Annotated in this window: 31 protein-coding genes (1 of these 31 running past the window's edge); 3 read left to right on the top strand and 28 right to left on the bottom strand. The window is 37.9% G+C overall.

The annotated features are described in order from the left end of the window. From AC0KSB_RS10890 to AC0KSB_RS10870, 5 genes are all read right to left on the bottom strand, one after another. A protein-coding gene (locus AC0KSB_RS10890; RefSeq protein ID WP_472309176.1) for a sensor histidine kinase crosses the window boundary here: on the bottom strand, positions 1–11 show its 5' end (the start). Its footprint begins 1,087 nt before the window's first position; the window shows 11 of its 1,098 coding nt (coding positions 1–11); the start codon lies at positions 9–11; its stop codon lies off the left edge, out of view. Between the two features lie 28 nt (positions 12–39). Beyond that, the gene (locus tag AC0KSB_RS10885; RefSeq protein ID WP_472309174.1) at positions 40–1,773 is read right to left on the bottom strand and encodes a response regulator; all 1,734 of its coding nucleotides are present in this window, start codon (positions 1,771–1,773) and stop codon (positions 40–42) included. 235 nt (positions 1,774–2,008) lie between these two features. Beyond that, a complete protein-coding gene (locus tag AC0KSB_RS10880) occupies positions 2,009–2,956 on the bottom strand; it encodes a substrate-binding domain-containing protein (RefSeq protein WP_472309172.1) in 948 nt (315 codons plus the stop codon). Between the two features lie 242 nt (positions 2,957–3,198). Further along, positions 3,199–3,996: an ABC transporter permease subunit gene (locus AC0KSB_RS10875; RefSeq protein ID WP_472309170.1), complete on the bottom strand. Its 798-nt coding sequence runs from the start codon at positions 3,994–3,996 to the stop codon at positions 3,199–3,201. Further along, complete coding sequence (locus AC0KSB_RS10870) at positions 3,993–4,982, bottom strand: ABC transporter ATP-binding protein (RefSeq protein WP_472309168.1); 990 nt, start codon at positions 4,980–4,982, stop codon at positions 3,993–3,995. Before AC0KSB_RS10870 ends, AC0KSB_RS10875 begins: the two co-directional genes overlap by 4 nt. Positions 4,983–5,123: 141 nt before the next feature. On the opposite strand from AC0KSB_RS10870, the gene AC0KSB_RS10865 reads away from it, so the two are divergent. Next, positions 5,124–5,981 (top strand): polysaccharide deacetylase family protein, encoded by an 858-nt coding sequence (locus AC0KSB_RS10865; RefSeq protein ID WP_472309166.1) that lies wholly within the window; start codon positions 5,124–5,126, stop codon positions 5,979–5,981. Positions 5,982–6,042: 61 nt separating this feature from the next. On the opposite strand, the gene AC0KSB_RS10860 is transcribed toward AC0KSB_RS10865, so the two are convergent. From AC0KSB_RS10860 to AC0KSB_RS10800, 13 genes are all read right to left on the bottom strand, one after another. Beyond that, on the bottom strand, positions 6,043–7,413 hold the full coding sequence (locus AC0KSB_RS10860; protein ID WP_472309164.1) for a putative glycoside hydrolase: 1,371 nt from the start codon (positions 7,411–7,413) through the stop codon (positions 6,043–6,045). 41 nt (positions 7,414–7,454) lie between these two features. Continuing rightward, on the bottom strand, positions 7,455–8,045 hold the full coding sequence (locus AC0KSB_RS10855) for a CDP-alcohol phosphatidyltransferase family protein (protein ID WP_472309162.1): 591 nt from the start codon (positions 8,043–8,045) through the stop codon (positions 7,455–7,457). A gap of 38 nt (positions 8,046–8,083) precedes the next feature. Further along, positions 8,084–8,716, bottom strand: coding sequence for a phosphatidylserine decarboxylase family protein (locus AC0KSB_RS10850; protein WP_472309160.1), 633 nt, complete (start codon positions 8,714–8,716; stop codon positions 8,084–8,086). Positions 8,717–9,011: 295 nt separating this feature from the next. Further along, complete coding sequence (locus AC0KSB_RS10845; RefSeq protein WP_472309158.1) at positions 9,012–13,799, bottom strand: carbohydrate binding domain-containing protein; 4,788 nt, start codon at positions 13,797–13,799, stop codon at positions 9,012–9,014. A 781-nt stretch (positions 13,800–14,580) separates the two neighbouring features. Continuing rightward, positions 14,581–15,744, bottom strand: coding sequence for an FKBP-type peptidyl-prolyl cis-trans isomerase (locus AC0KSB_RS10840; RefSeq protein WP_472309156.1), 1,164 nt, complete (start codon positions 15,742–15,744; stop codon positions 14,581–14,583). A 348-nt stretch (positions 15,745–16,092) separates the two neighbouring features. Then, positions 16,093–19,410 carry a glycoside hydrolase gene (locus AC0KSB_RS10835; protein WP_472309154.1) on the bottom strand — a complete coding sequence of 1,106 codons (3,318 nt, stop codon included), beginning with the start codon at positions 19,408–19,410 and terminating at the stop codon, positions 16,093–16,095. A gap of 584 nt (positions 19,411–19,994) precedes the next feature. Beyond that, on the bottom strand, positions 19,995–20,366 hold the full coding sequence (locus AC0KSB_RS10830) for a YccF domain-containing protein (protein ID WP_472309152.1): 372 nt from the start codon (positions 20,364–20,366) through the stop codon (positions 19,995–19,997). A gap of 270 nt (positions 20,367–20,636) precedes the next feature. After that, positions 20,637–24,914, bottom strand: a complete 4,278-nt coding sequence (locus AC0KSB_RS10825) for a glycoside hydrolase family 3 C-terminal domain-containing protein (protein ID WP_472309150.1) — start codon at positions 24,912–24,914, stop codon at positions 20,637–20,639. A 282-nt stretch (positions 24,915–25,196) separates the two neighbouring features. Next, positions 25,197–26,702: a helix-turn-helix domain-containing protein gene (locus tag AC0KSB_RS10820; protein WP_472309148.1), complete on the bottom strand. Its 1,506-nt coding sequence runs from the start codon at positions 26,700–26,702 to the stop codon at positions 25,197–25,199. A 110-nt stretch (positions 26,703–26,812) separates the two neighbouring features. After that, the gene (locus AC0KSB_RS10815) at positions 26,813–27,643 is read right to left on the bottom strand and encodes a carbohydrate ABC transporter permease (RefSeq protein WP_472309146.1); all 831 of its coding nucleotides are present in this window, start codon (positions 27,641–27,643) and stop codon (positions 26,813–26,815) included. A 1-nt stretch (position 27,644) separates the two neighbouring features. Beyond that, positions 27,645–28,499 (bottom strand): carbohydrate ABC transporter permease, encoded by an 855-nt coding sequence (locus tag AC0KSB_RS10810; protein WP_472309144.1) that lies wholly within the window; start codon positions 28,497–28,499, stop codon positions 27,645–27,647. Between the two features lie 87 nt (positions 28,500–28,586). After that, a complete protein-coding gene (locus AC0KSB_RS10805; protein ID WP_472309142.1) occupies positions 28,587–29,972 on the bottom strand; it encodes an ABC transporter substrate-binding protein in 1,386 nt (461 codons plus the stop codon). A gap of 152 nt (positions 29,973–30,124) precedes the next feature. Beyond that, positions 30,125–32,779: a family 78 glycoside hydrolase catalytic domain gene (locus tag AC0KSB_RS10800; protein WP_472309140.1), complete on the bottom strand. Its 2,655-nt coding sequence runs from the start codon at positions 32,777–32,779 to the stop codon at positions 30,125–30,127. Positions 32,780–33,004: 225 nt separating this feature from the next. Between AC0KSB_RS10800 and AC0KSB_RS10795 the strand changes: the two genes are divergently transcribed. Both AC0KSB_RS10795 and AC0KSB_RS10790 read left to right on the top strand, forming a co-directional pair. Next, positions 33,005–34,801 (top strand): sensor histidine kinase, encoded by a 1,797-nt coding sequence (locus AC0KSB_RS10795; RefSeq protein WP_472309138.1) that lies wholly within the window; start codon positions 33,005–33,007, stop codon positions 34,799–34,801. A 1-nt stretch (position 34,802) separates the two neighbouring features. Beyond that, positions 34,803–36,305: a response regulator transcription factor gene (locus AC0KSB_RS10790; RefSeq protein ID WP_472309136.1), complete on the top strand. Its 1,503-nt coding sequence runs from the start codon at positions 34,803–34,805 to the stop codon at positions 36,303–36,305. 8 nt (positions 36,306–36,313) lie between these two features. On the opposite strand, the gene AC0KSB_RS10785 is transcribed toward AC0KSB_RS10790, so the two are convergent. The 10 genes from AC0KSB_RS10785 to AC0KSB_RS10740 all read right to left on the bottom strand — a co-directional run. Next, positions 36,314–38,968 carry an NHLP bacteriocin export ABC transporter permease/ATPase subunit gene (locus AC0KSB_RS10785; protein WP_472309134.1) on the bottom strand — a complete coding sequence of 885 codons (2,655 nt, stop codon included), beginning with the start codon at positions 38,966–38,968 and terminating at the stop codon, positions 36,314–36,316. 23 nt (positions 38,969–38,991) lie between these two features. Continuing rightward, a complete protein-coding gene (locus AC0KSB_RS10780; RefSeq protein WP_472309132.1) occupies positions 38,992–41,160 on the bottom strand; it encodes an NHLP family bacteriocin export ABC transporter peptidase/permease/ATPase subunit in 2,169 nt (722 codons plus the stop codon). A gap of 5 nt (positions 41,161–41,165) precedes the next feature. Next, positions 41,166–42,239 carry an NHLP bacteriocin system secretion protein gene (locus tag AC0KSB_RS10775; RefSeq protein WP_472309130.1) on the bottom strand — a complete coding sequence of 358 codons (1,074 nt, stop codon included), beginning with the start codon at positions 42,237–42,239 and terminating at the stop codon, positions 41,166–41,168. A 78-nt stretch (positions 42,240–42,317) separates the two neighbouring features. After that, positions 42,318–43,529, bottom strand: a complete 1,212-nt coding sequence (locus AC0KSB_RS10770; RefSeq protein ID WP_472309128.1) for an ABC transporter substrate-binding protein — start codon at positions 43,527–43,529, stop codon at positions 42,318–42,320. 14 nt (positions 43,530–43,543) lie between these two features. Next, on the bottom strand, positions 43,544–52,267 hold the full coding sequence (locus AC0KSB_RS10765) for a Calx-beta domain-containing protein (protein ID WP_472309126.1): 8,724 nt from the start codon (positions 52,265–52,267) through the stop codon (positions 43,544–43,546). A 117-nt stretch (positions 52,268–52,384) separates the two neighbouring features. Continuing rightward, on the bottom strand, positions 52,385–52,543 hold the full coding sequence (locus tag AC0KSB_RS10760; RefSeq protein WP_472309124.1) for a bacteriocin: 159 nt from the start codon (positions 52,541–52,543) through the stop codon (positions 52,385–52,387). 65 nt (positions 52,544–52,608) lie between these two features. After that, positions 52,609–52,797 carry a hypothetical protein gene (locus AC0KSB_RS10755; RefSeq protein WP_472309122.1) on the bottom strand — a complete coding sequence of 63 codons (189 nt, stop codon included), beginning with the start codon at positions 52,795–52,797 and terminating at the stop codon, positions 52,609–52,611. A gap of 259 nt (positions 52,798–53,056) precedes the next feature. Beyond that, positions 53,057–53,878: an undecaprenyl phosphate translocase family protein gene (locus AC0KSB_RS10750; RefSeq protein ID WP_472309120.1), complete on the bottom strand. Its 822-nt coding sequence runs from the start codon at positions 53,876–53,878 to the stop codon at positions 53,057–53,059. A gap of 273 nt (positions 53,879–54,151) precedes the next feature. Beyond that, positions 54,152–56,935, bottom strand: coding sequence for an InlB B-repeat-containing protein (locus AC0KSB_RS10745; protein WP_472309118.1), 2,784 nt, complete (start codon positions 56,933–56,935; stop codon positions 54,152–54,154). Positions 56,936–57,328: 393 nt separating this feature from the next. Then, positions 57,329–57,671 (bottom strand): hypothetical protein (locus AC0KSB_RS10740; RefSeq protein ID WP_472309116.1); only part of this gene is annotated, 343 nt, incomplete at its 5' end.

Here is a 57,671-nt window from a genome sequence, read left to right as displayed (position 1 = left end):
GATAGATACATATTTCCTCCTAATTCCCGGACTGCAAAATTATAGATATGAATATAGTTTCCTGTACTCAGAAGGCTTAATTCCCATTTCCTTTATAAATATTTTCGAAAAATATTTAGCGTCCTGATAGCCGACACTAGCAGCAATCTCGCCTATTTTTTTGTTGCTCGTTTTAAGAAGCTCTTTGGCTACTTCCATACGTGTAGTCTGTAAAAATTCACTGAATGTTGTTCCTGTTTCATTTTTGAAAAGAGTAGAAAAATATGCAGAGTTCAAATTAACCTGACCTGCAACTTCCTCCAGTGTAAGAGGAAGCATAAAATGATTTGTTATATATATTTTGGCTTCTCTAACCGGACGTACAATTTCTTTTTTAAGACCTACATAAAGATAATTCATTGCTTCAGAAAGTGTCTTTTGTATCTGATCGAAAAGACTATCGATAGAGCTTGAATTTTGAATTCTGCCCTGATAAGTATCAATACTAAAGATTGATTTATCCTCCTTCTTCGAGATATTAAAAAAAGCTTTTCCTGCTATGTTGCCTATCTCATATGCTATTTCTATGATAATTACAGGAGGCAGATAGCGATGTGACATAATATCCGATTTTAATCCACATATCCAATTTGCCAAACCGGCACAGTCAAAAACTTCAATTGTATTTTGCAAGGTTTTTATTCTGTTTGCGGTTAGCAAGTCTTTTTTATCAAGATAAATATATTCATAATCTGTCTCTTCAATAAATCTTCCCGCCATATCGTCATATATTCTATGATCCACGGCAGCCTGGGCTTTATTGTAAGATTCAGGCATATGAGACAATTGCTGTTTTAGTCCTCCTACACCCACAGTCATTTTTACAATCCTGTATTCTCTTACAATTGACTGTGCATTTTTAAACCAGTTGCAGAGGCTTTGCTGGAGATTATCTTTTAATGAGCCTGCCTGTACTGTATCCAAAGGGATTTCGGGGTTTAGAAGAACAAATAACAAATCGTTATAGTACTCAACAATTATCTGATGGCATTTATCATTCAAATGCTGGCGTATACTTTTATCCACTTTAGCCAGCAGGTTATTTTTTTCTTCCAATTGCGTCAAAGTCTGTAAATCCTCGGCAATATCAAATTTAATTAAAAGCACCTGGCAAAATGGCGAAGCAAAATCAAGTTTATATACTTGATTAAATGCATCTAGCCCCCTGCCGACCTCCAGACTGTTACTTTTTAAAAGAGGGTACAGTTTTTGCATATTCAGAGCCGGATTTTCAATATTTTTTTCTGCTTTTACAATCCCAGAATCAGATTCAGTTAATCTGTAGATGCCACCATTATCATGAAAATCAAGATTTTCCGCCCCAAATTTACCTGATTCAATTTCATTGATGTCATGAGATTTTTTTATTTTCAAAATTAAATTTTTAAGAGAATCAACAAGCTGTTCCTGATTGATTGGTTTTAACAAATAATTTTCAATACCATACTTTAGAGCACTATAGGCATAATCAAATCTTCTGTAACCACTTATAATAACAAACTGAGTAGCTGGTGAAATTTCTCTAACCTGCTCTATAAGGGCAATTCCGTCAAGGCCTGGCATCCTGATATCTGTTATCGCTATATCAGGTTTTTTTTGTTCGATTATCTTTAGTGCATCAACACCATTATGCACAACATCTACAATTTCAAGCCCTAGATCATTCCAAGGAACAAGCATTTTAATCAATCTACAAACTTTTACCTCATCATCTGCAATAAGCACTTTTAACATTATGTACCCCCTGCACTTAAACTATCAAGCTATAGTGCTAATACACGCTTCCGTTCAAATATAATACTTGCTTTACCCTTGTGATACAAGAACAAGCATCAGACATAGCCTGTCAGCTATGCCTAATGCAAGCACTTTATAGTTCAAATATTAATATTTCCATTGATTTTTATTTTTATAACAAGAAATGTACTACGACCTTTTATATGATTTTTACCAGTAAGGTTCACAAGGATTATTGGGGCAGCAGCATTCCTACACCAGTATCAATAACTTCCGGACCTGTTGAATAGCCTTTAACGGCTGCATAAGCCTGAGCTACACCAAGATATCCCATTGTATATGGGTTTTGAATCATTGTAGCTTTTAGAGCACCTTCATTAACAAGTGTTTCCAGTGTATTTGATTTGTCAAATCCTATACCTACTATATTATCAATATTTCCTGTATCTTTTATTGCATTACCAACACCGGTTGAAGAACCTTCATTTGAACCAAACATCCCTACTACTTCTGGATTTGCATTAATCAGATTAACAGCCAGATCTTGTGACTGGGCGGCATCTCCGTCTGCGTACATTGGTTCAAGAATTTCAAAATCAGTTCCTTCAAACTGTGAAATGAAACCTTGCTCACGATTAACAGTTGAATTTGTAGCAGTGCTAACACCTACTATACCAATTGCTCCCGATGTTATACCATTTGCTTCAAAATGTTTTAACATTTCTCTTCCTGCAAGTTGTCCTGCATTATAGTTATTAGTTGAAAGTGTATTGATTACAGGAACATCAGCCGGACTATCAACATAAATAACTTTTACGCCTTTATCAATTGCATTCTGAACAGCCTGTCCTACATTCTGAGGATCAGTAGCAGCAAGCAGAATAGCTTTGGCATTATCTGCAACAGCATTATTAATAATTTCTATCTGTTTTGAACCGTCTTTTACATCAGGTGATTGGAATACAACATCAACACCTGCCAAACCATTGGCCATATCCTGAGCACCCTGGTCAACAGCAAGCCAGTGTTGATCCTGACTATCCATTGTAATAAGATACATTTTTATTTCTTCTACTTCTTCTGAACCACCATTGTCGTTTTTGCCACCGCAAGCTGCTGCTAAACTAACAACCAGCATAAGACTTAAAATGACTGCCATAAACTTTTTAAATTTCTTCATTTGTTCCTCCTCCAAGTTTATCAATTATGAAATACAGATAAATATTTAGTAAGCTTCATTTAGCTTACGAACATAGACTAGCAACGACAGAATAAGCAAACAATATAACAACCTTCATTAAAGGTGGAAATTATTTGGCATATATAAGTTTTGTTGACACATTAGCCTATGCAAGGAGTTTTTTATGTGCATATAGCACAAAGAGAAAGTAAAAGAAGAAGATTTTTTTTGCAGTCAAAAGATCAAAGCGGAAGTTTTTTTCTGCGAAAAACGATTAAAGCACTTATAAACAAAACTACAGAAAGCATCAAATAAATTGAATTGTACTGCCAGGCGCTTGACCCTCCTACAAGTTCAACCGGATCATACCAGCCATATATGGTCATGTTTTTTAACATAGAAAGATCATCTGATGTTCCACCAAGCATATTTAACAGGAGCATTGTTATCGGTATTCCAGCACCAAAGCCTGTAGAGAAGGCACTATCATTAAAAAAGCACGAAAAGAAAAAGCCAATCATTATTACAACTATATTTACCAGCATAGTAGTAATATTAAGCCGTAGGTACATATCAATATCAAGAAATCCCGGATGCATAATTTCACTAAATATAACACCTACTGCAAACAGAGCAGCGAACAATACAACAACCGAGGCGATAGCATATATGCCCAAAGTTGCAATTATTTTAACTCTTGAATTAGGAGTGGAAAGATAAAAAGCAAAAGAACCATTATCCACTTTTTTTGCAACCAGTTTATTAGATAAAATAATGCAGTAGACCATAGGGAAGCCGAACATCAGCAGACCGTAAAGCCAGCTTGCCAGATAACTGGTAAGATCATTTACCATCTGGGAAAAACCCATAGCTTTCATCAAATCTTCAGGGAAAAGTTCCAGCATAGAGGTTATGGCTTGCATATCATCAGGATCATACATCGAAATCATGATAGTAGTGTACATGGTCAAAACAGCAAAAAAGATCAGAAGAATGCGCCAATTCTTTTTCAATGTTGATTTAAATAGAGCAACACTCATTTCGATTTACCGCCTTTACTGTTTTTTGAAATATCAGTATCTGGGTCATTATTTAGATTTGATGATATTTCAGATTGATCAGTTTTTCCATAAAATTGCATAAACAAATCTTCCAGAGATTGATGCCTTATATCGAGATCATTAATTTCAACATTGGCAAGAACTTTGACAAAACTGTCAATTTTGTCTCCTGGAACACTCACCTCCAATGTATCCCTGCCGCTTTCAGAAAAATTAAAATCTGACTGCTGCAAAATACCTATCAACAAATTCTTGTCTTTTTTAATTTTAACGAAATATTTTCTTAACTGCCTGCTTTTCAGAGAACCGGCATCTGACTTGTTAATAATTTTTCCGTCTTTTATGATGAGAATATTATCACAAGTTTTTTCGACTTCTTCAAAACTATGACTAGACATTATTATCGTTTTCCCTCTGGCTTTTTCCTTCTGGATAAGTTCAACAAAACGATTTTGCATGAGCGGATCAAGACCGCTTGTAGGTTCGTCAAGAATAAGCACTTGGGGATCATGCATAAATGCAACCACTATACCCAGTTTTTGTTTCATACCCTTAGAAAATTTCTTTATTTTCCCTTTGGGATCGAGCTCAAACATTTCCATGAGCTCTTTTACCCTGAAATTATTACCATTGTCTTGTAGTTTTCGAGAAAAATCACCTCGCATTTGTTGCATCAGGCGAATAAATTCTTCACCATTCATTCCATCCAGAAAGGCAATTTCTCCAGGTATATATCCCAGTGATTTCTGTATTTTAGGAGCTTCAGCAAAACAGTCCAAACCATTTATGGAGCAATTACCTTTTTCTGGCTTCATAAAACCCATAAGTGCTCTAATAGTTGTAGTCTTACCTGCTCCATTAGGCCCAAGATAACCCATTACCTCTCCTTTGCCAACTGAGAAATCAAGATTAAAAACACCTTTACCACTCGGATAAGTTAAAGTCAGATCATAAACATCAATCATATCTATCCTCCTCGTGTAAGTCTTTTGTTACATTTTAAGCCAGCAGAAGTATTGGCATTGCCATAACACAGGATTAATTATACAATTGCCATAGCCCCATCGCAATAAACTTTATTTATATGATTTTTACAGGAGATTATTATGCCCCGCTCAAATAAAAGATTTATACTTTTCTTCACATTACTGATTGTTCTGAGCTTTGCTTTAGCAGCTTGCCTGTCAACGGATAATCAAACAACAGCTACCTTTGAATCTAGTGAAAGTGTCCCTGAAACTACACAAACAACCACGGCAGAAACTACTTCGGTGACTGAAACAGAATCAGAGCCTGATCCAATTGTTGAGCAACCTTCTGAAGATAATCCGGTAATAGCTTTAACCTTTGATGACGGACCTTCTTTGCGTGATACCGGAAAATTGCTGGATTTATTAGCACAAGAAGAAGTGGCAGCCACTTTTTTTGTGCTTGGCAGCCAGATAGACATGGGTCGTGAGGATCTTGTCAAAAGAGCCTGGGAAGAAGGTCATGAAATAGCTAATCACGGCTATAGTCACAAAGTTCTGAGAGGAATTGCCGAATCAGAAATACGTGAAGAGCTCGAATCAACAAGCTCACTGATCAAAAATATTACAGGGCAGCAACCTGGGCTTATGCGGCCGCCAACAGGAGCATACGATGAGCAAGTAGCCAGAGTCAGCGGAGAATTAGGAATGTCGGTTATAAATTGGGACTGGATAAGCTGTCCCGAGGACTGGAACCACCATGATAACCCTGACCACATCTCAAATCATGTCGTTGAAACAGCTCAAAACGGACATATCGTTTTGCTGCATGATACCAACGAAGCAACTATTGCTGCCATGCCGGAAATTATAAAAGGACTTAAAGAAAGAGGCTTCCGCTTTATGACCGTAAGTGAAATGCTTTCCTGGCTAGGTGATGAACATCCAGCTCCCGGAAAAGTATACTTCACTTATTCAATGCCCGAAAATGACTAAAAATTCTAATCAGCAAACTTAATCGATGGTTAAACGGAACTTATGAAATTAAACTAATATTTCATGGGTTGCCTGTGAAAGCATCTTTGGGATAAACAGCATACGGATTCCAGCAAATCCATTCCGTGTAACCGGCATCATTGATAGCGTCTATCTGAGCTTTAATCTCTGTGGCTCCGTATTCCATATAATAGCCAGCAGGAAGGTATCCCGCCGTAAAAGCCTGCAAATAAGGTCTGTTAACAGCATACCCTTCTTGCTCCGTCGCTTCCTTACCTATCATTAAAGCCTGGTACATAACCTCATACGGTTCAAGGTCTGGTTTCGTAAATAAAATGCCATTTAGATTAGTACCTTCGCCATTACCCGTATAATGTCCGGAAGAAGCATTGGCATAATGTGACGGATATATCATCGGGCAAAGATTATCCACACCTGTAAGACCAACAGTTTCCCAGTCCTGTCCTATATTGTTACCATCAATTTTACTATTAAGAATTATGCCAAAAACATCTGCTCCAAGTGGAATTCCTCTTTCATACTGGATAGAAACTACTGAAGTTTGTAAAAATCTATTGATTGCCTGTACCCTGGTAGGAACCTCTCCTTCTGCTCCAAAATACGGTCTTTCACCAGATGTCGTGCCACCGGTAGGAAAACGAACATAATCAAATTGTATTTCATCAACACCAAGCTCTATGGCCTCAATTGCCAGATCTATATTGTATTGCCAAACTTCCTGATTATAAGGATTCACAAAAGGTTTGCCTCCTTCAAGAGAAAAATGGAGAGAATTTCCGTTTTCATCCTGAATTGAAAGATCAGGCCTGGCTTCCGCCAATTGCGGATCCTTAAAGCAAACTATTCTGCCAATTACTTTTATATCTTCTGCATGCAATTTTTCAATAACACTTTTTATATCATAAGCAGGCGAAACAACATCGATCTCCAAAGCAAGGGGTACTTTAGATGCATACTTAATGCCATCTGATTCTTTTAAATCTATAACAACAGAATTAACATCGGTGGTTCTGCAAATTTCAATTGCCAGATCAAGATTAGCAGCAGCTCCCATATACAGAGCCCGAAGCTCATTACGCTCCATCTCAACATACTGTTCAGGCTCTGGCAAAGCACCGAACCACTGCTCTACCAAAGGATCATTTTCCAGCAGCCATTCTGGAACTTCGGGTGGAATAGGCGTAGGCTCAGGAGAAGGCTGAACAGTAGTTTCTGTGGTAGTCTCTGTTACTTCGCCTGAATCCTGAGTTGGAACAGTTGTCTGCTCTGATTGGTCATCTGTTTTTTTACATCCGGCAAAAATACTCAAGGTTAAAACAATTACCAAAAATATTGCCCAAAATGTTTTGTATCTTTTTTTGTTTCCTATTTTTGAATTAAAGCATTCATTTTCAAAATTTTGTTTTAACATAAGTATTCAACAGCTCCTTAATCATTTTGATTTATTACAACTTATCTTTTAGATATTTTCATCTTGCTAACCATGAAAAAAGACAGAATCATCATAGTAATCATGCATATTATAATGTTTGTCTGGGAAAAAGACCCTCTCAAAAGCAAAAAAGTATTTAACAGATTTATAAGAGTCAACACCGAACCGGCAAGAGTTATCGGGATACCGTAGAATATAGACTTATCTTCCTGAATATTAAATCTTGCCAATCTGATAGCTCCTGCTACAGGGAAAATAAGAACAATCACATAACCGAGAAGTTGACCTCCTGTCATAAACATTTCGGTTGAAGCAAAATGCAGTTTCCAGGAAATTACCGCAGGAGCGACCCCAAAAGAAATCAGATCGCAAAGCGAATCAAGCTGTTCGCCCATTTCACTGGTCGCATTTAATTTCCGAGCAATTTTACCGTCAAAACGATCAAACAAGGCAGCAGCCATAACCAAAAGACAGCTGAAATATATCAGGTTTATGTCATTACCTACATTAACTATATTCACTTTATCGGTTGATGCTGCAATAAGAATAGCAGAAACACCAAATACCAGATTCATCAAAGTAATACAGTTAGGAATATTATTTCTGAGCATCAAATCCCCCATCTCGGCAAAGTCAGTCTTTGTCTAACTTATTGAACTATTTTTGCCAATTGTGTTATACCGCATTTTACTTTCTGTCCAGGCTCAGCGATGACTTTTGCCTCTAAAGGTAATATCAACTCCGTACATGAACCAAATTTAATCATTCCTATACGTTGTCTTTGTTTTGTTTTATCTCCCTTAGCAACATCGCACACTATTCTACGTGCGACAAAACCTGTAATCTGATGCACAACAAAACGGCAATTATCGTTCTCAAACCCTATCATATTGCGTTCATTTATATCTGAAGCGTGTGATTTAAAAGCCGGCAAAAATTTCCCTGGTCTATAATTTGTTGTCACAATATCAGCAGACATTGGAGCTCTATTGATATGCACATTGAAAACAGATAGGAAAATCGTTATTTTCTGCGCTTCTCCCCCCATAAAAGAATCATTTACTTTTTTGATTGACATTATAGTTCCATCTGCCGGACTAAAAAAAGTCAGCGGATCTTCAGAGCCGGTGCGTTGTGGATTGCGAAAAAAATAGGCAAAGAATAACAGAAGCAGAACACCAGGTATCAAAAGCCAAGGAGAAATAAAACAAAAAATTATGTTTACACCTATCATAAAAAATATGTAGACGAAGCCCTCTTTGGCTATCGGCAAATTATCCACACTTAAATCCTCCATGTTTAACTAAAAATGTTTCAATTCAACATTATATCAGATTAAAGCACTAATTTAACTAAAGAGCAGTATTCCTTACTTAAACTAAACCCCCCGACCATTAAGATCGAGGGGTTCGGTAGTTATGTATGACAATGCCGGGCAATATTGTTGAAATCTGTTGAAATCTGTTGAATTGGAGGATTAAGTTCTTATTTTATTAAATCACCCAATCCTCCAATTATCCTTACTGTCTTTCCATGATGTCTTTACTCATTGTCTATCCATGATGTCTTGTCTGTTGTCACTGATCACTTGTCTCAGATTCCAGTTCTTTCATTCCTTCGGCTATAGCCATCTTCTGTTTGCGAACTATGTATAGTTTGTAGCCTACTGCCATTATCAGAAGTGTTCCCAGCAGTATCAGGTATACATTAGATGTACTGTTTTCACCTGTCTTTACTGCTTCTCCTGGTGCAGGCACACTATCGGCTGCTGCTATTTCCATAATCGCAAAGATTGAGAAGCTGTCGGTTATAAATGTAACCATACCATCTTTTACGGTTGCTCTTAAGATCTCTACTGCTCCGCTTGATTTGATATGTGCCACTGCTATTCTGGCTGGATCAAATCCTTCAGGTATTGGCATTGTGATGCTTACTGTTTTACCATCTATAGGCTGTACTGAAGCACCTGATGCTGTTATTGCCTGAATGTCCAGCAGGAACAACTGCTCTATACCGCTGATTGCTGAGTTCAGAGTTGCTATTGCTGATCTTCCCTCTTCGCTGTCATTACTTATTCTGCGGATTCTTAGAGTTACATCTTCACTGAATGCATCTTCTTGCATCTTGGCAACTGCCTGTAATCCATCCTGTGCATCTACTGTCATTGCTACTTCACTTTCACCAATTTCCTGAGTAGGAGCCGGTGTTGAAGGAGTGGTAGGCTGCGTACCTGGTTCAGTTGGATCTGTTGGTTGTGCGCCAGGTTCGGTTGGAGTAGTAGGCTTTGTTGTTGGATCAGTTGGTTTTGTTGTTTCTGTCGGCTTAGTTGTCGGTTGGGTTGGACTTGTTGTTTCTGTAGGAGTAGGTTCGGTTGGAGTAGTGGGCGCTGCAATAATACTAACAACAAAACTAGTAGATACTGTCATGTGAGGCAGAAGCGTTACCACAACTTCAACATCCTCGCCAACTTCACCTAAGATAAGCTCTCCGCTTGCAGGAGTAGTGACAAATTCGTCTTCTTCCAACAGGTATCTATCGCCACCAAAGGTTACTTTATGAACTTTCATTTCAGATAAATCAAGCGTATCGCCTTTATATATCTGTGTTGGATAATCAGAGATTTCAATGCCAACTACTGCTTCAGGAGTTGCATCAAATGTCAATGTATTGAGGCGGGCAACAACAGGACTATCTTCTGCACCCAGCTCAATCACTACATCCTGTACACCTGCAAATGGTCTAATCAGTGAGATAACGCGATCGTCTTCATCAGCTGTTACCTCCATCGCTGCATCTGGTGCTGTAGCAAGTTCACCGCCGATATAAACTTTGATCGGTATTGAACCATCGAGCACTTCTGCACCTCCGGGCAGGCCTCCACCTGCACCAGTCACACCACCGCTAGTGTTAATGATAAGTTCATCTAAGCCTGATCCAAAGTTCAAACTATTGAAAGTAAAGCTTGCGAAAGTATCATTTGTCCAACCATTCATTAGGGGACCTGTTGGAGGAGTTTCTGGATTATCTAAATCAGGTATCCACTCAAGGCGCTGATTACTTGTAGTTGGAACGCGAGTAGTTTCAACTCTTGGGTCAGTAAGATTTACATTATTATTATAAATGGCTGCACCTTCAAGCTCATTATACTCGAAGAACTGAATTTCGCTTGTTGCATCAACACTGAAGTCGGTATTTGCCTTAGCACGACCAACAAATGTTGTCATAGATGCGAAAGGAACTTCAACTGCTCCGCCATTTACCCATGCTTCAACATTACCTTTTAATACCATACCATTACCAAAAGGAGAACCGGCATGACTAGGAATGTCTCTACTTGTTTCAGGAGCTCTTAAAGCATTTTGATTATCACGGTTTCTTACCCATTTTCCGTCTACCTGATGCCAGCCACGTACATAATTTGCACGAATAGCTTCTTGTGTTGCAGTCAGACGTCCAGCAGGATTGCTTGCTGCTGGCGAACCGGCAGTTTCTGCAAACGGTAATTCTTTAATTTGATCCTGAATACTTGCATCAAGAACATCTTCTCTTGTTTCCCAACGCTCAATGCTTTCTACTTCAAATCCCGGGAAGCTAATGTCAAGAGTTTGATTTTCTCTTGTACCATTAATAACAACTACAGAGAAGTCATAGTAACCATCTTCATCTGCTTCAGGACTTACATAAGCTGAAGATTGAAGATTAAGATTGTTAACAAATACGCCTTCATCTATTGGTGTTTGATCATGATTTACACGATACCAGTTAGGTCTTACAAATTTGCTGAAATGACCTAATGCCCAGAATACACTGTGTACACGATAGTCAAAGGTTTGACCTGTGTAGTATCCACCCTCTGGACCAGATGATTGATAAAGGTCATTGGCAACGCCGCCAACAGCGAAAAGACCTTGACTATAGTCTCCATATTCTGATTCAGGACCGGTAAGTCCACGATGATGTGCTGTAGCTCCTTCAAGGCCACCACGGTATACCGCTGGGTTATTGGGCTGATTGGCAGAACCTCTTGCATCATTTGATATATAGATAAGATTCTCAAGACTTTGATCGCCAGGAGCTGTAAGCATCGGCCAGTTAGCTTCTGGACGTTTAAATCCTACTGCCCACCATTGACCTGTACCTGTCAGTTCCAAGACAGACAGCTGTCTGTTCCAGTACTGTGCCCAAGCTATAGCACTACCCATATCACTTCTGGATTGTGTACCGTTTTGTCTTCTGACACCGTCCAGACGATAGTCATATATGTTATTAGCATTTTGACCACTCATTGTAGAAACTTCGCTCATGATTATACCACTATTATTCATCTGCGAGCGTACTTTCCACTCTCTTAGAGCAGCACTATTAACCATACCACCGTCTGTAGACTGCCAGCTATAGGTGTGGAACACATAATCATCCACATATTTTTCGGCATCAGTTCCCCAGAATCTTTGGAAAATAGCAGGACTGGAGCCGTAGCTTTGACTATCTCCGATATGCAAACGAACGCCATTCACAGTACCGTCACTAGACTTTGTGCGCAGTCCTCGTTGTGCAAGAATCGGGCCTAAATAATCACGGGCAAAAGGCATATAAGATGGTGCTGTTGGTACCCAGTTTGGCATTCCGCCAGTAGTAGGAACTGCACCGAAAGGCTCACGGATAGGGAAATCTGCAGTTCCAGGAGGAGTTGCAAATGAGTTTGTATTCCATCCGCTCTTGGAATAAACATGATTCGCCTGTTCTGGCTCATTGGACAATGAAAGTCCCCAGACGGGCACACCATATATAGTTTCCCATCCCTTTACATAATCAGCCAGGAAGTTAGCATAAGCTCTAAGTGCCCAATCTGCATTAACTAAAGTACCACCGTTTATACGTCCGGAACTCTTTAGCCACGCTGGACCACTCCAAGCTGCTGCCATTATTTTCATCTCTTCATCACGAGCATCGGCATATGCCATAGCTGCTCTTGATGCCCACACTTGTCCTCTATCCACAGGAGAGAGGCCTTTGCCTTCCGGTTGACCAGCATAACGGCTGACTATTGCCTGATTGCCGGGAGCTGTAGGCCAATCAAAAATATCAAACAACTCATTAGCTTTCGGACCACCTTCACGTACTTTCCAACCAGGCAAAGCCTGTCCGCCCACAAAAGTTACACTGTTGTCGACAATTCCTATATTGTCATTGAGACGTTCGAAAGCAGGATTCCCCAATGGGAAATGAATTGTAGGAATATGAGTTCTGCGGAAAGGATCTGGATGCACATCAGGATCCCAGTTTACTGCAGCATCAGAGCTGGCATCAAACCACCAGCGATAACTGGCATCATCCATATTAAAGGTATTCTCTGGAAGATGCATTCCAGCGAAATGGTCTGGATCATTAGGAGCAAAAGGTCTTAAACTAAAAGAAGCAGAGTCAAACCAGCGTCCCCAGCTTTGGTTTCCACCGCCACCCGCCATAACGTTTGAAGCAGGCTGCCTCCAAAGGTAATTCCATAAGTCTGGTTTATCACCGATTTGATTTCGCCATATGGATAATCCTATACCTTTTGCTGCCGGATCTACCGGTTGGCCTTCCTTGGGATGGCCTACAGGGTAATGACCGGTATGATGTCCGAATACCAGATCAAGCACTTCCCAAAAGACTTCTTCATTATCTTGAAAACCGTTTAGAAGAAGATCGAATTGTCTAAAAGCACCGGAAAGCACAAAACCGTCAATCTGTTGACGTCTTTGATCAAGGTATACCTTAAGTTCTTTTCCTTCAGACTCAGGTGGAGTTATTTCTGGTGTCTCACCAATTTGAGTAAGAGCCACCGAATCAATGAAGAATGATCCAATTCCTGATGTTGTATCAACAAATATGTTTACAGGGTTATTTGTAGAAGGGAATGTAGCCCTGCCTACAAGTTGTGTCCAAGCACCATCAGTAACTGTTCTTACTGCATTTGTGCCACTAAAAGTTGTAACCATACCACCAATATCATAGCCGATTCTCATCTGGGCAGAACCTGAGTTCATACGTACCCACATAGAAAGTTCGTATTCAACACCAGGCAAAATATTAAGTGTTACATCTGCCTGAGCACCATGCAAAGAATTAGTACGGTTTGAAACCTGAAGCGACTGTGCATCCGGAGTTTGGCTAAAGCTTGCGTTAGCAAAGGTTACACTAGAACCCCTAGGCACAAAACCGTCAGCAGCAGCATAAAAATTCGCACCAAAAACAATCGTACCCGGCGTCGCTGCCCTAGTCCCTATTGGCATTAAATAAGGTGCAACAACTGTTGCTACCATGACTAAAGCAAGAAAAAATGCAATCATTTTCTTGCCTTTTATAGTTTTGCTTAAGGACATTGTTGTTTTCCTCCTTTTAAAAGTAAACTCATTCAAAGAACCCGAATTGTCTTATTCCTAATGATCTTATTGTGGCACCGTGTACGGCTCCATATTAAAACCACGGAAATGATAAATATCCTTGTTACTCTTTAATAAAACTTCATAAAAACCCTTAGATTGTCTCAATTACCCCATAAATTGTTATAGAAAAATTTGTTTCCCCTCTAAACGATTTGAGGTCGATTGTTTTCTGTGCATTATGTTTCACTTACTATTTTTGGTATCACCCCCACACCAATCATCGAAAAATGCTAGAAAAAAAAACCTTAATATTCATTCCCCCTTCCGCTGATTCTATTGTAAAAATGAAATTTTCGAATTGTTTGCTTTTTAAATATCTCTTTCTTTTGCCTTGATTATTGCAACTAATTCCTGTTGTCATACCCCAAATTTCACTTTACTAAATAACTTATTTTAATAATCCATGATTGCCCAACATAAGGCATTCTATCTGGATCATCTTCATTATTTTAGAATTTTTATTAGTTATACTTAATAAAAATTTCTATCCTCATTTATTATTTTTATGTCATGTGTCAGAAAAAAGCACTCAAAGCCCCTTAACACGAAGCAATTCAAAAACCAGCTAAGTATTATGCAAAAGAGTCTTTGTTGGATGAAGAAAGTCGCAAAATTTCTGCATAGATCGTTTGCGACATTCTTCTTTCCAAGGAGTGAACACAAGAATAATATATAAAAGCACGGTACCTTATCTTAATTGATATTTTTATAACACTGACTAAGCAAGTAAAGCCTGATTTTCAAGATACTCTATGACAGTTTGATTTAAAGCAACAAACTTTGCATAAGGTTTTCCCAAGGCACTTACAAATTCGTCATATTCTTCATCAGACATGTATTCGGCAAATAAGGTTTTTGCATCTTCATCAGATACTTTGATTCCTGCGTCCTCAGCTATAGCCTGAATGATCAGATAAAATTTAGCTGATTCCGTATTTGCCGAAAGATTCTGACTCAGAAAATCCTCTCTACTAGCTGCACCCATATAGGAAGTCAAGAAATCATCAAGTCCCACATTATATGCATTGGCATAATCCTGATAATAAGAAATCATCGAATTCTCCTGATATCTGATTATGTCTTCCGGTACAGCTTCAACTACGCTGTTTTCAAGAATATATGCCTGCAGATAGTTTGAAATGGCAAATTTCTGCATATCACTTCTAATACTTTCTGTCATTTCTTTTACGCTATTCCAGCTGTAGTTCTCATAAAAATTGTCCAAAACAAATTCATCATTCAGCTCAGGAATTTTCGGTTCAACAATATAGTTGATAGTAGTCACAAAAACAGCATTCTTACCGTTTAATGTTTCAACTCCATAATCTAGTGGAAATGTTACTTTCACATCAAAAGTTTCCCCTGGTTCGCGACCGATAAGCTGCTCAAGGAAATCATCTATATACATCGTATCCCCGATAGTCACGTCCGTACCTGCACCGTCAGTGCTGCCGCCTTCAAATTCAACTCCACCAACGCTGCCTACAAAATCAATGTTGACGGTATCTCCATCTTCAACAGCACGATCAGTAATTTTTTCTCTAGTTGTTGCAGCATCAAGCAAAGAGTTGATTTCCAGCTGAACAGCTTCTTCAGGTACAGTGTGAACATCAGAAGATACTTTTATTTGCTTATAATCACAAAGATCGACAAAATCCAAAGCCTTTATCCCACTCCAAAAGCCATTAGCATCAATACCTTCACTATAGTTAAACGCTACCTGACTATTTCTGTCTGATAAATCATCATTATCACTTGTTATAGTTTCTGATGTGCTTGTTGTCGCATCTGTTTCTTCCTTTTCATTTGAACAACCTGCTGCTACACTTAACATAAGTGCCATTACAAGTAGAACCGACAAGATAATTCTAAGTTTTTTCATACAATTCCTCCGAAGCATTGAGAGCTATAACTACCTTATACAATGCAATCATTCGCATTGTAGTCATTATTTTAGTAGGTTTTTTTGTTATGTTTAATAAAAATTTCTATCCTGATTTATTATTTTTGTGTCATATGCAATGATAATTTCTTACTTAAACTAAACCCCCCGACCATTAAGATCGAGGGGTTCGGTAGTTATGTATGACAATGCCGGGCAATATTGTTGAAATCTGTTGAATTGGAGGATTAAGCTCTTATTTTATTAAATCACCCAATCCTCCAATTATCCTTACTGTCTTTCCATGATGTCTTTACTCATTGTCTATCCATGATGTCTTGTCTGTTGTCACTGATCACTTGTCTCAGATTCCAGTTTTTTCATTCCTTCGGCTATAGCCATCTTCTGTTTGCGGACTATGTATAGTTTGTAGCCTACTGCCATTATCAGGAGTGTTCCCAGTAGTATCAGGTATACATTGGATGTACTGTTTTCACCTGTCTTTACTAATTCTCCTGGTGCAGGTACACTATCGGCTAATGCTATTTCCATAATCGCAAAGGTTGAGAAACTGTCGGTTATAAATGTAACCATACCATCTTTTACGGTTGCTCTTAAGATCTCTACTGCTCCATTCGGTTTGATATGTGCCACTGCTATTCTGGCTGGATCAAATCCTTCAGGTATTGGCATTGTGATGCTTACTGTTTTGCCATCTATTGGCTGTACTGAAGCACCTGATGCTGTTATTGCCTGAATATCGAGCAGGAACAGTTGCTCTATGCCGCTGATTGCTGAGTTCAGAGTAGCTATTGCTGATCTTCCCTCTTCACTGTCATTGCTTATTCTGCGGATTCTTAGAGTTACATCTTCACTGAAGGCATCTTCCTGCATCTTGGCAACTGCCTGTAATCCATCTTGTGCATCTACTACCATTGCCACTTCATTTTCACCAATTACCTGAGTAGGAGAAGGTGCTGAAGGAGTGGTAGGCTGTGTTGTTGTCTCAGCCGGAGTAGTAGGTTTTGTTGTAGGATCGGTTGGAGTGGTAGGTTTAGTTGTAGGATCGGTTGGCTTAGTTGTAGGTTCAGTTGGAGAAGGTGTTGGAGCAGGTGGCGTTGCTTCTGCTATAAACTGCAACGAATTTATGCGTGTTCTTACATTGCTGCCTTCTGCACCCAGTTCAATTGTAAGATCATTAACTCCATAAACCCAATCATTAAGAGGAATAATATAGTCAGCCATTTCATCCGAAGTTTCTATCATCTGTCCAGGTGCTGAGACAAGTTCATCACCAACATAAACACTAATAGGAACTTCACCTTCAACTATACCGCCCTGTCCGGGACCACCAATGTTCAATACCAAAGTGTCTACTGCTTCATGTATATCTTTACCGAAGTTGAGATTATCATAGGTTATAGCAGCATAAGTATCTTCAGTCCACTGATCAGGCCCGTCATTAGGAATAAGAAGTGTTTCAACACGTGGATCATCTAGATCACGAGCATTGTTGAAAATTGCATAGCCATCAATGTTGTTGTAATTATAACCTGGAACAACACTTTTTGCGTCAACTGTGTAACCATCATTAAGTTTAGCTTTACCAACAAAAGTATACATAGATACAGGCACAAGCTCAATCGATGTAACGCCATCGGCATTCAGTTCGATTGGAGACATTTCTACCATGTTATTGCCTCTAGCAGTTCCTGAACGTGCAGGATCAGCCAATGTACCATCTTCTATTGTACGCCATGGTGTAATGCTTTCGACAGTGTAACCTGGGAAGCTTAAGTCAAATGTCTGATTCTCTCTCGTAGCATTGAAGGTAACAATCGCAATATCATAATAACCGTTCTCATCTGGGGTTGAACTCCTGTAAGCGGTTGTCATAACATTAAGGAACTGAGGATTCTCTTCTTCAAATACCGGTGTTTGTAAGTTATTTACACGAATCCAGCCCGGACGTACGAATTTGGAGAAATGTCCAAGTGCCCAGAAAGCTTTATGAACACGATAATAAGGTTTAACACTGCCTGTCATCGCAGAATTTTCATTTCCAGGAGCAGTGGTCATACCACCCCACTGACCTTGTGCATTGTTTTCGATGTAAATCAGGTTTTCAAGCGACTTATCAGCAGGATCTCCTGGCCAGTTTGGTTCAGGATTCTTGAATCCCCAGGCCCACCATTGACCTGTGGCGTTAATTTCAAGTATGCCCATCTGACGCATCCACTTCTGTCCCCAGCCCAGGCCTACACCCATTGTGCTTGGCTGATTCGTACCATTTGCCGTACGTGTTTCATCTGTTCGATAATCCCAACTCGTGAAGTTTTGACCGCTCATGGTAGAGATTTCACTTTCCATGATATTTTTACCACTGGTCTGTGCACGAACTTTAAGTTCTCTGAAATTATCATTATTAACCATAGAACCGGAAATCGAACTGGCTCCGTATGAGTGGAAAATGTAATCATGGTAATGGTCTGGATTTGTTTCAGCATTATTCCAGAATGGTCTGTAATAATCAGTATTATAATTTGACTGATCGCCAATCTGTATTCTGGTTTTATCTGCAAGTCCTCTGGCTTCCCATTCAGGTCCTACATATTCTCTCACAATCTGCTCATACTGTGCTGGACTCCAGTAACAGGAGGAATAAGATCCGCCGAACTCATTGGGTTCGTTAGATATCGAAAGACCCCAGATCGGAATACCGTATATTTTTTCAAAGCCTTCTACATAGTCCGCTACATAAGTAGCAAAATCGTCCCAGTCTTCTTCAGCAACACCACCGCCGCTAAATCTGCCTGAACCATAAGTGCTATTAGTAGTCTTCATCCAAGCTGGCGGACTCCAGACTGATGAAATAAACTTCATTTCTTCGCCGCGTTCTTCAGCATACTGCTGGGCAATTTTCATAGCCCATACCTGTCCACGGTCAAGCGGTGCCAGACCATTTCTGCCTACAACGGCCAGATTTGCATTTGCAGGCTGTTCCGGCCAGTCAAATTGATCAAATACGCTGTTACCACGTGCACCACCCTCTCTTAGATGATGTAGCGGGTCAATCTGACGCAGTAATGGCTCACCTGGAGCATTCCAGCCACTAGCACCGGCCGGAATATCTTCACTGCTCCAGTCGGGAGGATTAGTGGCATCAAACCACCAGCGATAGTTATCGCCGTCAAAATTCGATTTACCGTTCGCATCAACTGTGCTTGCTGTTTCTGAATGTGTCGCAGCAATTTTATGTGTAGGTGCCGCACCATCGAACCAACGCCCCCATTGATTCCAACGATAATTGGCTATACCTTGCTGATCAGCAACCATATTTCGCCAGATGGATAACCCTATGCCTTTGCCTTCCAGTCCAAAGACCAGATCCAGAACTTCTTTTTGAAGCTCAGGATAATCCGCAAAGCCATTGAGCAAATGATCAGCCTGGCGAAATGCACCTGATAGTATATAACCTTCAACCACCTGACGTTCCTGGTCAAAGTATACTTTGAGCTCATTAGTGTTTTCTTCTTCCGATAAATCGTCCAATACACTAACTGATTCTTCATTTGCAACTATAGCTTGAGGCCCGATTATTAATGTCATAAACATCGCTATCAGTACTATCAACGATAAAAATCGTCGAGGCATTCTTTTCTGCATATTATTTCCTCCTCATTTAGTTAGCTCAATTTTGCTTAAACTGTCTTACAGAAAACTTTTTTCTGAAATCTTGAAAGTTTTAATTAACCGCCCTGTCATACTATAGTCAGAATTGTTTTGGCTAAGCTTATCCCCACCTCCTAATAGACATAGCCAGACATAAAAAAATTTTATTAGGATTACTTATTACAATGTAATCCATCAAAGTCATCTCTTTTATCTTAGGAGGTCTACTAGCTATAATTAATAAAAAATTCTATCCTTATTTATTATTTTTGTGTCGTTTACCAAGAAAAAGATCCAAAAAGCCCAATAACACGAATCATTCAGAAAACATTTGTGCATAATCAAAACATAATCCTTAACAATAAAATTTTTATTTGAGCTAGCGATAACTGAAATTTGAAACAATTTTGTTATTTTACAATCGTGAGTCGCTTAAACTGAATATTTATGGAAGCATTTATTTGAATTTAATCTATTTTTGTTGCAAAAAAAGAAGCCTCTCGCTGTTAGGGCAAAGAAACTTCTTTAATATATAATTTCTATCCAATAATCATTACATAAGAATAGAAAAACAATACTTATAAAACACGTACTACTCTGGCACCAAAAGGCATAAGGGCCAGTTTAGCAAATTTAAATGACTGTATACCGAAAGGAATACCGATTATAGTCACACAATAAATCAGACCTATAGCAACAGCAGTAAGTGCAAGTGTCCAGCCAATCAGAATAATCCAGATAAGATTTAATAAAAAAGAGCCAAACCCTGCATTTGAAAAATCAATATCTTTACCAAACGGAAATAATACAAGTTGAGCAAACTTCAAGCACTGAATACCTAAAGGAATACCTATGATAGTTACACATAAAACAAGGCCTGTCAAAGCCCATAAAATTGATAAAACAACTCCCCCTAAAACAAACCATAATATATTGCCGATTATTCGCATTCTTTTCCCTCCGTCAATTTTCTTAAGAAACTAAAATGTCTTATTTTGTAATTATATCAGATTGAAACATAAATTTAACTAAGAGACAATATGCCTTACCTAAACTAAACCCCCCGACCATTAAGATCGAGGGGTTCGGTAGTTGTATATGACAATGCCTATGGGATATGTTCGAAATCTGTTTGAATTGGAGAATCAAGTTATTGTTATGCCTTTATCACTCAATCCTCCAATTATCCTTACTGTCCATCCATGATGTCTTGTCTGTTGTCACTGATCACTTGTCTCAGATTCCAGTTCTTTCATTCCTTCGGCTATAGCCATCTTCTGTTTGCGGACTATGTATAGTTTGTAGCTAAGAGATATTAACAGAAGTGTTCCAAGTAGAATCAGGTAGACATTGGATGTACTGTTTTCCCCTGTCTTTACTACTTCGCCTGGTGCAGGCACACTCTCTGTTGCTGCTATTTCCATAATCGCAAATATTGAGAAGCTGTCAGTTGTAAATGTAACCATACCGTCTTTTACGGTTGCTTTTAAGATCTCTACTGCTCCGCTTGATTTGATATGTGCCACTGCTATTCTGGCTGGATCAAATCCTTCAGGTATTGGCATTGTGATGCTTACTGTCTTACCGTCTATAGGCTGTACTGAAGCACCCGATGCTGTTATTGCCTGAATGTCAATCAGGAACAGCTGCTCTATACCGCTGATTGCTGAGTTCAGAGTTGCTATTGCTGATCTTCCCTCTTCGCTGTCATTACTTATTCTGCGGATTCTTAGAGTTACATCTTCACTGAACGCATCTTCCTGCATCTTGGCAACTGCCTGTAATCCATCCTGTGCATCTACTGCCATTTCTACTTCATTTTCACCAATTTCCTGAGTAGGAGCAGGTGCTGAAGGAGTAGTAGGCTGCGTACCTGGTTCAGTTGGATCTGTTGGTTTTGTACCAGGTTCGGTTGGAGTAGTAGGCTTTGTTGTTGGATCAGTTGGTTTGGTTGTTTCTGTAGGCTTTGTTGGAGTTGTTGGTTGTGTAGGAGTTGTAGGTTGAGTTGGTTCTGGTGTCGGTTCTGGGGCTTCACTTGCAGCAAAGTGGAGAGAATCAATTCTTATATCTGCTGCTCTGAAAACTACGTAAACATCATTTATACCAGATACATTTTTTGTCACTTCTGTTGTGACATCAACATAGCCAAGTTCATTTGCTTCATATGCTGCGTTAGCAACAGTATAAGTGTTAACCGATGTAACAGGTACATCAATATATGCAAATGGTGTTGAGTTGGGAGAACCGACGTGTAATGTGATAAATCCACCATTAGCATTAGAAGCAACGCTGGCTGTAATTTCTTCCACTCTATCGAGATTTACTTTAGGTATAGCGACATATGCGCCATTATTTTTTGACATTACTGCAGAATACTGCCCAACTACAAGTTCTGCACTGAGGCTGTCAATCGTACGCTGTTTTGATACTTCATTGTAGACGACATCTTTTGCCTTGAAAGAGTGATCAAATACGTTAAAAGTCTGATTAGCTTCCAAAACTTTTATAGTATCGCCCTGAACTGTAATTGTTTTTGTATCAAATAAATTATCACTTGAAGAACCGACCATTATTTCATATGTTCCGTTTTCAACAATGAAATCCCCGCGATTCACATCCCAGATAGCAAAATCGACAGGATCTATTTCTATAGTGACTGTTTTTGTCTCACCAGCAGCGATATATACCTTATCGTAACCTACCAGCTGTTTCTGTGGAGCAGCATCACCATAGGCTGAATTAGTGTGTCTAATGTATACCTGAACAACTTCGGATGTATCCACATCACCTGTGTTCTTTACATTAACTGATACGTTAAACGGAGCACCTTGCGAACCAGCAGCTGTAAAGTTGCTGTATTCAAAACTGGAATATGATAATCCATGTCCGAATTCGTAAGTTACTGGTGCGTCTGTATACATATAAGTCAATCCTAATTCCTGATGATCACCATTTGTAAAATCAACAGTAAATCTTGGATCTATTTGTGCAAGAGTAGTGGTATTACCTTCAGGTATCGAGTATTCATTTATCACCGGCAAAGCACTCATATCTGCATACCAGGTAGCAGTTAAACGGCCTGTTGGAGCATAATCACCATACAATACCTGCGCAAGTGCTTTGGCATCAAACTGACCACCATAGCTCTGATATACAATTGCATTAACATTCGGGTTATTCTGAATTTCTTCGGTAACAACCGGGAAACTGGAACGAATAACAACTACTGTCTTTTTCCCTGCGGCTGCATAGGCAGCAGATACAGCTTCAATTAATTCATAATCGGCATCAGCCATATAGAGACTAGAGCGATCATTACCTTCTCCGGCGCTGTTTCTAGGTATAGCACCTACATAAACAACTGCATAATCAGAAGTGTCTGCAAGAGCCACAGAATCTGCACCTATTGCTTTAATTTCTTCAAATTCAAATCTAACTTCAGCCGGTCTTACTGCAGCATTGGCAGCAGTTCCCAATGGAGCAGCAGCAGTCTGTAAACGTCCTTCTGAATTAATTGTTAGGAAACGTCCGCCTACATAATACTGAAGTTGGAAAACTGCAGAGAATGAAGTAGAGAAGGCATTTGCGACTATTGAAATTGTGCCATCAGCATTTTCTTCCAAACGCAAGCGCGGAGGTATGGCACTGGTATTGCCACTCATTGTTTCTAAAGTCCAGTCACTCTCAGTAATATTAAGCAAAGTTCCATCGGTATTGCCAACACTGGCATTATTTGATGATGGAGATGTTACCCATCTGCCATTTAGGACTGAACGAAGACTATAAGCCTCCTGTCCCCATTCAAATACTTCGAATAATTGAGCATCTGTAAATCCTGTCTGATCATCGAAAACTGTTGTTATTAATTGAGATCCCACATCTACGCCTTGTGCGTTTATACTGGGAACTGCTGTCAGATATCCATCATTTGCCGTTTTAATGGCAACAATTCTATTACCTGTAGTATAGGAAACATTATTTGCACCGATCTGGCGAATTGTGGCAAGCAAAGATGAAATACCTGAATCAGTTATTTGATTATCTGTTGGGGTGTTTGAAGCTGCATAAACAGTTTTGAATCTGGAATCGCCATAAATACCTGAGATTGATGCAGTATCTTCTTTTGCTAAAGGAAGAGTACCATCATTTTTCAAAAGGACAATGGATTCCTGTGCAGCACGTAATGCTACATTCTGATGTGCCAAAGTATTATAATCAGTTAAATTTGAAGAATTAGCAATATCTTTGGCATATTGAGCATAAGGATAGAATTTAGGCACGCCATTAATATCTACCTCATCAAAGACACCTGCACGAACCAGCTGATTGACAAGTGGTCTGGCTGCATCGTAGACATCTTCTTCTGTTATCCCGTAAAGGCCTTCCTGAACTGCCTGCACCAAAGTAATAACATCTGTTTTATCAGTTCCTGAAGCACGAACAGATTCTGAATTTGCCAAAACCATTATAGCCAGAGCATGTTTACGATCAGGTAAATATCTTGCATCGTAGCCATTGCCCATGCTTGTATTAAACATATGGTTTTCACCATTGAAATCAGGCGATGAATAAAGACCATATTTAGCAATACTGTTAGCATAATGCATAGTCGGGTATATGATATTTGGAATACCGTTAGTTCTTCCAAAAGACGTCATAACACCGGAAACCGCACCAGATGCTAATCCTTTAATAGCAGATCTGGTTTGATATTCATACATAGCTCTCATACTGATACTGTTACTGGCACTTTGACGATACCATTGAGCCAGGTAACCGGAATAGTGTTTGGTACCTACTACAGCTCTAACATAGAAACCATCATCAGGAGTACCGTCATTAGTCCCTACTATACCTTGCGCCATACTGTCAATTAATGTTGCAGCATGATAGGGATCCTCACCATAACCTTCATCGAAGCGGCCACTAAGTGGATTTATGCGCAAATCACTGACAACTGTAAAAGCAATTATTCTTGATATTTCGCCTGCAGAGGCATTATGTGTATTTGCATAACCCTGACGTTTCAAAAGAGTACTGATTTTCTCTGATCCGATGACATCTCCTATATCAGCTACCAGATCACGACTCCATGTCTGACCCATACCAACCAGATCAGGAAAGTCTGTAGAAATACCTTGAACATTGTCAGCAGCAGACAGGCCGCCTGGTACAGTCTTGCCCTTTATAGGATTTTCATCCCATACCATAGTATAATTGTCACGGATTCCGGTCGCATAAAGAGCACCACCCTCGATCCCTGTATATTCAAATAATGTATCTACAAAGGCGTCAAGATGATCGGGATTACCGTCAAAAAGTGGCATGCCGTCATAGACACCACCTGCCTGGGTTTTAAATGTGACTGTTTCCGCACTTACACTGGTACCATCATCTGATTTAATTGACGGTAGGCCAAAAACCATTCCTAGCGTCATAGCTGTGGTAAGAACTGTTGCTGTTACTCGCTTAAAATTACGAGATAATTTTGTTGACACTAATATTCACTTCCTTTCATGGATTGCGAACGTACCTGATTGTTATTTTTTCAGAAAGTTACAGCGCAAATAGCGCAAAAAAGAGAGCGTGAAAAACTTTTTGAAACAAATTATCGCAGTTCGACTCAAATTATTTTTGATCCGCTTCTTATTTTCACTATTTAATTTGCTGTACTGTAGATTATTATATAGAATTGCCACTGTAGATATTTGTGGTATAAAACTGTACTTTTTTTTGATATTTTAACAAAAAAATAATTTGTTTCATATTTTAGGAACAATTTAGTTTATAAGCTTTTCTTCAGCAGTACAAAACTTTTTCCTATACTGTAACGGGGTGTATTCAGTTGTTTTTTTGAATACTCTAAAAAAATATTCCTCATTGCTAAAACCAACACTACGAGCTATTTGAGAAGTTTTCAGACGAGAATTGCATAACAATTCACAAGCTTTTTTTATTCTTATCTTATTTAGATACTGGGAATAGTTAATTGACATGTGCTTTTTAAATAAAGTGCTACAATATGAAGGATTAATATAAAAAAGTTCAGAAAGTATGTCCAGAGAAATATTGTTCATATAATTTTTTTCGATATACCTGATAATATCCTGTATTATTATCCCAGAAGAGTAAATACCATATGGTTTTAAAGCATTTGCTGAATTTATCACTGTATTCATAAGGCATTCTTTTATCTGATAATAATCATAGCACCATTCTATATTTCTACTATCACTGCTGCCGCGAATGCTGCCCCCTATATGCCCGAACACCAGTTCTCTAATGCTTTTAATAAGATAGACGGCATAACGCTTAAATGCTCCTAAGCTATAAATTTCAGAATCATCCAGATAACTAAATAGATCTTTTAATTGATATTTAGCGTCATCAGGATTACCGCTTTCAATAGAAAAAAACAGGTGTTTTTCTTTGTTCCACTCAATCCTGGGAGATTTAATATACTCATCGTAGATTATTGTGTCCATATTTTTACATAAGGGCTGTCCGTCAATCAAATTTCTGCAATATCTAAAAGCAGATTTTAAATTAATTATGTCCGCATAAGACTTGCTAAAACTGATTTTTACAGATTTTAGTACCTTATAATTAATCATTTCTTTGAATTCATTTATTTTTTTGTCTGAATATGGTGATAAAAATACTATTAAAGTTAAAGCAGGTGATCTCAAAATCTTAAAAACACCGGTATTATTATCAACCATTTTACTGATTAAGCTCTTTGCATCTCCACTTAATAAAACAATTCTAAAACAGGCAGCTTTTTGAGCTGCCTGCCAGAATTGGCTTTTGAGCAAAGGAAAATTATTTTCTTCAGAAAGTAAGTATTCAGATAATTTTTCTTCATCTTGCTTACAGTTTAATTCTTTTGTAAGTTCACTTTTTATTTGCTGTTGTGCTAGAACTGAAATAGATTTGTCAAAAGCACTTTTTAGTTCAATACTGTTAAGAGGTTTGAGTAAATAGTCATCTGCACCTGCTTCTATGGCAGCTTTCATATTACTATATTCCAAACGAGAACTAATTATAATAATACGCTGTTCGGGGAATTTTTGACGTATTAATCCCAGTCCTTTTTTGTAAGAAAAATCACACAAATCTATATTAAGCAGAATTATATCCGGATAGTGATTATGAACCAGAATATATGCTTCTTCAATAGAATTTGCTTTACCAACAAGATTTATCTTCAGGTATAAATTATCAATACCTTCCATTAATTGCTCAATAATATAAGGATTGTCATCGACAATAATATATGTGTACATTTCCCCCTCCTGGATTATGTATACGATATTAGCGATATCAAATTCATTAAGCAGTTATGCCAAATATAAACACTTAATTCACTGCTAAGCAAACATATATTTCTTAAAGATCAACCCTTGACGGCACCGGCTACCATCCCGTCAACAATTTTTTTGTTGAAAACTAAAAACAAAATTAACATGGGAACAACTATTATAATAACGTCAGCAAAAAGCAGATTGTATGAGCTTGAGAACTGACCCATGAAATTATAAAGAGTCAGTTGTATTGTTGCATTTTTGTTTCCCGGAAAAAAGTATAGCGGATTGGTAAAATCATTAAAAATAGTAACAGCATTTAGTATTACTACGGTTGCAGTAACAGGCTTTAACAGAGGAAACACAATAGTAGTAAACATTTTTAACTTTGTGCATCCATCTATATAACCTGATTCTTCCAGCTCCACAGGTACTGTGCTCATAAAACCTCTATACAACATAATTGTAAAAGGTATATTTATTGCAACTTCGATCATAATCATAGAAAACATGGTTCTGTAAATCTGCAAAAATTGTAATACCCAGATAGTAGGCAAAATAGCGGGTGGAACCATAAGTCCTATCATAATAATGGCGTTGGCAATCCCTGTTTTACGATCACGCCTTCTTTGTATAACATAACCGGCCATAGCACCTGCTATTATTAGAACAACAACAGAACCTATCGTGATCACAGTACTGTTTTTGAAAGCAGTCAAAACCATATAATTGTTAGTTTTTATTACTTCAATATAATTTTCCCATAAAAAGACTTCCGGCAAGGTTAAATTGAGCTGATTAGCTCCTCTTCTATCTTTGAGCGAATTTACAAAAATAAAAATAAATGGAATAACAAATATTATTATCGCTGAAGCCAAGCCGATTATATCAGTGATCAGAATTTTCAATTTGCTTTTTTTCATCCTAGATTGCCTCCCTGCGATATAAAAATTTCTGCAACGGGAATGCAAGTAGAGCTATCATTATCAGCATAATTACATTACCTGCAGTTGATAAACCATAAAATCCTGCAGCATATTGCTTATAAACTATTGACGCCATAACATCAGTTGCGAACCCAGGGCCGCCGCCTGTCATTGCCCAGATCATATCGAAAGTTCTGATTCCACCTATGAAAGATAATATAATTACTGAATTTCTTGATGGTGCACTAAGAGGAATTGTTATATGCAGCAATTTATATAAACCGGAAGCTCCATCAATAGAAGCTGCCTCATAATATGTCTTGTCTATAGACTGGATACCCGCAATATAAATAACAGTTGCTATGCTAAGGCCTTTCCAGACATCGGTAAAAATAACTGAGAACAATGCTATATCTGTATTCCCCAGCCAATCAATTGCGGGGATTCCAACTAATCCCAGTACTGAGTTGATTAAACCCCTTGTTGGATGCATAAGTGTTTTAAAAGTTATACCTATAGCAATCGTACTGATTAGATTTGGGAAAAATACCATTGACCTGATAATGGTTTTGGTTTTGATTGCACTTGTAAGAAATAATGCTACAAAAAATGCCAGAACAACTTTAAGTCCACTTGTCATAACAGCATAAACAAGTGTATTTTTTATACCTATCTGCAAAGCGCCTTCCGAGAAAAACAATTTAAAATTATCGAGGCCGGTAAATCTGATAGAATTAAAGTTCCAGACAGTAAGGCTAAAATAAAATGATGCCAGAGTGGGGATCATAAAAATTACCAGAAATATTATCATGGCAGGAGCTAGAAACCATAAGGAGTATTTGCTCTTATCCATTTTTTCTCCTTTCAGTAAAATACTGACCGCCCGTTACGGACGGACGGTCAGTATATGGTTAATAGAAGTATTACTCGTTATGATTTATCAATCCCAGTCAAGACCAAGCTGTACTGCCTGTCTATAGCAGTCATCGTCGTATTTTTCTGCTGCTTCTTGTGCATTGATCTGACCTGATCCAACTTCCTGGCATATAGCAGGTAGATTAGGTCCTTTTACCGATGTCTGGAATTCCATAGCTGTAGCTGTACGTCCGGCGTCAAAATATGCCTGCATATCGTTTTTAACACCTTCATAAGCATCTTCAGGAAGTTCATAGTATTTGATATAGAAAGGTCCGTCAGGAAGCTGTACTGAAGTCAAAGCATCAAGAGCTTCAACCGAAGTATAGAATTCCATAAATCTAGCAATATCATCTACTTTTTCACTGTTTTTGTTACCATAAATTGATGTAGGCATCCATACTGTCAGACCCTGATCATTCGGATCATCTCCTGGAACACCGAATACACCAATATTATCTGCCGCCTCTTTACCATATAGAGAATTGATATTTGAAATAGCCTGAGTCAACATAAACCAATGAGCGCCTTCGCCTTCTGCCAGCATATCGCAAGCATCATCATAAGTTGTTGCTAAATAATCGGCATTATAGAAGTTTTGTAAATCTTCATATTTTCTGAAACTTTCAAGAACTGCAGGAGTATTTGTATGTTTGGCAATTCCTGCTTCAAAGTCTGCTGAGAAATTAGGTTCTTTTGCTAATACATTATAGAAATCACCCAGGAATAGAACCTGACTTGTCCAGCTATCACCAAATGCCGCTATGATTGGGGTTTCTTCATTCTCTTTGAGAACTTCACAGTTTGCTACAAACTCTTCCCAGGTTGCAGGCACTGAAAGATTGTACTGCTCATACATTGCCTTATTGTAAAGAACTGCACCAGCCTGTCCTGATGTAAGAGGAATACCGAAAGTTTCTCCACCGACAGAAACTGTCGATTTGTAAGTATCGTCAAGAACACTGGACCACTCATACTGGCTTATATCGATAAAGTATTCGGTAGGATTAAGAGCCGCCAACAGTGATCCTGAATTATAGCCGCAAAGATCAGCCATATCACCTGATGCAAGTCTTGTTTTTACAACATTGTCACCATCGGCTCCACCGGCACGCATTTCATATTCGATTGTTATGCCAAGTTTCTCCTCAGCCAATGCTGCCACTGCCTTAAATCCATCAAGGGAGACATCTGAATCGATCAGGAATGAAAGTGTTGCTTCCTTATATTCCCATTCACCATCTCCGGATGGCTCAGTTTCATTACCATCTGCTGATGTTTCGTCTCCGCCTGCTGCTGTTGTTGTAGTGCCCTCTGTTGCGTCAGTTGTGTCCTTAGATCCACAAGCAGACAGAACACTGACCAGCATTACCATAATAAGCAAAACCGATAAGATTTTCTTTAGTTTCATAGATTTTTTCCTCCTTAGAAATAGAGTCAACTGCGATAATGCTATTTTGCAGTATATGGATTCATTTATACATGGATTTATAAATCTTCTGACATGAACAATCCGATAAAAATTCATAATCTCTTCACAATACCTGCACATTTTTGTATTTCTTAATCTTTAAGCATAAATTCTACTTTCCAGTCACCAGAGCCTGCCGTTGCCTGCAATAATCCGTCCTTATTAATCGCAAAATCAAGACCATCACTGCTTATTACTTTTGAAGCATTATCCAATATGATTGTAGATTTTGTGTTGTGCGGTATGGCTACCTTAAGAGAGATTTTCTGTTTATCACAAACTTCCCATCTTGTGCTGATATTTCCATAAGGTGAAAGATAAGAAGTTTCAGCAAAATCAAGATTACCGCCAATTCTGGGATATACAATACTATGTTTAAACCCTGGATTATTCTCGTCTGTATCCAAACCGCCCAGAACTCTGTATATCCATTCATCAACAGCTCCGTAAGCATAATGATTAAAAGAATTCATATCAGCACTCCACATAGTACCATCAGGCCGCAAACCATCCCAGTGTTCCCATATAGTTGTTGCGCCCATTTTTACCTGATAAAGCCATGAAGGGAAATCATCACGTAACAGGAGCTCAAAAGCCTCTTTTGTTTTGCCATTCTGACTAAGAGCATGACAGAAATAAGGCGTACCCACAAAACCAGTAACAAGATGTCCCTGTTCTTTTTCCAACAGTTTTATCAAACCGTCTGTAACTTGTTGTTTGAATTTGTCTGGTACAAGTCCAAAATAAAGAGATATTATATGTGCAGTCTGAGTTTGAACAGTCATTGTACCATCTGCCATGAAAAAAGTTCTTTGATACTTATCAACCACTCGCTTATAAAGATCATCATATTTATCAGCATCTTCTGATTTGCCTGCTATACGTGCCATTTTGGCAAAAAGACCAGTTGAATAAGCAAAATAAGCAGTACAGGTTAAATCATTAGGAGTTGCTCCAAAATAACTTCCTTCTTCTGCATCAAGAGCCACCCAGTCACCAAACTGCAGCTTATAATTCCAAATATAATCATTGGAATTAGCTTGCATGAAATCAATCCAGCCTTTCATGCTGTCGTACTGTTTATGTATAATCTTTTTGTCGCCATAGTTCAAATACATTGCCCAAGGCATAATCACTGCCACATCCGCCCAGGCAGCGGCAGAATGTGTTCCCTGACTCAGCAACCAGTCATCCTCGGCTTTGCCAGACAATATATCAGGAACGACATGTGGCACGCCTCCTTCTGGTGTCTGATCTGCAGCCACATCTACCAGCCATTTGGAGAAAAACTCATATGTATTCATCAGATAACATGCAGTTCTGGCAAATATCTGTGCATCCCCCGTCCAGCCCAGTCTTTCATTTCTCTGAGGGCAATCTGTAGGAACATCTACAAAGTTGCCTTTCAAGCTCCAATTTACATTTTTATTAAGCTGGTTAAGATCGGAATTAGAACAGTTAAACCAACCTGTTTGCTCCATGTCTGAATAAACGGCTTTAACCACAAAATTTTCTGGTGCAGGTTCGCCCGGCCAGGAGGATATGCGGGCATATCTAAACCCCATAAAAGTAAAACTAGGGCTAAACTCTATCTCGCCATCTTTGCCGAAAATATAGGTAATAGTCTGCTTAGCTCCACGCAAATTATCGAGATATACATTGCCTTTTGAATCAAGTGTCTCAAAACAATTAAGTTCTACCTTGTCTCCCTTTTTACCTCTAGCCTTAAATTTAATCCACCCGGAAAGATTCTGTCCAAAATCCAGACAAGTCTCTCCCTCTGGAGTTTTAAATAACGATATAACCGGTAATTCTTCCATTTCTTTTACATAGGATGCCTGCTGCACAGTGAGACTTGTTTTATCGTGTCTGACAACATTTACATGCTGCCAGTTAGAATCATCAAACCCTGTTTCATTCCATCCTACCTGCTCAAGAGCAGCATCATATGTTTCACCATCGTATATGTCTGCAAAAACCACAGGCGCTTTATCTGCTCTCCAAGTATTATCACTTATTATAACTTCTTCAGTTCCATCTTTATATCTTATCAGTAGCTGCAAAAGCAAAGCAGTTTTATTCCCATAGTGATTTCTCTGACCGACAAATCCCATTTTACCTTTATACCAGCCTACCCCTACCATAGCACCTATGGCATTATCCTCAGCTTTAAGGAGATCAGTAACTTCATATGTCTGATAAAGCAGATGTTTATTATAAGATGTCCAGCCGGGAGCCAGCTCCGCATCCCCCACTCTTTTGCCGTTTATGTATAATTTGTAAAGCCCTAATGCTGTTGAAAAGACAAAAGCTTCGCTTATTTCAGAAGCAGCTTTGAACTCCCGGCGCAGATAAGTCGCATTCGATTTATCTGCATCTTCATCTTTTTCTGCAGTAATAAATTCTGCTTTCCATTGATCATCAGATAATATTCCCACTATAAAATCTACAGGTTCGCAAAAATCTGTATTGCCTGCATTTGTACTTACTTTTACTCTGGCATAAATTCTGTCTGGAGCTTTTATGTTAATAAAAGGCACAGAAATATTCACAGACTGACTTTCTTTTACTTCTCCGGAGTCATATATAATATTCTCAAAAGTAATATCAGAAGCAAGCTGCAGTTGATACGACTGCTGTACAATATTTTTTTTGTCACTTTCAATTATCCAGCTAAATTGAGGAAGCTCCTTTACCGCCATAAGTTGTTTCTGATAATTCATTCTTAATTCTTTAATAATAATCATAACAATTCCTCCTATCCATCACCTCTCATTTTCGGATAATATCGAAAGCTTGTAAATGAAATATCGAACACTTATAGATGGACTTTCCATCAAATAATTTTTATTAGACTATATTAAATAATAATGCTCACAGTTCTTGACATAATGTGTTAATCTGTTCATAAAACAGGCAAATCAAGATAAAGTATATTGTGTTTTGAAAAATACAAAAAGCGGGATTATTATATGAAAATGATTAAGTTAAATTTCCGAAATAAGCTTTTTATAATTTATGCGTTATTTATTGTAATTATAATTACCATAGTAGGCAATATTTATTTCTATCAGAGCAATCAACATTTGATCAATCGTGAGGAACAGGCTCTGCTTTATAATGCACAGCAGGTAGGCATTAGATTTGATGACACAATAGCAAGAATGGAGCATGGTATAGAGTTTCTTTTGTCCGATATAAAAGCACTGGACAGCATACGAATGCTCGCAAGCGATCAGTATGGTAGAAATATCCCCCTGGAATACCGCAATGAAGCAGTTGCCGAGATACGTCTGACCCTTCATTCCTATTTTCTGGAAAAGCATTTTTATAGAGTTGTTTTCTTTAATCAAAGCGGATATGTGATTGCCAACAATAATCGCGATGCTTCTATCATGGATTCAAGCATCAATATAAATGATGTAACCTGGCTGGATCAAGTTACAGGTTACGGTGGCCAAAGCATTTTAATCGGTTTGCATGATGATATCTGGGGACTCAGACAAAATCCGTCTGTATTCTCTCTGGTAAAAGAGATACAGGGACAAAATCTTGGTTTTGTCGAGGTTCAGTATCTAGCCTCGGAGTTGGATAATATAATTGTAAAACCTGATGATCAAACCAATGTTATGCTTTTTACAAATGACGGCAAATTGCTTTATGCTGCTGAAGAATATGTAAATCTAGAACATTATCGAGAAATTGTATTAACAGCAGAAACAACTGTTTCGGAATACTTGAATAAACAAAGTGGTCAGAAAGAAATGCTTGCTCTATACAGATCGGACAAGACTGACACCACCCTGGTTGCAATCGAAAACTATAAGGATATCCGAAGCAGGCAATTTCTGGAATTAATATATATGTTATTTGCATGGATTATTATTGCTATCACATCAATTGTTTTTGTCTGGATTTTTGCCTATAAACTTACAAAACCTATTAAACAGGTTGAAGATTTAATTAAGCAGACTGAATTAAACAATATTGGACAGAAAGTGTCATTGGATAAAAGCGTTGCTACAGATGAGATTATTTCTCTTTATAGATCTTATCGCAGTCTGATGAACAGGCTGTCAGATTCGATTGAAAAAGAAAGACAAAGTTCGGTTTTGCAAATGCAAGCCCAGTTTGATACACTGCAGGCACAAATAAATCCGCATTTCATTTATAATATCTTAAACGTTATTTCTCAACGCGGAATGATGGCAGAAGATGAAACAACCTGCGAAATTTGTGGCAGTCTGGCCGATATACTAAGGTATTCAACCAATACTAAAAACAAAATTTCCTCCATTGAGGAAGAGCTCACTTATCTAGACAAATATTGCTTTTTGCTTAAAACCAGATTTCAGCATAGATTTGAGTATACAGGTGAAATATCAGACAGTATCAAAGATTTCCAGATTCCTAAATTAACATTGCAGCAGTTAATTGAAAACAGCATAACACATGGTTTTTCAAATTCACCGGAAATAATGCGTGTCAAACTTTGCTGCTGGACTGAAAAAAACACAGTATACATTTGTATGCATGACAATGGACAGGGATTCAATCCTGAGACAGTCGAACAGTTGAACTTAAAATTCAAACAATTTAAAAAACAGTTTAATGCCGGTGGACATATACCGGATTTGGAAATCGGAGGGATGGGACTTGTTAATACTTTTGCCAGACTGTATCTTTTATACAAAGAAAACCTTATATTTGAATTAAGCAACGACGAGGGAGCAAAAATTCTGATAGGCATAATTATGGAGAGTGAATAAAATGTATAGTGTTATAGTTGTTGATGATGAGCCTACTGCAATTGATTATGTACGTGCATTAATTGGCAAAAAAGCTCCTGAATTTGAAATAACAGCGATTGCCGGTAACGGGCAGGAGTGTCTGGAGTTAATCTCTAAGAAGATGCCGGATATTGTTATTTCAGATATAAAAATGCCGGTAATGGATGGTATAGAGCTAATCAAAATAATTAATTCTGATTATCCTCAGATTATGACTTTGCTTATTAGCGGTTATGAGGAATTTGAATATGCCCAGAAAGCACTGAAATATAACGCTGTCGACTACATAAAAAAGCCAATTGTTCCTAGAATTTTTGCTGATGTTATGACAAAAATGCAAAAACAACTAGATCGCGTTTTTTCAGAAGAAAGAAATAAAACCATTCGTGATTTGACAAAAGGAGTGGAAATAAACCCTTCTGTTCTAAAAAAATATTTTCCTGATTCAGATTATTTTGCAATATTAATCAGAAAAAATGGTTTGCCAAGGCGCTTTCTAGGAACTAATGAAGTAGAAGTTTTTTCTGAAGTATATGAATCAATTATTGTTTATGGACGCGATGAGATGGAGTCGCTTTATCTTATTACCAAAAATATGCTGCTGGGCTCAGACAAAAAAACTTTATCCCAGTATATCGATAGCCTGTTGAAAAAAGATGGCAGCAATGCTGCTTATACAACAACAATTGCTACCAGAGAACCTATACAAAGAGAAGACTTCAGCAATAGACTTCGTATGCTTTATAGGGTGCTTGATGTTAATTCAACTATAGGCAAAAATCAGATCATCTTTGCCGAGGACTGCTCAGATACAGGTAAAACCTTGATTAATACTGACAAAAAATCACAGAATATAAAATTGATCAAAGCACTGGAACATTACTTAACCTTGCAGCAGACAGATAAAGCCAAGCATGAAATCCGAAAACTTTTTACCAGTTGGAAAGCAGAATCCAAAACACAGCTTCAGGTAGAAGAGATGGTTAATCAGATTTTATTTTTATTTAGAAACTACGGCAAAGCTCCTGATTACGGCAGTGGAATAGAGTATGATATAGAGGATGCATTTTACACAGCTCCAAGTATGGACGTTCTGGCTGAAAGCTTGGAATTGCTTTTATTTTATTCTGCCGATCCGTCTGTAGCCGGCACCGGAAAAATTGATACGCCAGAATTTTTTAATTTGATTAAAAGTTATATAAAAACCAACATGTCTCAACAATTATCTTTGCAGTCGGTATCTAAAGAGTTTGGCATTTCTCAAACTTATTTAAGCAAACTTTTTCGTAAATACGAGGATAAATCTTTTAACAACTATTTGACCTTTATTAGAATGGAAGAAGCAAAAACTTTGATGAAAAATGATCCTGATTTGTACATAAAAGATATTGCCTCAATGGTAGGCTATAATGATCAGTTTTATTTTAGTCGCATTTTCCGTTCATATACTGGCATGTGTCCATCTGACTATTTACTAAATTGAAACATAAATCAGGCTATCTGCCTTGTTGCCATTTTATAAAACAACCCTTTTCTTGCCATCAATTCATCATATGTTCCTTGTTCCGCAATTCGCCCTTTATCAATTACTATTATGCGGTCACAATTTATTACTGTACTTAAACGATGTGCTATTACTATACGGGTAACATTCATTTTATCAAGATTTTCGGCAATCGCCGCTTGCGTAATATTGTCCAGAGCACTGGTTGCTTCATCAAAAAACACCAGTCGAGGGTTATTCGCAATAGCTCTGGCTATAAGAATCCTCTGCTTTTGCCCGCCTGAAATTGTTGATGCATCTTCCATGAGCAAAGTGTGAATTCCCATCGGCAAATCTGCAATGTCACTTTCAAGTCCAACCTGACGAATTACTTCTTGGACTTTTTCCATCTCAAGTTCGCTATTCGTAATTGTAATGTTTTCTAAAATACTGCCAGAAATCACCTGTCCATCCTGTAGAACAACGCCCATTTTTTTTCTTAATTCACGTTTATCTATAGTTTCCAAATCCTTATCATCATAAAAAACTTTGCCTATTTCAGGAGTTTCAAATCCAAGTAATATTTTAAATAAAGTAGATTTGCCACTGCCGGAAGGCCCTACAATTCCTATATATTCACCTGGATCCACAGAAAATGAGATGTCACGTAGTATCTGAGGTCCATCTGCTTCGTAACGAAAATTAATATTTGAAATCTCTATGGCACCTTTTAATTCTCCTGGCAAAATCATTTTTTCCTGATTTTCGGGAGAGGTTTCAAGTATAGGTCTTGCTTTATCATAAACAGGTTTAAGCTTATTCATTTTTACAATGATTTGAGCTAATTGAATTCCTGCAGCTGAAAACAAACCAAAAGCTGTCATAAAAGCTGCAAATTCGCCAAAGGTTATCGCCATTTGCTGTGCCGCAGTTTTGTGATAGATTGCTATGGTAAAAGCAGTTATTAACAAGCTATTAATCGCCAGATTTATATTCGCAATTTTTTCCTTATCAAGAGTTATTTTGCGAAATTGCAAATATTCATTGCTCCATCTATATGAAGCACGTTCTTCACTGCCTGAGACCCTTATTTTACCAATGCCCAGCAACAGTTGATACATCATAGCAGTTAGCTTATTGTTTGTTTCAATCTGTCTTTTCTCAAATGACATCTGTATATAGCCAAAAACAAATGTTATCAACATTGTTCCAAACACCATAAACAAGCCTGTCCATGCAAGCTGTGTACTGTAAATTGTCATCTGCCACAAATAAAGTAATGAAAAGACTGCGGATAGAACTACCGAAACAGCAGTCTCACTGATCACAGTAAATATTTGTGCTAAGCCCATAGCCCTGGAAGCAAGCTCTCCTGAATCATATTTACCGAAGAAGTCTACAGGCAGATTTAACAATCTGTCAAAAGCTGCATTCTGAACAGTGTACTTCATTTTGTTGCCAGCTCTAAGCACGGCAAAAGCTCTTGTCAGATATACAAGAAAACTTGATATGACAAAGACAAGTACAAGCAAGCCCATTTGCCAAAGTGCATTTCGATCACCTTCAGGAATAAAATCATCAAAAATACTTTGGCTAAGACGTGGCAATAGCAAACCTATCAAAGTAGCAATTAAGGTAAATAAAACAATTTTCAAAATATCACTTTTCCAGACTGCTTTATATCCAAACATCAACAAATCAAGCAATGATATCTTGCCTGTTGCAAACGGTCTATAAATCATATAACCACGTCCACTCAAGGAAGCTGCTATTTCGGCAGTTAGAGTTTGCTGGCTGTTTGTTTCCGGATCAAAAACAATATATTTATTTGGAGTTTTAGGAATACAAGCAAAATATTTTGTCTCTTCTGACTCTTGTTTTGACAAGACGACTAAAGGACCATTATCATTTTTCCACCATCCTGCGTCGAGAGAAATCTCACGTACAGGAAATTTAGACAGCCGTGCAATTTCCTCAATAGAAAAACTATTGCCGGCACCTGATTGTATTTCTGTTAAACTAGCAATTTCTATATTCAGATAATTACATATAACTTTGCAAGCTGCATAAGCAGGGTTTTTAGCCTGAAGATCTTCAATGGCAATATTTCTTTTTTTGGCAAAAATCATTGCGGCTTTTTTGTATGTACCTCTGGTATAGGCCTGTTCCATTTGTTTTCGCTGTTTTAATGTTTTTTGTTCACTTTCTATGATAGTTTCTATACGATTTTGAAAATTATGACTGGCTTTTTCATGAAAATCCGAAATAGCCTCTGCTAAATAATTTTGAATTTCTTTACAGTTGCTTTTGGATAGTTTTTCACAGTCTATTTTGTAAATTGAACTAACCGATTCACTAACAGCTAAAAGCATATTAGAAGCAATTGTTTTTTGAGAATCGTTTAATACTCTTGTTTCAATATTTTCTCTGCAGGTCAAAATTTCACCGGTTTCAAAAGTCTGCAGGAAGAACCGGCGCAGCATATTGCCGGTGGAATCTGTTTGCACAGCATAAAGATTCATACGTCCGGTTTTTATTATATATACAATATTGTTTTCGATTAAGCTTAAAGGTTCTCTGGCAGTAAGATCTGATATTACTTCTATAAAATCTTTTCTTTCATCAAGAGCCTGCTCAAGCTTTATAGTAATACTTTCAGTCATTAGTATCTCCTGTCTTTTGAAACTCAATTTAGACTGATTAATTTTGAATAGTGTCCAGAACAATTTTTAAGTATATTATGTATTCCTCTTTGCACAGGCTGTCCTTTATCCAAAACAATTATCTCATCACAATCCCTGACTGCACTTAATCTATGTGCCACAATAATACAGGTGCAGCCTCTCCTTCTGATATTTTCCATAATCAATTTTTCTGTCTGTGGGTCAAGAGCGCTGGTCGCCTCATCCAAAATAATAATAGTTGGATTCAGTGCAAGTGCTCTTGCTATTTCCAGTCTCTGTCTTTGTCCACCACTAAGATTCTTCCCGCCTTCTGATAAGACATAATCATAACTACCTGGTTTAGCAGTAATCTCATCATGTATACAAGCATCTCTGGCTGCGTTTATGAGATCGTATTCTGAAATACTTTCGTCCCAAAGTGTAATATTATCTTTAACAGTACCGGAAAAAAGAGCTATTTCCTGATTCACTACTGCTATTGAAGTATTCAGCAAATCTGTTGGCAAATCGTTTTTATCGAAGCCATCAAAAAGAAGCTTACCCTCCCATGGCTGATAAAGGCCACTAATAATTTTGGAAACAGTAGATTTACCACTTCCTGAAGGACCTACAAAAGCGGTGCTTTGACCAGGTTTAATACTAAAACTAAGATCTTCTATTAGTGCTTGTTCCAGCATATTATAACCGAATCTAAGATTGCACACTTCAACGGAGCCATCCAGCTTTGTTTTTGCCGTACTTATACGATCAGAACGAGAAAACTTCTCGTCTTGTTCGTAATTATTGATATCATCGAGACGATTCATATGTGCTTTAAGATCTTGTATTTTTTCGCCGAAACCAATTAAAACATTGACAGGACTAATAAAACTGCTCATCAAAGTATTAAAAGCTATAAGCATTCCTATTGTCATATATCCATTAATTACATCAAGTCCGCCGATCAATAGAATCAGCACATTTGTCATCTGGCGTGTAACTTCAGGTATTGCTGTGATATATTGTCTGAAAGATCCTAATTCTTGTTCATTTCTGCAAACTTTTGCATAATAACCAAGAATTCTGGTAATATACTGATTTTCAGATCCAGAAGCTTTCAGTGATTGAATTATGCGTAGACCAGAATATATAACACCATCAAGCTTCCCTTCATCTTGCTCCATTTTTATTTTTCTGCTGGCAATCTTCTCTGCGCTAAAGTGCAAGAACAATATATTAACAATAATAAAAATTACTCCCACCAAAGTTAACTTCCAATTGTAAAGCAAAAGTAATACAAGATAAAAGACAGCTGTAATAGCATTTAATGCAGTCGTAGCAAGATCTCCGGCAAGAAAATCTGCTACAATTTCATTGCTGTTTATCCTGCCACTTATGTCACCTGCATATCTTTGGTCAAAAAACTGAATCGGCAGACGAAAGACCTTGCGCAAGAATTTATTCGAAGATACAAGTGCCATTTTTGTTTGCAGTCTAAGAAGAAAACTGCTTTGAACATAAATAAGAAAAGCCTGAAAAACTGCTACCAGAATCATTCCGGCAATTAATCCTCTAAGCCAGTTATTGTTATTATCAAGAAGAATATCATCAACAAAAACTTTTGCCATTACCGGGAAAACAAGTCCCGGGATAATCAAGCAAAGGCCAATAAGAACAAGATACAGCACGGCAGATTTGTCATTTTGCAAGCGATCTCTTATTGAGGTAATTAATCCTGTTCTGTCCTTACTTTTATAAAATTCAGCCTCTCTTTCAAATTCTAATACAACCCCCGTAAAATTCTCATCCAATTCTTGAAGTGTTATTTTGCGGCGACCTTCTGCAGGATCATTGATAAATATATATTCACCCTTTATTCCCTCATAGACAACAAAGTGATTAAATGACCAATGAATAATTGAAGGAGTCTTGCCTGCAAGTAAAGACTCTAATTCTTTTTTAAAACCGCGGCCTTTCAAATGATATTTGGCTGCTCCCAGAACAACATTGCGGGCACTTGACCCATCACGGCTTACACCACAATCTATTCTCAGCTTTTCAAGAGGTACAAACCTGCCATAATAGCTCAAAATGATAGACAAAGATGCTGCTCCGCACTCGGTTGCTTCCATTTGGAAAACAGAAGGGGTTTTCACATATGTATCCTTGTAATTTTTACCTTTATATTTCACAGCAATCACCATTCATTTGGAATAATAAGCGACAAGGGGCGGCTTTCATCTATTTTAATTGAGGCATCGCATAAAGTGCCTTCAAGCAATTCCACATCTTTACCTTTGCGGCTAGACCAATAAAAACCGCTTGCAGTACTGCTGTCTTTGATCAAATCAGCCCTGATCTCTACCACAACGCCAAGATCAAGAAATTTGTCCGTTAATTCATCATTACCCAGATTACGTCGAATCTGTTCTGCACTGATTGCATATCCTGAAACACTTGTAACTACAGCTGCCATATGCCCGTATTCCTGTCTGTTAACAGTAGTCGGATAAACATTAACTTCCATTCCAGGACTTACCTGTCTGCCTTGTTCTATAGGCATATAAAACACAACCTCAGAATCACTGACCGTACTGCCTTTTTCTATAACTCTAGCTATTTCTTCACCTCTTTTAATAATATCTCCCGAATCCACATTAACAGCCACGACCTTCCCTTCAATCTGGCTTATAACCGAAGATTTTTGCAGTTCTTCTTTTAATTGGAGACTTTGTTTTTGCAGACTATCAAGTAAAGCAGATTTAGAAGCATCAAAAACCGGCAGCAGATTGCTGGCAACATCTGATTGGTTTTGTGAAACTGCAATGCTATATTCATTTTTTATTTTGAAAAGATCAAGCAAAACAGCCGGCAGTTTATCTGCCTCCGGATCATCTCTTTTTATATCATAACTTTTTACAATAGCAATATCTTGCTCAAGAATAGAGATTTGGCTAACCAGTTCATCACGATACACTCTGGCAATTACATCACCTGGATAGACATAACTGTCATTATTTATAGAAATATCGGACACTCTACCTTCAACATCGCTTATTATGCCGCCTGTACCCTTGCTACTTAATAAAATACCTTGTGCATGAAGTTTTTTAGGCACAGAACCAACTATACCCCAGATAAATACAGAAACAATAACTATTGTACAAAATACGAGTATAAGCCACGACTTTGGAGACGTTATTTTTACAAGTTTATCAAGCTGTTCAGGTGAAGATAAATTATCTAATGCTGATTCTCTGTATATACCCATGAAATTGCCTTTCCAATTGAGTTTTCAAATATTTATTCTCAATAATCATTATTATAACTAAAAAAACTGCTTTCATCGCTACTTTGTTTTTTCGTATACGAAAGCGCCATCTTTCACTCTCTTAATAATTATATTCCCTGAAATTATTTCACCTGTCTGATCAAATTTGATATTGCCGTTAACACCTGGAAAAACATAATCAGATCTCAATGCAGCCGCCAGGTCAGAGGGAGAAAGATTCTTAGTTTGTCGGACTGCATGAGCAAAAAGATATACTGAATCATAAGCCTGGACGGCAAAATAATCAGGCTTTATACCAAAGTAAGAAATAAAATTCTGTTCAAACTGCAAATAAGCCTGGTTATGGTCAAAACCTGTAAAGAAAGAAGTAAAGGCAACATTCTCAGCTGCTGATCCCAAAAGCTGCGGCAAATTATCGAAATCAAATCCATCGGCTCCAAGTACCAGCAATTGGGGATCTAGTTCATGCATCAAGCCAATAGTTTGATCAACATTCATTACCATATCAGCAATAAAAACAGCATCCACTTCCTGAATTTGCCATCTGGCAAAAACATTTTCGAACTGCTCTTGATCAGAGAAAGTACGATGCCGATCAATAATGTTTATTCCCAATTCCCTGGCAGATCTTTCAAAAGAAAGAGATAAATCAATGCCGGTAAGACTATCTGAATAATATACGGCAATGTTTCTACAACCCTGCTGATTTGCATATTCTGCCAATTTTTTTGCCGAAGCGGCATCGCTTAGAGTGTTTCGAAAAACTGTCTTATACCCGTTATGTGTCAAAGTAGGGTTGGTAACAGTTGGAGTTATCAATATAACACCTGCCTGATCATAAACATGTGCCACAGGCAAGGTGTTTTTAGATGTCCAATGTCCGATTACTGCAGCAATCTGCGGATCATCAGCAAATTTTTGAGCTATTTCCAGACTTTTGGAAAGTTCCCCCTCATCGTCTTCAATAACTGATTCCAGCAAGACTCCAAAAATACCTCCGCTTTGATTTATTTCTTCAATAGCCAGTTCTATTCCCTGATAGTACAAGGAATTATTTCTGATCGACTCGCCATGACCCGCTACACCAATCTTAATTGTTCTATTCGAATCAAGCATCATTTTTTCTCTGACTTGTCGAACAGATCTGCCGGCAGACAGCGCCTTATAAATAGGATTAAAAGCGCTGTCTGGAAGAGACAGATAAACAAGCAAACTTCCCAAAACAATCAATACTACAACAGCTATTACAATTTTTAACTTCTTTTTCATATTTCTAATACCACTTAACTCTTCTTGAATTTAGCGATCAGATTTTTGAAGGCGGCAGCTATCGATTTACGTTTAATTACACCAAGGGTTGCCAAACCTGCTCCCATGACTGATAAAATTACAATTAAAGCAACTGGTAAAGTGTTTGATTTATCAGCTTCATCTGGAGTATCTGCTGCATCTTTCTCTTTGCGGTCTACATCGATATCTCCCGGCTGTACGGCTTCAGGGCTGTCCTTCTCATCTTCTTCAAGCTCATCTTCTTCATTCTCTAGTTCTTCAGAGTCTTCATCATCTGAATCAGACCAGCTTCCCCTGTCACCAGACCAATTACTATCCGATTGATCTCCCTGGTTATTGTCTTGATCAATTTGATCTGAATCTACTGATGCAGGAGGCAAACCAGAGCCGTCATCAGAACCGCCCTTATCAAAGTCATCAATTGCAGGTGGTTGTGATTTAGGCTGACCAACTTTTACAACAACTGACCTTCTTTGAATGAGGCTCGTGGGTATTTTATATGTTTCATCTACTTCCATTAATATGCCATTAGCATGCGTCTGAAGTTTGCCGATATCTGGTTCAAGAACAGCGGTTATAATTGCATAACCTTCTTCTAGTCCCAGCACAGTTCCGTCTTGAAGCACAACTGCGATATCAGAATCAGATGAAATCCATCTTGTTTTCAAAGGATTTCCAATTTCATCAGGAATTGCCTTGCGCAGACTTTGAACAGCATTAAGCTTAATCATATCACCCTGGTCGATTGAAACATCACCGTTGCTTATAGTAAATTGTTTGACATTATTATAGCTTCCGGCAAGTTCCGAAGATGCAGTTCTTCTTATATCTGCATTAATGCTAAAATCACCACCGTTAACCGTCAAATCAATCGCATCATACATCGAACCATCAGATGCCGTCTGAATCTTTCCAAACATTGATTCATTAACTTTAATGTCAAAAATTATTGATTCCGCTTCACCTGGAGCTAAGTTAACTGTTTTCCTTGCCAGCCTTGATCCTGTATCGCTGCGATTTACAGAGATATTGCCACTATAAGGCATGTTCCCTTCATTTGTAACATACAAGGAAAATGCTGCATTATTCTTGGAAGTTAGCAAAGAACTCAGAACATGTATCTTTATATCATGTTCTGCTCTGATATCCTGTTCGGATTTTAACAATTCATTGCCTTGATCATCAGTTACTTTAAAGCCAATTGTAAGGTCTTTTAAGTCAGCAGGTAAAACAAAACCTCCGTTTAGCAGATAAGAATGACCACCAAGAAGTACTCTGGCATCACTATTCATATCATCATAATCAACAACAGCGCCATCTTGATAATTAATACCGGCAAAAACAGTTTCAAGATTTATGATGTCAGAGGAGCTACTTTGCAGCAGCATTTTGCCATTTTGAGTAATATAAGATATATACTTAATGTTTTTCAGTGGCTTAATACCAGAATTTGCTATTTCCATTGAGAACTCATACAGGGTGTTGGGTTGTGCCAGCTCTTCAGGCAGAATCATGTCACTACCACTTATTGTACTATCAATAGTAAATATATTACTGGCAAACATTCTGTTATTTAAGTCTTCCACAAAGATATTATCACTATCCAGAGACTGATGATATCTAATATACACAGCTTGTATATTCTGTTCACCATTAACAATAAAATCTATGTCGCTATAATTCGCACCGGTCATAAAAGTCATCTGTACGGGCACAGACCATTTATAAACATCACTGTCACTTTTATATTCCTGAAGAACAACCGGATCCCCAGCCTTTACAACGCCTGTAAAACCATTGATATCAGGAACAATCTTGTAGTCAAGATTTATTTCGGTTTCTGCTGCATAAGAAGGATGTGATTGCTGAGTAATTCTATTTAAATCATCTACAGTCTCAGAATCAGTGATGTCCTGCTTTAATTTTATTTTTTCAGGATATGTGCCGGCACTTTTTCCAGCTGAATAAATATACTCAAAATCTTCATTGTCTGTATAAGCATCATAAATTACTTCATTGCTTATTTCAGCTCCTGGTTCGCTATACGCAGCAAATATATGCTTTTCCCTTATTATGTTTTCAAGCTTTTCTGTTCCAGGATCACCCGGCTGCAGCCCATCCTTGTAGGAAATTACATAATCTGTATAAAGCAAATACTGACTTCTATTATTTGACCTTATTATAAATTCATCAATTGGATAATCTTCTCTGCTACTTACAGCTGTGTTAATATAAGCATCTTTAGCAGTATTGGATTTATCTATCAGATAATAGTCTCTAACAGCATATATTGCTTCATTTTGAGCATTTCTGCCAATTTCAACTTCAGCACTTACTGCTTTAAGGTTATTTCTGACCAGATTTGTTATGTCCATGTATACTATATCGCCGTCAGATATCCAGTACAAATAAGTAATATTACCTGTTCTTACAAATTGCGGCTTGCTGTCTTGATGATTGTTAACCGTTAGTCTTATTGGATGAACAAAGCCATCAAGTTCATAATTATAAATTTGCAGATATATCTCCTGATCTTCTGTGGTAGTATTGTTGCCATCTGTATCAAGTGTATAGGCGTGCAGCGCCAGGCCATTATAAGTTGTAATATCTGAATCTACAACCAGAGGATCATTAGTCAGAGCAGGCTGTCTTTCAGGAATATTCTGTATTGTTCTGACTTTTAGTTCTCCATCTTGTGTATAGTATTCTTCGGTTTCTACTATATCAATATCTACTGCCAGATCAACAAATCTCTGTCCATAAAAATACTCTGCGCTGTAACCATTTGCCTCGGTATAGCCCTTTTCTGTATCTACAGGTCTATCATAATCATCATTCCAGATGAAATTACCGGTTCCATCACGTTCTGCAAAACGATACGCTATGGTACTGTATCCATTTGCAAGATCTCCATAAACAACATCTTCGTCATAACTGCTGCCATCATCTTTCAGAACCGGTTCATAATCCCATGTATCTTCATAATCTATTTTCGTGTAATAAACCATCAGCCTGCCTGATATTTCATCATAAGAAATATGAGGATTAACATCTGCATACCCAGAATCAACAAAGAAATTCTCATTATCTGCATCTGGATCATTAATCTCTTTGGTTATTGCAAATTTTTCTCCTAGCTGAACAGAATTGATATTAAACCATCGGGCACTTATATTCATTGCTTGAAGAACGTCTTTGGCAGTATCTTCTTCTGTAAATTGTCTGTGAGCGTCCGACCATATAATCAAAACTTTATCTTCTATTACAAAAGCATCCGGTGCTTCATCCCATGTATCATCAGTATCCACAGGCTGTGGTAAAGACCATATACTGCCATTATAAAATGAGTAAAATAGTTGAGCACGATTAAGACTATCCCTTGAAGGTGATCCTGAATCATTTATGAATAGCATTAAAATTTTGCCTTTTCCTAATTCAACTAATTTAGTCTGAGGATAAGGATACATACCTGTGAGCAGCAAAGTTTCATTGTCGACAATATTGTTCAGGTCTATTATCGCTTCATCATGTTCAGAAGAATTCATGCTAAAGGCAGAGAAATCACCGCCAATGGGCAATTGACTGCTTTCTAGCCACTCAGAACGGTTATCCAGATAGTCACGACTGAGTATTTCGTCTTCTTCTACCACGCCCACACTGCTATAAAGATAGCTGGTATAAGGATCATTTAATGCCGACATAATTGCCTGCGATTCAGTTCCATAGCCGAATAACTCAATTCGTTCAGATTCATAAATGGTCCATTTTTTCTGAATAAATAAAACTTTTATGCCTACCGCCGCTGAGAAAACAAGTCCGCCGCTGCCGCTGGAGGATTGATTTTCACCTGTAATCGGCATAGTAAAGTTAAAATCACCGGTTGCAGTTCCTGAAATACTCGTGTTTAGCATTTTTGCACCTACACCGGCACCGATAGTAATGCTTGGACTGACATAAAACTGTGTATATATAGAATAATTTTTGGGATTGAGACTCATACTGCCATCATTATCAAAACGATACTTGGCAACATGTCTTTCGCTATCATTAGCCTCTATTGCCAGAACTACGGACGCTTCACCTGCTATATTAATTGAAGCAAAAACAGGTACACCTATAGGCGTTACATAAGTATACTTTGCCTCATACCCAGCTTTGCCTTTTGCCATCATAACCATAGAACTAAAGTAATAATAGCCATCAGAATCCATAAGTCCATCAGAATTTATAAATTGACCTTGTTCAATTGTAAGTGATAAAGCAACTTCGAATTCAAATTTAAAGGTTGATCCGGTTGATCCAGCAAGTTTTTTGGCAGTATCATTCATTGCTTTAGCTTGAGGATTTCCTTCCAGATCTTTTTTCTTCTCAGCCTCGTCGCGCTGATCACCAAATTTCTTTTCATAATCCTTACTATAACCAAAACTGATTGTTCTTGTATTATATTCAATTCCATCTTCGCCCAATCGCGTACCAGGAGTCAGGAAGCTTTCCAGATCCATATCCATACCCAGATCAAAGCGATTATTCATTTTACCTATAAAAGCCACTGTCGGTTGCAAAGGAGTGTTAAAACTTGCCGGCACAGAAATAATGTTAAGGTTCTGACTGAATGTCAGGCCAACATCAACCTCAGGGTATTCTCTAACCACGGTAGTGCCACTCATATACAACGGTGAAATTGTCATTTTCTGACCTGGCTTGAGTCCGGCATCAAGAAGATTAAATGAATGAGTAAAGACACCACCTGAAGGTTGTCCGGTCTTTACTTCATATACAGGATCTCCGGAACGGTTGCCAAGAAGATTAACATCATAAACCCTGATAATAGCATTATTAGGAATTACTCCGGCGGCTCCACTGTTAACTTTGAATTTAAACTCTGTTTCTCCATTTTTGATTGGAACATATCTATTAGCCTTATCCAGTTTGATAGCCTCCGGCGAAGAAGGTTTATCCTCAGGAGCAGGCGGGAAAAATTGTGCACTGAAATTATAAGGTCTCATGGTATTACTTGTATCAATAAGATGAGGTGTATCATATCCAGCCCTGACATATGTAAAATATTCGAATCCTTTATGAACTATCTGTGCAGAATAGTAAGAACCCTTTTCAGGGAAATACTGATCCCATATTGCCGCTATACCAAACTCATCAGTTATATATGATTTGTTACCTACAATAATTGTAGCCCCTTGAATAGGCTTTTCTATAGCCGGGGAATCAGGATCAAGTACAGTTCTATAACTCTCTGTCAAAATTATTCTTGAGCCATAGTTAGAACTGCCGGGAGCCGCCTGTTTTACAAACTGATAATATACTTTGGATGGATCAAAAAACTGCGGTGCATAACTGAAAAAGTTACCTGTATAGGTTCTGCCATACATCGAATTTGTTGCTCTTATATAATCAAGATTAAAACCCTGTGCTTCCAGTTTTTTTGCCAAACGCCCATCGTCATTTGACTCCTGACCATCACCATCAAAATCACCTGATGTATCGACCCACTTAACAGAGTACCCTGGATTGGGATAAGCACGTAATTCATAACTGTGAAAAGGATCTGCATTTTTAATTGTAATCGGCTTATATACATTACCTGCAACATATTTGCCATTTTCATCTTCTAAAGTGATTGCATTGCCTGTTGTGTCGAGAAAATCAATTGCATTCTCATTAGTAGTCATTCTGCTGCCGTCATAATTCAGACCTGAACCATAAACAATAACCGACGCATAATCTCCACTCTTCCAGCCTAAATCTTTGAGATAACCACTATATGAATAACTGCCTTTATTGCTATTGGCCGTATACCCGGCAGGCGAATTAGCATTACGCACAGATGGATATTCCGCACGTAAAGTACCGTCATTTTTATAAACACGCAGATACGCTGTACCAGGATCACCAAACCTTATACGCTCACTTAAATCCGGATAATCAAAAACATAATTGAATTCTATTTTTATCAGCGGATTAACATCATTTGATGGATCATTATCACTATTTAGCTTAAAAATATCTTCCATCTTTTGGTGGAGACTTTCGGATGAGTTATATCGAACACCATCTATGTAATAAACCGGCTGACTAATATTATGACGATATTCCATCGGTTCAGCCTGAACAATTAAAGTAGGGTTATTAAAAGATACATTTATCTGATCATTAGCAAGATCAACCTTGTATTTAATTCTATTATCGGCACCTGTAGAGTCAAGCATCGTTAAACCAGACTGATTATTGGCTCTCCAAACGGGAGTTTTAGCAACAACATTGCCCACGGCCTTCAGATTAACAGAATCACCGGATTTAAGTTCAAAGGAAGAAGAAGCAACGCTCTCTCCCAGATTTTCCAGATAACCATTTGCCGTATCGACATTAATTTTCAGAGTTACTTCTGCAGGTTTAAAAACAGGTCTAACTTGAATAATGCTATTATTAAACAAATTGATGGACATACCACTCTGCTTGAAGAAATCTTCATCTATACTTAAAGTATTGCCTGTATATTTTATCCATTTGCTGCCATTATAAACCTCAAAGCCATCGTAAACCATGATTTTACCGGCTTCATTATTGTTTGCGGTATAACCAAACTCAATTTTATCAGATCTGAAAACGCCCTTTTGCCTCGTATTAGATGCCATATTTGTCTGCTGATTATTCACATTAGAATAAATGGATTTAATATATAATGAGCCTGGCTGACCTATTTTACTGGTACTCTTTACGCTTAATGCATTATTCTTAACATCATACTCTGTTCTAATAAATTCAGGAACATTTGTAGAGTCCGTCTGCACCTGAAGAGTATATTCCTTCAGGGAAACTCTGATATCTTTGGCAGAAACAAGACTATTATTGCCTGAATTGGCAAAAGTAGTCAGATAAATCATATCAGTATCCCAGTGATTATACTCAATATTTATTGTGCCACTTATATTTGAAAAACTTCCTCTTCTTGTCCAAGCTCTTGTCATGTGTGCCAACGAACCGGCAACGCCAATAGTAGTTGAATACTCCTTCTCTTCATGCCTGACATTTTTCCACCATGGATGCCACTGGCGCTGATACCATTCGCGTCCTGAACCTGTATTGCTCAAATTATAAGACAAGGTATTAGCACCATATAGCTTAATGCCGCTGAATCTTGAAGCGCCCTCTCCACCAGTAATATTTATTCTGAACTGGTCTCCAGAAACGCTGACCGATCCTTTTGTAGAACCACTTCGGAAATCATTTGGTGCAATGGTCCATTGCCCTCTGGCTTGTGAGTACCCGTTATTTGTAATTTTTTCTACGCCTCTTGCATCAAATATACCTGCCATTGTACCGATTGAATCAGAAGATAGCGCAACCGGCGAATCAACTACACCCATTGAATAAATCGAGGAAGTCGTCAAATCATTTGGAATTGTTTCATTTGCTGAAATATTTTGGGTAAAAATCGTGCTCAGATTATCGACAATAGCAGGGACTGTGACATTTACACGAGATTTTTCCATGTTAGTATTTTCACTGGAAAGATCAAGAGCAATAACAAAATCTCTGCTATTTACACGATTTGGATTATTCAAAATATCTACAATAACTTTCTGTTCAGTCATTCCAGGCGTAAACAAAAGCTCCTGCAGTCCTGCACTATAGTCAAGACCAGGAACAGCCGTACCCTGCTCCGTCCCTACATATACTGAAGCATATTGTTGTTCTCCACCACTTCTGCGTACAGTAACAGTTGCAAAATCCTGTTCGGCAATCACAGAATCCTCTACAAATTCAAAAAGAGAATTTTCAAATTCGTCATTATCTTCTATATTGGCGTAAGCCATATAGAATTCACCTCTTACAGCGCCACCTGTAGGATTGGTAAGAGCAAATAATATTTGTTCTTGACTTTCTGATATATCATCATCAATAGGAAGTATATAGATATATTTTATATACTCTCCGTCTTTAAATTCAATTGTTGTTTCGGTACCGGGAACATTTAGGAAAAACTCATCATAGTCTTCTTTCATCTGCTCAACTTTTTGTGCGTCAAGATCGCGCCAGTATGGTCTGTCACTTTCTCTATTTAAAGTATTTTCTCTAAGCTCACGTAATGTCTTTGGAACTGTTTTTTCACCAAAATCAACTGTTTTTCCTTCTAGCTCAGCATAACTATTGTCCATTATCGAAAGGGCTGAAGGAAGTACAGTTTGATTATCACCCGAATTCTCTTCTGAATCATAACTGCTGTTTTCAGAAGCCGGTATTTCGGAATCATCATTTTCATCATCTTCCTCAAAAGACTCAGAATCACTTATATTAATTTCAGGATCTGCCAGAAGCGAATCAATCAGAACAACTGAATCCTCATTTGATTCCAACTCTGCTCTGCGAGAGTTTTCGTATACACGTATAACATAGTCCTTACCATATTCAGCTGATATATCAATAGCTTTAAAATCTATACTTATATCGCCAGCAACTCCACCTTGTCTTGCTATAGCTATTTCTAAAAACTGATCATTTTCCGAAACACTAAATTGTGTTCCAACAAAATTAATCAACCCATTAGGATAATTATTTTCCCAAAGGTCATCCCCTTTAATAGCCTGTCTTAATTCAGCTTCTGTCAATGACCTGTCAATATCAGACAACTCAAGAGCATGAAGCGGGATACTTGAAAAAACAAGTAAAATTACCAGAATCATTGATAAGGCTTTACGCATATGCTGAAATCCTCCTATGCATATCAAAGGCTGCATAAAAGCAGCCTTCTTTGGTCTATTCATTTGTTATTTATTTTTATTCATTTTTTGCATTTTGATTATTTGATAAAGCCAAATTTAAATCTTTGATTTTGTATTATCATCCAAATCTATAGTTTGCTCGGCCTGCCTATCGCGTAAAGCTCTGCCACCAGCTATCTGATTTAATTCATCAAATGAAAGCTCTTTATTATCCCCATCATTATTCTGATTAGTATCCATTTCTTTTTTATCCATTTTCATTACCCCCTAAATGGAATTATCCTGCTAAATTTTGAGTCTGCCTAAAATATGTGTTAATCTCAGATCTTCGATCTGGTATTATCCTCAAGATCTATTGTAGCTTCGCCTGCACCACGAATAGATTTACGTCCGGCAAAAACCTGCCCCAGATTATCCAAAGATAGCTCTACCGGAGAATCAGAATTGCGACGGTCTGCCTTTTCTTCATTTGATTTTTCGTTGTTCTTATTTTTATTTTTCTTAAACATTACAGCCTCCCGAACACAGTACATTAAATATATTTATACCGTATTTATATAAATCAATATTACTTTGATTTCCTTCTAGATAATCATGTTATTTATTCTATCAAATATTTATGCTTTTAGGATGTAAAAATACTCTTAATTCAAGATATTTATGCAAAATAATGATTTTTTTACCTTTTCTAAGGGTCAATTTTACAGTCGAAATACGATATCTTGTTTGTCGAATTTCGATATGAGGTATTTTGTTAATTAAACAATATCATTCATTCACATCATCTGGGATTGCATATTTTTTATCAAGTATTATTACGCCTGCAAAACCAATTAAAGTCATCAAAAAATATACAAGACAGTTATCAATATAAGATGGCACAAGTATGCGGGCAGATCCGATGATCAAACCGGCAAAAAACCAGCTAAGAATTTTTTTGTTACGAGTATAAAGAAAGTCCAGAAGTTTTGCTAAAGCAGCTATACCTACTAATGCTCCGATTGCAAAAAAAGCAAGAATTCGGAAGTCCAGTTCGCCCACAGCAATCATGACATCGTCATATATACCCATAATAATCAGGAATGCAGATCCCGGCACCCCTGGCAAAAGCATGGCGGCACTGGAGATTGCAGCACCTGCTACTATCAATATCACATTAGGCTCACTAACTCTATCAAAATCAAATTGTGTAAATCCTGATATATAAATTCCGCCGGCAAGACCAACAGCAGCAGATAGAATACCTCTTAATCCCGGCTTACCGGTACCATGAAGAACCGAAATAGATGATGCTAGAACAAAGCCGAGTAAAATTCCCATTATCGGAATTTCAAAACTTTCCATAAGATAAGTAAAAATCCAGCCTCCTGCTACAATGCCAGCCCCCAAACCAAAAGCAAAAGGAATCCAGGGAATTAATCTAAGCTTTACCAAATCCCTCATCAATGTTTCATACAAGCCCAACAGTAAAATAAGCGTACCTCCGCTCATACCAGGCAAAAGTATTATAAGTCCAACAAGAAAACCTTTGAGGAACTTAATCCAGATATCTTTACTGTTTTTAAAGATTAAACTGCTATTTATTTCCACAAAAAGCCCTCATTCTGTCTGTTGATTTGTAACCATTTAATTAGTTTCAATGTTACATTAGTTTAAATTTAAAATCTATACAAATACATATTTAATGCATCGTTAAATTGTCAGCTTAGCATTGCAACCGGGCTAATAATACATAACACAGAAAAAACCCTGAAACAATCCTGGCAGATCATTTCAAGGTTTTTTAAGATTTCTTAATTGTGTATGCTTTTGCTGCTGCACAGCAAACTTGTTACTTTAATTTTCATCAGCCACTAAAAGCTTCTATTTGACTGTGCTTTCAGTTTTATCTTTACTTGCTTTGCGTCTGATTATTCCTGTTGCCAATCCCCCTGCTATCAATAGGGCAGGCAATATCGGCGATCTGCTGGTTTGTCCTGTCTTTGGTGTCTGATCTGATGCCAGTGGCATTGAATCTCTTTGTACTATTGCATACATTGAGAAATGATCTGTCTCAAATTCAAGATACTCGATGCCATCTACTATGACCAGCTTTGTATCAAACAATTCTATATTGCCATCATCATCTATATAAGCTATTGCCAGATTCTCCTTGCCACGATGCTGCTCAGGTACAGGTATTCTCACCGTTATCTTACCCAGCAGATCATAATTAGGAACCTTGCCTTCCCAGACACTATTATCATATCCTACTATTCTTTTTATAATCGAGATGTCAAAGACCTCTAACAGGTCATGTCCTTGTGTCGCAAGTGATGTTCTGGCAGTCTCTCTCACTTGTGTATTTATCGTGTCGTCTGCCAGTTCCTCTACTCTCAGATAGATCATTATTTCACTGGCATTTGCCAGTTCTTCCGGTGTTAATCTAACAAGATTTTCCAGACCAAACACCTGTATTCCGGTGTTAGTATCTTTAGGGCTGAAGTTAACCGGTGCGACCAATCTGTCATAATACAGTTTCAGTACAAGACTTCCATCTGCTGCTATAGTGCCACTTGCTTTACGTCTTGTATGGCTAGTGTTTTCCTTATAACCTTCATATGTTAAGGCTGATGCACTGATTGCTGCAGCTGTTGTGCCTTTTAGGTTCTGTGTTTCCTTAAGCACATAATTATTGCTTCCTGCTGTTTCCTGAAGATAATGTTCTACTTTGTATGCTGTGTCATTTCTTGCTGTCCAGCCGGCAAAAATCGTATGCTTGGCACTATTCGTAATAGTCATGCTATCACTTACTTTACCTGTAGTTCCTGCCTGATTTGCATTTGCCGCCGAAGTATACCACCCCGCAAAATTGTAGCCTGTTCTGCTGGCCTTAGGCAATGCCTGTGAAGCACCTGTTGATGACTGTCCGTAAGTAAGTCCCGGTCTTTTGTTCTGACTATCAACTGTTACCGTGCCCTTGTTACCATTATAAGAAACTGCTACAGAATTGTTAAAGTACGGGTAGCCTCCGTTGACATCAGCACTTGCTCCCCAGTATTTGTAAGTACTTCCGGCTGCTTCCTTCCTCACCCATGTATTTAGAGCATTTATAAGTTTTGTTTCTTTTTCTATTATGCTGTGGCCGAAGACCGCTGTTAGTGTTCCTTTATTATTCGTAAAAGTTGCCAGACCTGTCATTGTGGCTTCCTTTTCAGGCAAGTCTGATCTCAGACCTAAATCCATCACGGCTCCGACTGGGTCTAAGCCTGCGGCTAGATAATAACTGTTTTCTATTGTCAGATATGGTGTGGAACGACCTATCAGGGATCCAACGTACACGTCTGCTAAATCTAAATAAGGTTCCAGCCAACTTATATCGATAGTACCAGTATTATAACAATTGACAAGTTCAAAACTGCCAGCGTTTCTGCCATCCGATTCCGTAAATACCGATATATCTTCTTCCAGATCTGCCAATCCTAATCCATCTATATCATAATAGCTTTCTATTACTTCAGCCACTATACCTCCAAATGAAAAGCTATTTTTTCCCACACTTATACTTATATTTCCAGGCTCAAGTGGAGGCACAAATAAAATTGCACCTGTATTATAGCTGTTTGCAATAATAGTGTCATTAAACGCTAATGCTGCAATACCTGCACTGATAGCTATTCCGCTTATAGTGCCACTATTACTGCAATTTACAATTATGGCTTTACCTGTGTGATCTCTATCTGTAAAATCTACTAACTGCATTCCGGTTGAAATAAGAGCCGCGATTCCTGCTGTTGTCATTTGTCCCTTCAGAGATCCATAATTATGACAGTTTGATATTTTACCATAATTAAAAAGGACTATACCCGCAGAATTAAATGCATTTATCTCCCCCTGATTTGAACAATCCAATACTTGTCCAAAGTTAAAAGCCACTATGCCTGATGCAAATTCTCCTGCCTGTATATTAATATTATTGGTACAATTCTTTATTGTTCCAAAGTTTTCAACAGCAATACCGGTTACCACTTCTGCTGCAACATTACCTTGGGTAGTTATGTTGCTGACAGTCGCTCCCGCTTCAATATAAGTGACAACAGGTGCATATCTTCCATAATAGTCATCTAGATCAACATCTATACCCGTAAAGAAAATATTTTTAATTTCACCTCCTGAACCAAGTTCATAAAACAAAGACATCTGATCATATGCACGCAAAGGCTCAATGTTTGCAGATTTTATACCTATATCATTGACACTCATATTTTTTATCGCATATCCTGCACCATCAAAAACTCCCTTGAAATAAAGATCTCCATTTTTACTAGGACGACCTATTTGCATAAAATTGGTATTAAGACCGCTACCGCTGATATCAATATCATCTTCAGCTGCATGTATAAGAACATCATCAAGATCTATATCATTTGTCATTCTATAATGCTTATCTGCATAAGCAACAGATGTGTCTTCATCATTTATTCTCTCTGCCAGCTCATAAAGATCTGCTTTGTTTTGAATCAGATACGGAGATGCGGCTGTTCCCTCTCCTGAAAAAACTGGCTGAACAGGAACTGCCAGAACTCCTGCCGGCAACATTACCGCAAGTAAAATCAAACATAGTAGCAATGAAATTACTTTTGATGAACCCTTCACATATTTTGACATTTCAGTCCTCCTTTTATGCTTTACACATAATATTTGCGCTAAAACTGCCCCCTAAGCCAATCTGCACAAAAAGTCATCACAATATGTTTATAGTAACATAACTTAATCGAGATTTGTTATTCGTTTTATGCATTTTATATCTAAATAAATTATTTTCTTTTTAAAAACATTACTGCCCAGTTACTGTAAGATTACTATGAGGAATTATTACCCTAATCAAACTGTTTCAGTCAACTTAGCATTGCAACCGGGCTAATAATACATAACACAGAAAAAACCCTGAAACAATCCTGGCAGATCATTTCAAGGTTTTTTAAGATTTCTTAATTGTGTATGCTTTTGCTGCTGCACAGCAAACTTGTTACTTTAATTTTCATCAGCCACTAAAAGCTTCTATTTGACTGTGCTTTCAGTTTTATCTTTACTTGCTTTGCGTCTGATTATTCCTGTTGCCAATCCCCCTGCTATCAATAGGGCAGGCAATATCGGCGATCTGCTGGTTTGTCCTGTCTTTGGTGTCTGATCTGATGCCAGTGGCATTGAATCTCTTTGTACTATTGCATACATTGAGAAATGATCTGTCTCAAATTCAAGATACTCGATGCCATCTACTATGACCAGCTTTGTATCAAACAATTCTATATTGCCATCATCATCTATATAAGCTATTGCCAGATTCTCCTTGCCACGATGCTGCTCAGGTACAGGTATTCTCACCGTTATCTTACCCAGCAGA

Source organism: Ercella succinigenes, from assembly GCF_900002895.1.
Note: the sequence above shows the minus strand (reverse complement) of the source record. Positions and strands in the feature narration are given on the sequence as shown.

What these genes read in the sequence shown, in the direction of transcription:
- AC0KSB_RS10785 (WP_472309134.1), bottom strand. Translation starts at nt 38,968, where the DNA reads ATGACTGAAAGTATTACTATAAAGCTTGAGCAGGCTCTTGATGAAAGA.
- AC0KSB_RS10815 (WP_472309146.1), bottom strand. Translation starts at nt 27,643, where the DNA reads ATGAAAAAAAGCAAATTGAAAATTCTGATCACTGATATAATCGGCTTG.
- AC0KSB_RS10880 (WP_472309172.1), bottom strand. Translation starts at nt 2,956, where the DNA reads ATGAAGAAATTTAAAAAGTTTATGGCAGTCATTTTAAGTCTTATGCTG.
- AC0KSB_RS10760 (WP_472309124.1), bottom strand. Translation starts at nt 52,543, where the DNA reads ATGGATAAAAAAGAAATGGATACTAATCAGAATAATGATGGGGATAAT.
- AC0KSB_RS10820 (WP_472309148.1), bottom strand. Translation starts at nt 26,702, where the DNA reads ATGTACACATATATTATTGTCGATGACAATCCTTATATTATTGAGCAA.
- AC0KSB_RS10755 (WP_472309122.1), bottom strand. Translation starts at nt 52,797, where the DNA reads ATGTTTAAGAAAAATAAAAATAAGAACAACGAAAAATCAAATGAAGAA.
- AC0KSB_RS10845 (WP_472309158.1), bottom strand. Translation starts at nt 13,799, where the DNA reads ATGTCCTTAAGCAAAACTATAAAAGGCAAGAAAATGATTGCATTTTTT.
- AC0KSB_RS10790 (WP_472309136.1), top strand. Translation starts at nt 34,803, where the DNA reads ATGTATAGTGTTATAGTTGTTGATGATGAGCCTACTGCAATTGATTAT.
- AC0KSB_RS10865 (WP_472309166.1), top strand. Translation starts at nt 5,124, where the DNA reads ATGCCCCGCTCAAATAAAAGATTTATACTTTTCTTCACATTACTGATT.
- AC0KSB_RS10870 (WP_472309168.1), bottom strand. Translation starts at nt 4,982, where the DNA reads ATGATTGATGTTTATGATCTGACTTTAACTTATCCGAGTGGTAAAGGT.
- AC0KSB_RS10885 (WP_472309174.1), bottom strand. Translation starts at nt 1,773, where the DNA reads ATGTTAAAAGTGCTTATTGCAGATGATGAGGTAAAAGTTTGTAGATTG.
- AC0KSB_RS10860 (WP_472309164.1), bottom strand. Translation starts at nt 7,413, where the DNA reads ATGTTAAAACAAAATTTTGAAAATGAATGCTTTAATTCAAAAATAGGA.
- AC0KSB_RS10745 (WP_472309118.1), bottom strand. Translation starts at nt 56,935, where the DNA reads ATGTCAAAATATGTGAAGGGTTCATCAAAAGTAATTTCATTGCTACTA.
- AC0KSB_RS10775 (WP_472309130.1), bottom strand. Translation starts at nt 42,239, where the DNA reads ATGGGTATATACAGAGAATCAGCATTAGATAATTTATCTTCACCTGAA.
- AC0KSB_RS10765 (WP_472309126.1), bottom strand. Translation starts at nt 52,267, where the DNA reads ATGCGTAAAGCCTTATCAATGATTCTGGTAATTTTACTTGTTTTTTCA.
- AC0KSB_RS10800 (WP_472309140.1), bottom strand. Translation starts at nt 32,779, where the DNA reads ATGATTATTATTAAAGAATTAAGAATGAATTATCAGAAACAACTTATG.
- AC0KSB_RS10805 (WP_472309142.1), bottom strand. Translation starts at nt 29,972, where the DNA reads ATGAAACTAAAGAAAATCTTATCGGTTTTGCTTATTATGGTAATGCTG.
- AC0KSB_RS10840 (WP_472309156.1), bottom strand. Translation starts at nt 15,744, where the DNA reads ATGAAAAAACTTAGAATTATCTTGTCGGTTCTACTTGTAATGGCACTT.
- AC0KSB_RS10855 (WP_472309162.1), bottom strand. Translation starts at nt 8,045, where the DNA reads ATGCTCAGAAATAATATTCCTAACTGTATTACTTTGATGAATCTGGTA.
- AC0KSB_RS10795 (WP_472309138.1), top strand. Translation starts at nt 33,005, where the DNA reads ATGAAAATGATTAAGTTAAATTTCCGAAATAAGCTTTTTATAATTTAT.
- AC0KSB_RS10830 (WP_472309152.1), bottom strand. Translation starts at nt 20,366, where the DNA reads ATGCGAATAATCGGCAATATATTATGGTTTGTTTTAGGGGGAGTTGTT.
- AC0KSB_RS10810 (WP_472309144.1), bottom strand. Translation starts at nt 28,499, where the DNA reads ATGGATAAGAGCAAATACTCCTTATGGTTTCTAGCTCCTGCCATGATA.
- AC0KSB_RS10770 (WP_472309128.1), bottom strand. Translation starts at nt 43,529, where the DNA reads ATGAAAAAGAAGTTAAAAATTGTAATAGCTGTTGTAGTATTGATTGTT.
- AC0KSB_RS10875 (WP_472309170.1), bottom strand. Translation starts at nt 3,996, where the DNA reads ATGAGTGTTGCTCTATTTAAATCAACATTGAAAAAGAATTGGCGCATT.
- AC0KSB_RS10835 (WP_472309154.1), bottom strand. Translation starts at nt 19,410, where the DNA reads ATGCAGAAAAGAATGCCTCGACGATTTTTATCGTTGATAGTACTGATA.